The organism is Flavobacterium sp. ACN6 (assembly GCF_002304005.1).
Taxonomy (GTDB): domain Bacteria; phylum Bacteroidota; class Bacteroidia; order Flavobacteriales; family Flavobacteriaceae; genus Flavobacterium.
The window spans coordinates 1-57,671 of the sequence record NZ_MRCQ01000019.1 but is presented as its reverse complement, the minus strand read 5'-3'; the positions used below and the strand labels follow the sequence as shown (position 1 = coordinate 57,671).

Sequence of the window (57,671 nt, the reverse complement as noted above, 5' to 3'; positions counted from 1 at the left end):
CTGACAGAAAATGATGTGGTGCGGGTTTTTGATACCATTTTGAGTATCCCCGCAATGAATGAAATGGTAAGAATGGATTTGAAGATTTCACGAAAAAATGTGCTCCTGCTCCATCATGTAATGCGGCTCGGCCTGAACCAAAATGAAGCAGGCTCCTCGGTGCTGCTGCAAAGCATTCCAAAGGAAAACACAGCCGAGCTCCAGCAGCTTGCAGAAGAATGCCTGCAGCGGGCCGGACTGACGGAACTCAATGAAAAACTCTCCGGTCTTGGAGCAGACAAAAAGCAGTAAAAATGCAGTGGACGCAGCCTTAAAAAAAGGCTGCGTTCTTTTTTTATATAAGATGATCAAACCGTGTCAAAACAAAATCAAGGGAAATGCAGCAGCATCTTTTTCAAAGCTGTTTTACCTGCTCTGCAAATACAATAACTGTACTGTTTTATAATGACAGAGAATATCTTATATTCGCTGGAGAAAACGCTTTTAAAAAGTTGTAGTAAACATCTGGCGTCAGGAACTAAACTCGCTGCCGGCCTAACTAAAATCAAAAAGAATGAGTTTTGAATTGGATGATATCTATTTTTTAGAAAATTACGAAACCCTTTTGATAATAGAAAATCATATTTATTTATCCAATAGGAAATATTTTTCTATGGAGCATTTTAAAAATGACAGCTGCCGCGATAAGAATCTCATTGTAATAAAGACAGAAGAGATCTTGAAAATAAATTTTAATGACCGGAGTGAACACCTTACTATTGAAACTAAATTAAAGTCATTTGAGCTCCTATTTTTTAGTAACAAAATGATGCTTGGATTTGTTTCCAGGACTTTACCTTTTTTGACTTTAGAACAAACAGAAAAAGAATTAAGCAGCCTTCAAAAATTACTGCCGGCCTTGTTTATTTTTCTAGTAATTACCAGCACCTTGCTATTGTTTGGAATCGAAAATAATTTCATCATATTAATTAGTCTGCCATTTGGATTTGCCGCTTACCTCATATATAAAAGGTATGGAAACAGCAAAAATATATCCTATACTAGACCTTAATAAAAGCTGTCAGGTTAAAAGCCCTGTAACAATGTGAGGTGATCTGCTTTGTCTTTTCGCTGTACTCGAATGGGAAATTAGAATGAGCTGGCTTTCGTAAACCAAAAAACCAGAAATAATAAGGCTGTAACTTCTATTTTTCATTCTATTTTTCTTTTAATACAATTAAAAGGCGCTATAAAGCGCCTTCATCTGCAAAGGAATAGTAGCTTTCAGCAGTTAGGATAAGGTGGTCCAGCAGTTTAATATCCAAAATCGTTCCTGCCTGAGCAATCTTTCTGGTGATCATAATATCGGGCTGTGAAGGAACTGTGCCTCCTGAAGGATGATTGTGGGCAATAATGATTCCTGCTGCGCGGGCTTTAAGGGCTGCAGTAAATAAAACTCTTATATCCACCACTGTTCCTGACATTCCACCTGAGGAAGCTTCATAAAGGCCCAGAACGGTATTGGACTGGCTCAAAAGCAGTACTTTGAACTGCTCTAGAAATTCAATTTTGCAGGGATCCCAGCAGTCTTTCAGAATGGTGTAGGCACATTTGGAGGAGCTGATATGAGGTCTCTCTGAACTTTTTACTTTTGATTTATAAATCAATTCGATTTCTGAAACGATTTTCCAGTTGTTGTCTGCTGTAGTTTTCATGATGCTAAATATTTAAGATTAATTTTAGCACCTCTCCCGGGCAGCGCGAAGCGAGCGCAGAAAGCAACGCAATAAAGCAGGACGGATGTCCTGCATTTATGGGGGAATTTTTTGCAGCGAACCGCACCGCTCTGCCCGACCTTTGTGATGGAATTAACGGTATTTAGATCCCCAGGCGATGCGCCTTAACCGCAGGCTGAAAGTACTGTGGACATACCCTTGAAAACCTGTGTAAAAAAGCTTTGACCGGCCATAAAAAAAATCCAAACTGCATAGCTCTGGAAGTCAGAACAGTGAAAAAAAATTAAAAAAAATCCATAGCAAAAACAAGCCCTAATCCCGCTCGGGTGTTGCCTTTTATGCTCCTATGAGCTATTTTTGCAGTATGAATCACGAAGAAATACAACGCTATTTTGAAAGCAGCCCGCCGCCAGTAGAAGTGGATTGGAAGCCCTGGGCTAAAATTACCAATACACAGGTTTTTTTAAAAAGCTGCTACATAGGAATTAAAAATTTTAATGGTCCTTTGGAAAGATGTCCGGCATGGTGGCACCTTAGGGATTTTTACCTGCATATTAAACGTACTGCTGTAAAGGAAAATACGGCAGCGGAAGAAGCCGTCAGCGAATAGAGAAGCGGTAAAACATATTCTGCAAGCCTTTAGTACTATATTCTAAATTCAAATCCATCAAGCCGGCTGTATTTTTTTCATCCCTTTTCTGATGCTTTTAAAGTCCTGATCCAGCATCTTTTTCAATAACTCTTTCAGGTCTTTAAAACTGGTGGGTTTTACGGCATAATAATCAGCTCCCATCTTATAGGAGCGTGTAATATGCAGAGAGCTGCTGCTGGTGGAAAGCATAATGATCTTTACCTGCTGGAGCTTCCCTTTCCAATTTCGAATTTCCTTCAAACAGTCAAATCCATTTTTACAGGGCATATTGATGTCCAGGAAAACAGCTTCTGGAAGCCGTTTTTCAGCAGCCAGCGCATCGAGCAGTTCTTTTCCATCTACAGCTGATTGGACGATAAACCCCATATCGAGTTCCTCCACTGCATCAGTAAACAGCATTCTATCATCCTCATCATCGTCCGCTAAATAGATAATTCTCTCAGATTTTTGGTGTGGCGCCATGATTTTTAATTTAAAAGTGCATTAAACGAAAAATAGATTTTAAAATCGGCATTGTGATTAAACAACCAGAATTAAATACTAAATTATCAATCACATATAAAAATCGTAACTATAAATTTAAACCTTTTTTTTGAAAAGACGTATCTAAAATGGTAGAATTTTAGTACAGCAGTCTTAAAAAGAACTTTGAATTCCTCTATCAAGATTAAGTGGGAATAGCAGCTGCCCAAAACAGCCCGACAGGTACTGCCCCGAATCAATCTCACCTTCCGCCAAGTTAGAGAAACTTACAGCCTCATAACCTCAACAACAAAACTTAACATCCTGTAAATCATTACAATCCTGTAAAAATCGCTTTTTATAATATAACAGATTTGTTACCCCTGATGCTAACTTTGGGTAAATTCTAAAATTTAAAAATCATGGACGACAAATCGAACACAGCAAAAGAGGATTCTTCTATCCATATAGGCGAACCACTAGAGGTGCAGTACTGGTCTGAAAAACTTAATGTACCCGAGGAAGTATTAAAAAATGCCGTAAGGGCAGCCGGCACCAGTGTGGAAGATTTCATGGAACATCTGGAGCAGAAAAGCTGATCGCATGCCTTGGTATAAAGGGGATTATCCCCCATCTTACAAGAACCAGCCGGCGGCGCTTAGAGAGAAAGCAGTGGAAATAGCCAGCGCACTTCTGCAGGACAGCGCAGATGAAGCAGCAGCAATAGCAGCCGGTCTTAAGCAGGCACGCGAACTATTGACAAATCACAAAGAGAAAAACCACAAAACGGAAAATCATGGAAAACAGCAGCTATAAAGACGAGCACAGCCAGCACGAAGAGCATCGCATTGAAAGGGAATCAGATACTACGCGCCATAGCTCTTCAAAAGAAAGCGCATCTGAAAAAGTACGTCTGAAAGAAGGTCCCTGGCACGATAAACAAGAAACTGAAAAACAGTACAAGCCCGAAGGAAAGAGCATTGAAGAGGCAACCGACCCTTCTAAACTCTCACAATTATAAAGGCTTTATTACAGATAAAATTAAAGAGGTAACACTAAATAAATAAAAAAATGATGTCAAATGAAAATTACGATAACTACGATCAGGATGAACGTAATTATCACGCAGCGGCTGATTCCATAAATTCTGAACTGCTGGAGAAAAAAGATCCAGCAGTCAACCAGCATGAAAATGACACGACTGGCATTCACAAGGATACTTACGAAAATCATAATCATACCGATCCTGATGACCGTGACCCGGACGCCGATAGAAGAACCCTGGATGAGGAAAAAGCTGTTGAAGACGATGATGAGGAAGACTAAACAATCTTCTTTAAAAAAAGGCATTCGGCCAAGCAGAGATCTTGAAGAGAATTTTTTACTATACTAAAGAATTCTCTTCAAGATTTTATTTTGAATTCAAATGTGATTCTTTGCGCAGTGTACTGCGTCTTGCAATAAATTACTAAATTTGTATAAGGGTTCCCCGGTCTGCCCGTGGAGCATAATCACAGCCAAAATAATACGTAAGACCCACAACAATTACTGCTTTACAATGAACGATCCGATTTTAGAAAACCTTAATTCCAGCCAGCTGCAGGCCGTAAAAACCACAGAAGGCTACGTGCGTGTTATTGCGGGAGCAGGATCAGGAAAAACCAAGGCATTGACCTCCAGGTTTGCCTACATCGTAGACAGGCTTGGTATTAATTCCTCCAATATTCTCTGTGTAACCTTTACCAATAAGGCCGCACAGGAAATGAAAAAGCGCGTTAAGGCACTAATCGGAGATATGTATGATGTAAGTTTGATCACCACTTATCACGGCTTCTGCGTAAGGTTCCTGCGCGAGGAAATCAACAAAATACACTACCCCGGAAATTTCATCATACTGGATGCCGAGGATCAAAAAAGCATCCTCCGGGATGTTTTCACCGAACTTCAGATCAATTCCAAGCATCTGACCTTCAAACAGGTGCTTCGTTTTATTTCCAAGCAGAAAAGCACTTCAAATTACCTCTCGTATATACTAGAAAATAAAAGCTTTGAGGCCGATGAAAGCGACTCTTTATCGAGCCGTGTGTTCCAGATTTACCTCGACAAGCAGAAACGCAACTACGCTCTTGATTTTGATGACCTGATCCATTTTACTGCCTTTATATTAGACCACAATGCCGACGTGCTTTTAAAATGGCAGCAGAACCTGCATTATATTCAGGTCGATGAGGCGCAGGACAGCTCAGAAAGCCAGTTCCATCTGGTAGAAATGCTTTCGCGTGTCAATCAAAACCTTTTTCTGGTCGGGGATCCTGACCAGACTATATACGAATGGCGCGGTGCCAAACCGGAGTATCTGGTTGAATTTGACACGATGTTCCCCGATACCCAGACCATTATCATGAACCGCAATTACCGCTCCACCCCTAACATACTCAAAGTAGGCAATCATATCATTAAAAACAATACGGTAAGGGTGGACAAGGATATGATCACCGACAAACCCGAAGGATTTGAAGTGGTGCATTTCCATGGAAAAAATGATTTTGAGGAAAGCCTCTGGATAGCCTCTGAAATCAAGGACATTCTACAGACAGAAAACGCTTCCTATTCAGATGTCACTATCCTGTACCGTTCGAATCATCTCTCGAGAAATATTGAACAGGCGCTTATTAAACAAAACATTCCGTATACTATTTTTGGGGGTATCCGCTTTTTTGAAAGAAAAGAAATAAAGGATGTACTCTCGATGCTGCGCCTGATAGTGCAGGGCGATAACTTCTCCTTTCTGCGCATGCATAACCAGCCCTCGCGGGGTCTTGGCAAAAAATTTCTCGAAAGGCTCAGTCTTCTGGCCGGGGAGCAGAACCTTTCCCTACTTCAGGCACTGGAGCGTAACACGGGCGATAAGGAACTTGCCAAAAAAGGGGCGCTGGATTTCGTAAAACTGATTACCGAGCTCAAAGAAGATGCTAAAACCAAATCCATATCGGATCTGGTCAAAATCATTCTTGATAAAAGCGGTCTTTCGGAACTCTACCGAAAAGACGGTGACCAGGACCGTTTGGAGAATATTAAGGAGCTGGTCAATTCCATGCTCCTGCTTGAAAAGGAAAATAACGCGCCGGTCAATATTTCAGAATACCTGCAGGAAATTGCCTTGTATACCGATTTGGATGCCGAGAGCCAGCAGCAGGATAAGGTAAAACTAATGACCATCCATATTTCCAAAGGACTGGAATTTCCGTATGTTTTTCTATGTGGTTTTTCCGAAGGGGTGCTGCCCAGCGCACTTTCCATTAAGGAAAGAAGAAAACGCGCCATCGAGGAAGAAAGGAGACTGATGTATGTAGCGGTTACCCGCGCTGAGAAAAGGTTTTACATGACCGATTCGGAAGGCTTTAATTTTACCACAGGGCTTAACAAATACCCTTCGCGCTTTCTTTTTGAGATCAGTGAAGAATTTTATATTCGAAAAGGAAAACTCTCCCCTGAAATCATTCAAAACAGTAAATTACAACCAAACAATAACCAGCCTGATAATGACACTGCGTTCAAAGAAGGCGATCTGGTGGTGCATCCAGTTTGGAACAATGGAAAAGTAACAGCGGTGGAGACAGAAAAAAAACAGTATATCGTGGATTTTTTTGAAATAGGAAAACAAAAACCGATCGATTTCAGCTTTAGGGGCCTGAGACCTGCAGATGATCTGGGTCAGACAGCTGCTTTTACCGCACAGGACCTGCAGGAGCATTTGGCCGCTGCACCAAATCCCTTTGAGCAGCATACACCAGACGCTGATCCAAATGTTTTTCCAGATACCCTAAAAACGGATCAAAGTACTGCTGAGAGCGGAACTGAGGAAAAAAAATGGTGGAAGCCCTGGAACTAGCAGTGCAGCTTTTGGGAGGTACTGCCAGTACAATAATTCTTTATATGTAAAACCCCATTATTCAAAGGAAAAATGGGGTTTTACAATTTCGGCTTGGACTGTACAAATACCTGCACTTCATTCAGGTATTCTCTTTACAGGCTTATATATCAGTATAACGCAGTAAAACCCCGTTTTAGTATAAAAATGACCAATCAGCCTGCAGGATTTTCCATACTGCTGATGATTTTACCCACCTCTTCTTCGGTAGATTTGAGTTTGGCCTGGCAGAAAGCAATAAGCTGCGAAGCTCTTTTTACCTTAGCGGCAAGCTCATCCACCGAGATCGTTTCATTTTCTATTTCTTTGGCAATAGCCGTTAGTTCCGCTGCTGCGGTCTCATAAGTCAGTGTGGTTTCCATCGTATTGTATTTTTTCTTTGACCGTGCTTTTCAGCACTGCATCTTTTAATAGTATTTCTATATCTTCCCCTTCGTGTATTTCCGAGGCCCCATTGACAATTTTATTATGTGATCGTATAATGGCATATCCTTTACGCAGTATATTCTCAGGAGACATTAGTTTTATGCTCTGCTGGTAATGCTGCAGATTGTGGTTTTGGGCGCGGAGATACTGATTGGCAGCAGTCTTCAGATTTGCCGTGATATACTGCAGCTCATTTCTTTTCTGCTGCATGATATACTGCGGCCGCTGCAGGGTCTGCTGGGCGGTATAAAGCAGTCTGCCCTGCGCATTGGAAAGCACCTTTCTGCTGTTATGTGCCACATCCTGCCAGATCTCCATCAGCCGCTGTTTATGACCTGAAAGAAGCTCTGCAGCATTATGGGAAATACTGCTTTTGAGTTCATTGAGTTCCTTGTAGTGCTTAAGGAAAAGCTGCTGTGACTTTAATGCAATAGTCCCCTGCAGTGAGAGGATTCTCTGCTCAAAACTGCGGTTATGCGCTATGATAAATTCAGCCGCCTTAGTCGGGGTCTTGGTATGGGTATGGGCCATCATATCGGTAAGACTGATATTTTTCTGATGCCCGATACCGGTGATCACCGGAATGGGAAACTTGGCCGCTGCCCTGGCTATATTGTAATTGTCAAAAATCAGAAAATCGGACTGTGCCCCGCCTCCCCTTGTGATGACAACCGCATCATAGGGTATACCGCTCGTGTACACCTCAATGAGTTTATTTAAAAAGAGCCTGGCATTGTTATCTCCCTGAACCACGGTATGATAATCATCAATTTGGAAAACATATCCAAAATCATTGTGCTGCATGGTATGGCGGAAATCCTCATTTCCTGCCGAACTGCTTGAAGAGATTACCGCCACCCTTTGGATGACCGCTGGAAGGGGGAGTCTGCCGTTAAAGGTGGAATATCCATCTGCCAGTTTTTGGATAAAATCATTTTCCCTTACCAGTCTCTCCAGTGTAGCATTACGCTGCTGTTCGAGAATCCCGAGCATAAAATTACTGTCGATATCCAGAAGATTAACCGAAAGCCCATACAGCGGATGGTAATCCACGCTGAGCAGCACCAGCACATGCAGATTGTTGGTGAAGCGCTGTCCTGTGGTTATTTCAAAATCAAGGATCCGCAGTGCCCCTGCTCCCCATGACTTGCCCAGTATCTTAGCTGTTATGGCATTTCCGGAAACTGCTTTTTCCACCAGTTCAAAGTAATGGTTTTTCTTATCGGCCTTAAAAGAATGATTGGTAATATCCGCCGCCACCCAGTACGTCTGCCCCCTAAAGCGGTCGTTGATCGTGTCCTGGATTTTGTCATTAAGCTGTGAAAGCCTGATATACTGGTCGGATCCCATAAGGTTTAAAAAAGGATTAATTTGCCGTGCTGGTTTTGCTTGGAGTGCTAAGGTACTAATTATAGCACAGAATCTCAAACAAGAGCTCTTCTGCTTACTGCGCCTTCATTTGACTGCGCTTCAAAGTCAGCGATTGCCTTATCACCAAACCATCCTAATGAAAATTCAACAAGCGCCGCAGGGAATTATATAAAATAAGCCGCAGCCGTTATTGTATTTTTAAAGAAGCACTGAAAGATGCACTGCAGTACGGGGCCCGCTAAGCACCCGAACCGGGTGAAAAATTATACAGCACCTGATTGAGATGCACATGCTGACCAGCGGCGGTACTTGCAAAATGCATAATAGTTTTTAAAACAGTATGATATGGAAGAAGTATTTTTTAAGGATTGGACAAGAATCGGACATATTGTTCTGGCTACCATCATAGCATTTGTCACGCTGTTTTTTTTCTTGAGGATCTCAGGTAAGCGCACCTTGTCCAAACTCAATGCCTTTGATTTTGTGGTTACAGTTGCACTGGGATCCACTTTATCGTACATGATGCTGGCTATGGTTCCTCTCGCAGAGGGCGGTGTTGTGCTTTTTTTAATTATTGCACTGCAGTACTTATTTGCGCTGACAGCGCGCTCTTCAAAAAAAGTGGAGAAACTCCTAAATTCAGTGCCCATTCTTATATTTTACAATGGGGAGTTTATTGAAAGGGCCATGGCAAGAGAAGCGGTCACCAAAGACGAGATATATTCTACCATCAGAAAATCGGGCATAGACCAGATTGATGATGTGAAAGCTGTTGTGATGGAACTCAATGGCGAGATTACAGTGGTAAGAAAATCACAAGGCGTCGGTATGAGCTCCTTGGATGATATTAAAGTTGTAAAAACCTAAGATCTAGTTTCTCTGGAATAATTCCAGTATTACAGTTCAATCAGTTGTTACATTACTCAACCATTTGACCGGCAGCGTAACCTGCGTAAGAGTACAAACGGCGATCATTGCTCATTAAGGAAATACATTTCGCTTTTGCTTTGTGTCGTAAGTATTAATCCAATAGCGTAATGACCTCTGAAAGCTTTTCCTGCTGAATAAAAGAAGTAATATACTGCAGTACTTCAGTGCTCTTCTCTGTGGGGCTTTCAAAGGTATTGAGATGAAAATCCTCATCCTGGTCCGAGATATGGATAATCTCAGTGTATCCCTTTGAGATAAGACTCCCTTTTAATTTTAATACTGTGAACTGCTCGTGAGGAGCCAGATCTTTTCTCACCGTGAATCGTATAGCTTTCTGCATTGTAAAAAATCTTCCTGTTTAAGTCATTTCAATTTCAACTCAAATTTAATTATTTTAATAGTATGCCCCGCATAGTGACTGTTAAAATAAGTAAGGTTCAACCTTACTGTATGCTCTAGCTGCTTATTTTTTTATTTTAAACACTTTATAAAATACAAAAAGAATAGCCAGCCAGATAGGAATTAATTCTACAGATAACTTCATATTGGTCATCCACATGATGGATAAAATACCTAATAAAAATACAAAACAGATGTAATTGCTTACTGGATAAAATATTGACGCAAACTTAGTTTTTGTATTTTCCTTGTCTTTTGCCCGTCTAAATTGCAGGTGCGTATACGAAATCATAACCCAGTTAATAACTAAGCAAGAAACTACTAAAGACATTAAAATACTAAACGCCTCTTCCGGAATTACTTTATTTATTAAAATACAAATAGCGGCAAAGCATGAGGAAATTAAAATGGCATAAACCGGTACAGCTTGTTTGTTCAGCTTCTTTAAAAATTTAGGAGCACTTCCTTGATCTGCTAAACCAAATAACATACGTGAGTTGCTGTATACGCTGCTATTATATACTGATAAGGCTGCAGTTAATACAATTAAATTAAGTATATTGGCTATAAGTCGTGTAAAATATATTTTATCGCCAAAGAACTCAAATTCCATTCCGTTTAAGTTTTGAAAAACCATTACAAACGGACTGCTGTCTGTGGTAATTTTCCGCCAAGGGGACAAAGCAAATAAAATGACCAATGCTCCCACATAAAATATAAGGATTCTATAAATTACCTGATTGGTTGCTTTTGGAATGTTTTTTTCTGGATTTTCTGCCTCAGCAGCGGTAATTCCAATAAGTTCTAAGCCGCCAAAAGAGAACATAATTAATGCCATTGCAGCTAATAAACCTTGAAAACTGCCATTAGTCGTTTTTTCAAAAAAGCCTTTTGGAAAGAAACCTCCATCGTTATATAAATTATGAATTGCAGCATGTTCTCCTCCTGTACCGCTTACTAACAAATAAGCACCAAAGAGAATCATTGCAATAATTGCGGCAACTTTTATAATAGAAAACCAAAATTCTGTTTCTCCGTACACTTTTACAGAAGCAAAATTCAAAGCAGTAATAACCAGAAAGAAAAATAAGCTGGATGCCCAAAGCGGAATTTCAGGCCACCAGAACTGCACATAAACACCAATAGCCGTAAGTTCAGCCATACTAACTAAAATATATAAAATCCAGTAATTCCATCCAGATGCAAAACCGGCAAAAGAACCACAGTATTTATAGGCAAAATAACTAAAGCTTCCTGATACAGGTTCCTCGACAACCATTTCTCCAAGTTGTCTCATTATAAAAAAAGCGATAATTCCGGCAACAGCATATCCCAAAATAACAGATGGTCCTGCTAGAACAGCTGCCGGGCCTATACCATTTTCGCACCAGGCAAATTTAAGTCATGTTTTAAAATAATCACTATTCTTAAGCAAAATCTAAGATACTATTATGATTTTATAATAATAAAACAGCCTAAATTTAATTTATAGAATTAAAAACTTAAAATTTTTAAAGGTTTATCGATCTTATACTTTAACGGAATAATATCAGTTAGAAGTCAAATCATGCTAGGCATTATAAGCTGCCTTTAAAATTAGCATTACATTAACGTTTAATTTTTTCAAAGAACTCATTGGGGAAGTGACTTTGCATTTCTACATTATAATTCAAGTAAATCTTTGTTTTATTAACAGCTAAAAATTGATTTATTCCTATTTATGGAAATAGAAAAAGCAACGGTGCAAGAGAAGAACATCAACATAACATAATCCCCGAAAATTGGTATTTTGAAAGTAATATCCTTTATTTCTGCTTTTGGGCCAGTTACGTAAAAAATAAATTACCTTTATCCGGCATTACCACTTTATAAGAAATTAAAATTTATTTAAGCTTTAAATCCAATCCTATGAGCCAAGAAGAATTATTGGTACTAATCCGCAAAAAAGATGAAAGAGCTTTCACCCATCTCTACGATATGTACTCAAAAAGCTTATTTTCGGTCATAAATGTTCTGGTAAAAAACCGGGAAGAAGCCGAAGATGTCCTGCAGGAAGTCTTTGTAAAAATCTGGAAAAACATCGATAGTTACAGTGAAAGCAAGGGCAGGTTCTACACATGGATCCTTAATATTGCAAGGAACACATCGATTGACAGGCTGCGGTCCAAAAATTTCAACAACAACCAAAAAAACCTTTCTTCGGATAATTTCGTAAATCTATTAGATGATAGCAACAAGCTCACAAACAGAATTGATTCTATAGGAATTCAGGAATTCGTAAAAAAACTGAAACCAAAATGTATCGAGATTATTGATCTGCTATTCTTTAAGGGATATACCCAGCAAGAAGCATCGGAAGAGCTTGCCATGCCGCTGGGCACTATCAAAACACAAAACAGAAACTGTATCAACGATTTAAGAAATTATTTAAAGATATAATGGAAGATAAGGAATATATTGAATCAGGCATTTTAGAACTTTACGTTTACGGCCTGCTGACAGAAAAAGAGAACCTGGAAATTGCCGAACTTGCTAGAAAAAACCCTGAGGTTGAAAGTGAAATCATTGCTATAGAAAAAGCTGTCTCAGCCTTATCATCAAGCTTCTCACCTTTCCATTCGGTTGCCAATTTCGAGAAAACAAAAGCTCTTTTAGAGCTTAACGATGGTAAAGTTATCAATATAAAATCAGCATCAAACCGTTCGCAGTACTTGAGCTGGGCGGCTGCCGTATTACTGCTCTTAGGTTTTGGATATCAGACTTTAGAACTGGCAAAATCTAAACAGGCAGTCTCTGAGGCTGGAGGCGAAAAAAATAAAATTGAAAGAGAATATGCTTTTTTAGACCAGCAGAATAAACAGACTGAGAAAAATCTGAGCATTGTGAGAGACATTAAAAACACAAGCGTTACTCTGGGCGGACAATCAGTATCTCCGGCATCATTTGCAAAAGTGTATTGGAACAAAGAAACAAAAACGACTTATATCGACGCGGCAGGTCTGCCAAACCCTCCAAAAGGAATGGTTTACCAGGTTTGGTCTTTAAAACTAAGTCCGGTGCTTACACCGACAAGTATTGGTCTGCTGGATAATTTTGAAGAAAACTCTCAAAAAATCTTCGCTGTAAGCCAAACCGATTCAGCTGAAGCTTTTGGCATCACGTTGGAACCTGCAGGAGGAAGCCTTACACCTACAATGGAGCAGCTTTATACTTTAGGAAAAGTCTAATTCCATAAAAAGTCCTAACTAAAAAGCGCATATTGATACTATTCAATATGCGCTTTTTGGGATTCAATACTGCACTCTGGCGGAACTTTACCCAAACCCCTTAGCCATTGTAAAAAATCTAAAATCATCGTCAAATTTTGATTTGAATAGTTTCTAATAGTTTATTTTTTTGCAGCCTAAGTAGAATTTTAAAGCCTGCTTTCAATAATTAGATATTTTCGACTGATACTTTATTTTGATTAAAAAGTTTAAGTTTAACATTTTTAGCGTTTAGCGCCGACGATGTTTATAAACCATTTTTGACCAGCAATTTCAAATAGTAATCTTTCAACTTGAAAAATTAGATAAAGTACGTTAAAAGTTAACAGAATTCGAAAGCCAAAAATGGAATAGCCCCCATACTCCCTTTTTTAAAATTTCTAGTAATTGAAATAATGAAAACCCATTAAATCGTTAACTATTTATCATTTATTGAATTTTCCACTCTCACTCTCTGATTATCAATTATTGCTCAGCTGAGGCAGAAAATTAGTTTACTCCTCAAGCGTTTGGTAAGCCGGCCTGCCTTTTTTATAACATGGATCAATGACGTGAGGCAATTTATAGTAAAAAAGCTAATTATAAAATTAATTAATAATCATGTAATTACCACCAAATTAATTAGTCTAACTTTACCAAATGAGGAATTGATTACTCCCATGCAGAATTAAGTAAACATTTTTTGGAAGATTATGTTTATGGACAAGCCCGTCGCAGCGTGCAGCGCAGCTGACGGGTTCTATTTTTGTAACTTGCTTCAGAACTTTGCTGTAAGTTTGAAACTGAAGCTGATTAAGCATTTATGACAGATTGATTTTGTATTTTTCTTCTATTGGTGAAGAAGCCTTATTCGGTGCAAGCTGTCCTATCTGAAATACTTTTTCAATGAATTCAATGCTTTGATCCACTGAAGTGTTTTCATTTTTTAAATGGCTGGCAAAATGGTTTGTTAATTTTTGAATAATTCTTGAACTGATTAAATCCATCTGTGCATCATCAAAATGGGTTGTTTTCTTTTTTTGAAAAGCAAATTCTGCTGATACAATATCATTTAGCTTGGATTTTAAGGCATGAATAGTCGGAGCACATTTTCGGCCGTTCACCCAGGTATTCAGTTCTAATTTCAGATCATCAATAATGGCTTCCGCAGCAGGAATATGCTGTTTTCTTTTCTCCAGCGTATCATCCGTAATTTGAGATAAATTATCCAGATGTATTAAAGTTACACCGGGGATTTCTTCTACATTGGCATCTACATTGCGCGGGATGGATAAATCCAGAATCAATAAGGGTTTCTGTAAAGCAAGCGATGTTTTGTCAATAGTGGGATTTTGTGCTCCTGTAGCTACAACCAGCACATCAGCCTGCTGCAGTTCCTGTTTTAAATCAGCATAATCTTTTACAATAACATTCAGCTTGCCGGCCAATAATTCGGCTTTGTTTTTTGTTCTGTTTATAAGGGCAATATGGCTGTTTTTAGTATGTTTTACTAAGTTTTCGCACGTATTTCTTCCTATTTTCCCCGTTCCGAATAACAAAATATTTTTGTTTCCAATATCGGCCACATTTCGGATAATATACTGCACTGATGCAAAAGAAACTGAAGTTGCACCGGAAGAAATTTTCGTCTCCGTTTTAACTTTTTTGCTCGCTTGAATAACAGTATTTACCAGCCGGTCCAGAAATGTATTGACCAAACCTTCCCGTTTACTATTGCTAAAGGCGGTTTTAATCTGGCTGATGATTTCAAAATCACCCAGAATCTGACTGTCTAAACCTGTTCCTACCCGGAACATGTGGCTGACAGCTTCTTCATTCTTATATATATAAGCAGCCTGCTGAAATTCTTCTACAGAGCCATTGCTGTTCTCGCAAAGCAATTTGATGAGTTCATAAGGATGATGGGCAAAACCATAAATTTCAGTTCTATTACAAGTAGAAGTAACAATCAAAGATTCTATACCTTCTGCTTTAGCTTGTAATAATAAATCAGATTGTGCTTTAGCATCTAGACTAAATTTTCCTCTGATAACTGCATCTGCTTTCTTGTAGCTTAACCCCAATGCATAAAAAGTGGAGGATCTGGACATAGTAAAATTTTCCATATTTATGTTTTCCTTAAAAGGTTCAAAAATTATTGCCTGCAGAATTTATATAACAGCGCCGGAAGTGCTTTTTACATCACTATGGAATAAATGGACCTAAACTGCGGTTTTATATAATTTACAGGTATTATAAAGCTGACAGGTTTTGAAAAATATTTATATACTTCAAATAGTATTGAAATATAAAACGCTGCCTTTTTCAGGCAGCGTTTTGAGAAAAAATTTATTTTTGAACTATAGGAGTTCTCAATGATTCTAAAACAGCAACAATATCAGTATAAAGTTCTGTATTTGAAGCAACGCCATTCGCATTGGCCGCAGCTCCAACATATCCTTCAAATTTTGTATAATCTGCACTGCTTGATTTTGTTCCCATACGAGGATTTTTTGCAGGATCATGCGCAGCTGACATACTCAAACCAGAATATGTATTTACAGCATTTGTTCCTCCCGTATTAAACGAAAAGAAATCAGTAAGGTTATCTGATAATTTAGCAATATTGGTAGACTGGGTAGTTCCAGTTTCTGCTAATAAAGGGGCAAAATGTGCCTGCAGATTACCTGACGCGTTCGATTGGATATCAGCAACAATCAATCCGATAGTTGAATTTACCACTTTGCGGAAACTCAAACGTCCCTGCTCGATCATCTGGCCGGAATTATCAGGATCAGAAACCATTTTAGTTCCGCCTAAACGCTCGTAGATAGAAGCCTTAACAGGTGCTGGGGTTTCGTCGTCATTACTGCTGCAGGAAATCATAGCTGCCGATGCAGCAATTAGTACACTAAGTGTAAGTTTTGAATAAACTTTCATAAATTTAAAGTATTAAAGGGTTAATTAAAAAAACGATTTATTTTTTGAGACACTCTATAGCTCAAACTATTTTGATTCATTGGGCATACTTCTTTGTCTGCTAAATTGGCCGGCAGTATATAACGCTGCGCATCGTAACGACCTTTAGCCATCAGCTCGTTGAAAACTTTCTCAGAGTTTGTAATTTTATTATTGTGGAAGTACACCACAACATTTCTTTTAACGATGATAGAGTCTGATGTCAGGCCTTTTATGCTTCTCAGGTCGGCACAGATTTTTCTGGCCTGCAGAGAATCGATGTCTGATTTAAAATCTATTCTGCTTACCTGAAGATTCGGGGTGTCATAAACGGGCGGTTTGGCCGTTATAATGTGAAAAAGCAAAATCGCGGCAAACAGTACAAATATGCCGCTCAGAATTAAAAGTCCTTTTTTGATTATTTTATTAGTTTTCATAATTTTTATGGTTTTAAAATTATCTACGTGTACTTGATCAATGCGGTTTTAGAAATAGCAATAAATCGATCAATTTAGAATCATTTTAAATACAGAAATTACCTAATAATTTAATTATAAAGCAGATACTAGAAAACCCTGGCAAGATTAAATCCAAAAAATATATCTCCTTTTGTCCAGTCGCCAGTGGTTCTTCCCAGATACCCAGCCTCATCAATTGCCTGTGAACTGGTAAAATGCATCTGGAAAACATGACCGCCGGTTTCCAGATCAAAACCAATAGACAGCGGATTTTTATAGAGAGAATTTGACGCCCTGTTTAAATGCGCCGCATAATCCATATTTAAAGACCAGCGCTTAGCGAATTTATACCTCCCTCCAAATCCTATCGCATATTGGGAATTGCTTTGGTCTACGTCTTCAACAAAATTTTGATGAAAGAATGACGGCACAATTTCTAAAGAGAGCTTTTCAGAAAATTTTCTGGAAATCAGCAGCTGCGCAACATAAGTAAGCCTGTCTTTAAATTGAAGTTTCGGATACAGACTTTCTTTTAATGTGTTATTAATAGACAAACTATTGAACCCGGCGATAGTAACAGGCAAACCGTCTTTTATTTGAGCAAACAGCATATATTTTGTTGCAAAGTCATAAGCAAATTCACTTCTGGCTGCACTTACATTAAGTCCATTTGTTACACCGTAAATAAATTTAATCTGCGTATTGGCATTATCGAGTCCATAAAAACCTTCAAAACCATCTTTAATAGAGCCGAATCGGTGTGCAACAACAAAATACAAATCGCCTTTTGCGGCCAATTTTGTAGATTCGAGATTAACGATTTTTAAGGCTTTGAATGCAGATGTCACTTTTTCTTTTGCAGAAGGAGTTTCTACTCCAGACAATAAATCGGTTTGGGAAAAGGTTAAAAGCGGAAATAAAAAAAATAATAGAATAAAGTTTTTCATGTGGTTAGTTTTAAATTGTTATTTGGATTAGTGTACAACTGAAGATTGGTCTATTTTAAATTCCTGGAGCAGTTCGTCATATCCTAAAAAACGCCCTTTAATTTTTAGGTTTTTCCCGGATATAATATTTTGCGGCAAACGGCCTTTGAATGTCACAAATACTTTTTCGCCCATAACAATTCCATTGCCGGCTTTATCGATACTAGTTACCCTTGCAGATAGTTCAATTGTTTTGTCCTGATATTTGATGTAAGCCAGAGAGTCGTTTGAAGTAAACTCTCTCTCCAGTCCGCTGACCGTTACAGCATAATCGGCAGTTTCTGATTCTATATTTCTATGCCCTTTGTAGATGTAGAGGTACGCTGAAATTCCGATTATTATAAAAAGGAAAATTGTAATTAGTATTTTTTTTCTCATAACTGGTTTTTAGTATTTCAAATTATCTACGTTAAAAAATACCTATTGGATTTAAAACATTAAATATGCCTCTTGCCAAATCTGTATTATTCTTTTCAACGTATATGATTTTGAAATGCCTGATGATCCTTAAAAAAATCATGCATTTATTTATAACTAAAAACCAATCTTATGAATTTAAAAACCCTTTTCGCCATTTCATCATTAGCATCAATTTTTGTAAGTTGTGCCAACGATGATCCAAGTACTTTAATTGACTCTACACCAATTAATGGTTTGGCAACATACAACCAAAATGTAAAATCTATTATTGATAATAACTGTGTTGTATGCCATGCGGCAGTTCCTAAAAATGGCGCGCCAATGTCTTTAGTTACTTATGAACAGGTGAAAAATGCAGTTTTAAACCGTGGACTGCTGACACGAATTTCTTTAGAAAATGGAGATAGTTCCTTAATGCCGCAAGGTGGACCAAGATTGCCTCAAGCTACTATCGACATTATAAAAAAATGGAATCAGGATGGATTATTAGAAAAATAATCTATAACAGCAACATGAAGAAAATCATAATAATGCCAATGCTATTGGCTTCTTTTATTGTTTTTTCACAGGAAAAAATAGTAACTAAATCTGCAACAATAACTCTGGAAGCTTCAGTACCTTCTTTTCAGCCGGTTGCAGGAACTAACAGCAATATAACTTTTGTTTTGAATCCCGCAACTGGAGAAGTAGCAAGTCTGGCTTTAATGAAAGGATTCCAGTTTGAAATGGCATTGATGGAAGAACATTTTAATGAAAATTACATGGAAACCGATAAATATCCAAAAGCTATTTTTAGAGGGCAAATAGAAGGATTCGACATTAAAAATCTAACTGAAGATTATAAAGATTATATCATAAAAGGAAAATTAGAATTACATGGGAAATCCAAGGATATAAGTGTCGATGCAAAAATTACAAGATCGGGTTCCAGAGTCACCCTTATATCTGATTTTGAAGTAAATGCAAGTGATTTCAACATTCCAATTCCAGCGCTTATTAAATATAAACTGGATAATAAAGTCAAAATTCAAATTATTGCAGTTTTAAAATAAGACTGCGCAAAACAGGATGATTTTATAAAAAAATAAAGGCGAAATAATGAAAAAAACAATACTTATTGCAATGCTGTGTGTTTGCGCCATTGGCGTATCACAAGAAAAAATGGTCAGTAAATCAGCAAAAGTTACTTTTGAAGCTTCCGTTCCTTCTTTTGAAGAAGTTAAAGCAGTAAACAAGAATGTTACTTTTGTTTTGAATCCAGCAACAGGAGAGATTGCAAGTTTGGCCCTGATGAAAGGTTTCCAGTTTAAGGTTGCTTTAATGGAAGAACACTTTAATGAAAATTACATCGAAAGTGACCAATATCCAAAAGCAGTATTTAAAGGAAAAATAGAAGGTTTTGATCTTCAAAGCCTAACAGTAAATCCGAAAGATTTTATCATTAAAGGTACATTAGAACTTCACGGAAAATCCAGGGATATAAATACTGCTGCAAGGATAAGCAGATCATCATCAGGGGTTAGCATTTCATGTAATTTTAGTGTAAATGCTAGTGATTTTAATATTGAAATTCCAAATTTGGTTAAAAGTAAGCTTTCCAATAAAATAAATATCCAGGTTGCCGCAGTCTTAGGGTCCAATAGGCAATAACCGCCTAAAAACTATCTTGAAAAGTCAATAATTTTTTATATAAAAAAAATGCAGGAAGAAATAAAAATTGAGGACGGTCTTACCCTTATTCGTTTCCAGAACGACAGTTCAGAATCTTTTTTTGCACAGCACGAAATTAGTGCTGGCCTGTTACAGTTTCATTTCGGACTAAAAGGCAATGCATTGTTTTTGTCCAATCATGATCATTGTGCTTTAGAATTGAAAGAGGAAAAATCCCTGATTTTGTGCAATCTGCAGCATCAGTCATTGCTTAAGTTAGAACTTTCTCCAAATTCATGGGTGATTTCTGTTATTGTTTCGATTAATAAATTTCACTCGTTATTTTCCGTTCAGGCAGATTATATTTCTATTTTAAGCCCCGATAAGAAGAAAAAAAAGTATTATGCCGAAGGGACCATTTGTCCTTCTATGGCTGTTGTTTTGAGCCAGCTGTTTCATTACAGCCTTCATCCTTCCCTAAAGAACCTTTATTATAAAGGAAAAGGATATGAATTATTGAGTTTGTATTTCAATAAAATGGAAGATCCAAACGCAGTGCAATGTCCATTTTTGATTGATGAAGATAACGTGCTGAAAATCAAAAAAGCCAGAGAAATACTTATCGCTAATATGGCCGAACCGCCAGGATTGCAGCAGCTGGCAGATGAAATTGGACTGAATATGAAAAAATTAAAAATAGGCTTCAAACAAATTTATGGTGATACGGTATACGGTTTTCTGTTTGACTACAAAATGGATTTCGCCTTAAAACTATTGGACAGCGGTTCTTACAATGTAAATGAAGTCGGGCTGAAAATAGGATACAGCACCGGAAGCCACTTTATTGCTGGATTCAAGAAAAAATTTTCCACAACCCCAAAAAGATATCTGATGTCCATTAATACCAATCATAAGAACAGTATCGCTTTTATAGATTAGGGCATAAATAAAATATATTGATTAATTTTAAGAAGCAACAAGTACTGAGTTTGAGGAAAATTAAAACAAAAACGATAATGAAAGGCGTATTATTAGTAAATCTTGGGTCTCCAGAAAGTCCAACTCCAAAAGATGTAAAACCTTATTTAGATGAATTTTTAATGGATAAATACGTGATCGACGTTCCGTATTTATTGAGAGCATTATTGGTTCGCGGTATTATTTTAAGAAAAAGACCAGAAGAATCAGCGCACGCTTACGCAAAAATTTGGTGGGATGAAGGTTCTCCTTTGGTAGTATTGTCTGAAAGAATGCAGAAAAAGGTTCAGCCTCTTGTAAATGTTCCAGTTTCTTTAGCGATGCGTTACGGAAGCATGACAATAGAAAAAGGACTTCAGGAATTAAGTGATAAAGGAGTTACAGACGTAATGCTTTTTCCTTTGTATCCGCAATATGCAATGGCTTCAACTTTAACTATTTTAGTAAAGGCCGAAGAAATTCGCAAGAAGAAATTCCCTCACATGAAATTTACAGATGTTCCGGCATTTTACAATAAACCGGATTACATCAAAAACTTAGCCGATTCCATTCAGAAACATTTAAATGGTTTTGATTACGATCATTTATTGTTTTCTTACCACGGAATTCCAGAACGTCATATTCGCAAAACCGATGTGACTAAATCGCATTGTAAAATTGACGGATCTTGTTGCAACACGCCTTCGCCAGCGCATGATTTTTGTTATCGTCACCAATGTTACGAAACAACAAGACAAGTCGTAAAATTATTAGGTCTTTCAGAAGACAAATACAGTCTGACATTTCAATCGCGTTTGGCGGGAGATAAATGGTTAGAGCCTTATACTGATATTGAAATTGACAAAATGCCGGCAAAAGGAATTAAAAATCTGGCTGTTGTAACACCTGCCTTCGTTTCGGATTGTTTAGAAACGCTCGAAGAAATCGCCATGCGCGCCAAAGAAGATTTTGAGAAAAATGGAGGGGAAAATTTCCTGGCTATTCCCTGTTTGAATGACGACCAGAAGTGGTGCCAGACTGTTAGCAACTGGATTAATGAGTGGGCTGAATAATGCTAAAATAACAATAGGGAATATTGGAGCTTTCATTATCAATATATCAATTCGCCTCTTGTATTCATTTTAATTTATTTTTTACCTCTTTTAAAACCAAAAAGAATATTAAAGCGTAAATGACTTTATAACTTAAAAAAAGTAATTATGAAAACTAGAAAATTTTTAGCAGCAGCAATCCTGGCATTAGGATTTGGATTGACATCATTTGCACAAAAAACAGTAATGGTTGGTGGAGCAGCTATGTATCCTAATAAAAATATTATAGAAAATGCGGTAAACTCAAAGGATCATACCACCTTGGTAGCAGCAGTAAAAGCAGCAGGATTAGTTGAAACTTTACAAGGTAAAGGGCCATTTACTGTTTTTGCACCAACAAATGAAGCATTTAGTAAATTGCCGGCTGGAACTGTTGAAACATTATTGAAACCTGAGAATATTAAATCATTACAAACTATATTGACATATCATGTAGTGGCCGGTAAAATGAATAGTTCTGATATTGCAAAAGCAATAAAAGCTGGTAAAGGAAAAGCTTCTTTAAAAACAGTTAGCGGCGGAACTCTAACTGCCTGGATGGATGGAAAAGATTTGTACATTAGTGACGAAAGTGGCAATAAAGCTAAAGTTACAATTTCAGATGTAAATCAATCTAATGGTGTCATACATGTAGTGGATACAGTACTGCTTCCAAAAATGTAGTTTGCTGAAACTAAGCCACTCTGCACTGAAAGTGCAGAGGTTTGTTTTGACGAGAGACTGAAAGTCTCTCAATTTTGAAAACTTTTTATCAAAACTAAAAAATTCAAAAGATTATATTTTTTCGCATTACTAAAGTACTGCAATAAATTGCAGGGTTTTAAACCCGAATCTGAGACCAATAAATTACAATTAAGCCCTGAAATTTCAGGGCTTTTTATATAATTACTATGCGACAAAATAGTAATATTCAGTTGTATAAGAGATTTTGATTACCATTTTATTGCCAGCTCAAAACTTTAAATGTAAGGAATTGATATCTTTTTTTTACAAAAAATTAAGGCTGTCTCTTTTTATTTTGGGTAAAATAATACATAAAACTAAATATATTTCTGCTTCAATCCCCAACAGGACATCTAAACCAAAATACTGAAGACATAGAAAGACAGCCTCTACTTCCAGTACGCCAATCTCTTTAAATCCTCCATAAAATGGTTTGTAATCTGTCCTTTAGGGGTCACAAAGCCAAATGGCGCCAATTGAAGACAATTGGCGCCATTTTTTTTCACATATCCTCAAAATATAAGTTTTACTCGTTTTTATTAATTTGTTTTTTTAAGCGGCTACGAAGATATAAAGGGAAAATTTCACCAATAAAGGCGAAAACAATGCTTAAAAAAGAAATGCTAAGTGTTAGATTTGAACAAGCAAACTAAACCAAATTTTCCAATCCAAAAGCAGCTATTTGATCTATAATTGGTAAAGTCTTCAAACCCAGTTCTGTTAATGTATATTCTACTCTTGGAGGGATTTCAGGATAGGCCTTTTTACTGACCAGTTTGTTTTCTACCAGAGAATTCAATTCCTGAATCAGCATTTTTTCACTAATACCTACTACAGCTCTTTTAAGTTCTCCATATCTAATGGTTCTGCTATTAAGCTGATACAAAATCATCATTGTCCATTTTCCTCCCAATAAGCCTAGAGCTTTTTTTACCGGGCAATTTTCGTCACATGCATTAATTATTTTCAGATTTTTTTCCATTGATTTTCAATATTTCTAACTATTTGGTAAGTACCCAACTAAAACGTAAGTACTTGTACAAAAGTAAGTTATTAATTAGTTTTACCAAAAAATTAAAACAATTAAATAAAAAAATAAAATGAAAGTATTAGTATTTGGAGCCACAGGTTCACAGCAATTTCATGTAATTGGAGAAGCAAAAAATAAAGGCGCAATTGTTTATGCTGCTACAAGTTCAGAAAAAAACTTTTCAAAACTAGAAAACGCTGGTGCAATCCCTGTATTAGGCGATATGTCTGATGCAATAAAAATGAAAGAAATCACTAAGGAAATTGATGCTGTTGCTTTGCTGATTCCTGTTTCCTTGCCTAATCCGGCAGATGGATTTCAACTTGCCAAAAATGTAATTGATGCAGCTAAGGAAAATGGCGTAAAAATGATAGTTTGGAATACCAGCGGATTTCTGGCACCGCAAAAATTAGGAATTCCTATGGAAGATGTAAAGCTGGATACCAAGGAATATCTTCAAAATTGCGGAGTACCCTATGTTATTATTGAGCCATCTATTTATGCTGAAAATTTATTGGCTCCTTATACAACCGATTATGTAAAAAGTGAAAAAAAAGTAGCTTACCCAACTCCGGAAGATATGCCTATTGGTTATATTGCATCAAGAGATGTCAGCTCTTTTGTGGCAGAAGCTTTATACAAACCAGAACTATCTGGACAATCCTTTCTTGTGAGCGGTTTGGATAACCTAAAAGGAAATGGTCTTGCCGAAAAATTCTCTCTTGGTTTGGGCGATAAAATTGATTTCTACGCAATGCCTCCGCAAGAATTCGGGGATAAATTAAGTATTCTTGTTGGAGAAGAAAGCGCCAGAGGTGTGCAAGGATATTATGAAATGTTGGCAAGTCTGCCAGTATATCCCACAAAATTCAATCCTAACTTGCAGGAGGTTTTAGAAAAACTGCCTGTAAGAATGACTCCAATAGAAGAATGGGTTAAAATCCATAAAGATTTTTTTATTGACTAAATTGTAAAAAAAGCAGCAAGAATAGACTCTTTTTGCTGCTTTTTATGCCTTAAATTCTAAAAGGACTTTGTACTTTAATGATAGAATTTATAAATTATTTTCCAAAACTTTATTTATTACATATCGAAATCTTAAATACAGTAAGGCAGATGATGTTAACAACCCCAGGGTCAAACCGTACCAGATTCCCTTTACTCCTGCATTGAAATAAATGCCTAAAATGTAGGCCACAGGCAGGCCAATAAGCCAATAAGCAACAAAGGTTATCAAAGTAGGAACGTTTACATCTCCCATTCCTCTTAGTGTTCCCAGTCCAACAACCTGAGTACCATCAAAGAGTTGGAATAGCGCGGCAATTATCAATAATTGTGCAGCCAGCGCTACAACACTTGTATCATTTGTTATCAAATAAGGTAAATATTGATTAAAGAGTGTAAAAATTACAGCAAAGAACATCATAAAAATGATCACTAGATGATAAGACGCATAAGCAAATTTCTGAAGTCTTTTGTAGTTCTGATTTCCAAAACTATTTCCAACTTTAATAGTTGCCGCCGATGCAATTCCCCCTGCCATCATGTAGGTCATTGCCGCAAGGGTTATTGCTGTTTGATGAGCAGCTTGTTCCGTCGCACCAATATTTCCAGCCATTAGAGCAGCAACTGCAAATACTCCAATTTCAAAAACATACTGCATCGCTACAGGTAATCCTATTTTTACCACTTTTATAATTTTAGAAAAATCAATAAACTTAACGGAGAAATGCTTTATATAAATCCTAAAATTCTCTGATCGAAGCACATACCACATCATAACCAGCATCATTAAAACCCGATCTATTAATGTTGCAATTCCTACCCCTTGAACACCCATTGGCTCAATTCCAAACATTCCCTTTACCAAAATCACTGCTATAATTACATTGAGCACATTTCCCCATATTGTGATCGACATTGCTTGTTTTGTAAAACCTAGTCCTTCTGCAAATTGTTTAAAGGTCTGAAATACCATTAAAGGCAGAATAGATAAACTTAAAATAAGCAAGTAAGGTTTTGCCGTTGCAACTACCTTAGGATCCTGATCCGCATGCTGCATGGCAAACATAGAACCATAGTAAACTATTAAAAAAAGAAAAATTGCGGCTGCGACATTTAGCCATAAGCTGTTTGACAGAAGCTCAGCACATTCCTTAAAATTTGATTTTCCATTTTCTTGCGCAATCAATGGTGTTAATCCGTAGGCCACACCTAATCCTATGACTAAAACGACCATAAAAACAGAATGAACAAGTGAGACTGCCGCCAAAGAAATAGTTCCTGCATAGTGTCCTATGATAATGGTATCAAAAGTCTGTACCAGTGTATGTCCTAACTGAGAAATTACCACAGGTCCAGCAAGTGTTATTGTGCTTTGGTAATATATCTTATTGGATTTATATTTTTTGAGCATATTAAAAAATTAACTGCCTCAAGGCAGATTGAATGTATTGAAATTAATATACTGCAAATTTTTATTTTTAAAGTATAACAATTCGTTTGTTGCAAATTTATCCTATTCTATAAAAAATCAACTAAAACGCTATGAAAATATACCATTTTGATAATCTGAAAGGAACTGCGTGCTGGTAATTCCTGTTTGGTTTTTAAAAAAACGCATCATATGTCCAGGTTCCGAAAAATGAAGATTATAGGCAATCTCAGCGACAGTCTTTCCAGAATGTATTAGATCATTTTTTATTTCGAAGAGCAGTCTTTGCTTTAAGAGTTCTACAGCGGTAACATTAAACTGTTTTTTCACGCAGGTATTAATTGAAATCCTGCTCACATTTAATAAATCTGCATAATGATCAATTCTCTGCTTCTCCCTAATGTGAGTTTCGAGTAACTTTTTGAACTGGTAAGCATAATTATTTTCAGCCCTTTCAATTGAGAGATTATTTTTTTCGGCATATACTCTGTTGAACTTCAGAAGAAGATAATAAGTAAGAGAGCGTATGATGTGAATACTGTCTGTCCTGCGCGCTGCCAATTCTGATTTGATTTCCATAAGCTGCTCAAGTGCTTTTTGCAGTTCTTCTTTTTCAACAGTTATATTTAAAGGAAAATTTAACTGATAGAAATAAAGAAGACGATACGTAAAGTATTTATCTGAGAAAAAATCGTTAAGAAAATTTTCCTTAAAAACCAGAACAGTAAAATCCAATCCTTCTTTCTCCAAAGTCCATTTTCTTTTCTGAAAAGGGGAAATAAAAACCATCGTATTATCAGTTATATTGATTTTCTGCTGATTTAAAATCAGAGTTCCCTTCGCCTTTTTAAAAAGCAAAATTTCAAAAAAATCAGTGTTAAAAGTATCTCGCTCCAAATATCTTTCGCTTAGTACATCTCCATGCAATACATTAAGAAGCATCTCAACACCACATTCTGCTTTATGAAATTTTATTGTTTTCATTCCTTTCTCATTACTTTTTAATCTCTTAAAATCGTTTTTATTACTTTCAGCCTGCTTTAGTAAATTTACAACTTCATTTGCAAATAACTGCCAAATGCAAAAATGAGCCATAATAAATTACAGCCCATTTTATAAAATTGAGTTCTAAATTTATTTAAGAAAGCAGGTATTGATCAGTTGTCTGAATTTTAGCGTAAAAGAATTCTAATGCTGCTAAAAATGCATTGTGTACATCGACAGATTTTACTTTTTGTCCGCTAATCTGAAGGTCCATCGTAGCACAGGCATCGCCAATTACAGTACATTCAAATCCAAAATCAACAGCTGCTCTTGTTCCTGCATCTATACACATATGAGTCATCATTCCTGCAATAACCAAATGCGTTATTTCCTTTGACTGTAAATATTCTAATAGATCGGTGTCTCTAAAACTATTAGGAAATTGTTTCGTGATTACTTTCTCGCCTTGTAGTGGTTTTACATTTTCATGGATTTCCACTCCTTGAGTTCCAGAAACAAAAAAGGGAATGCCTTCGCCGGATATATGCTGTACGTGAACAATAGTATCATTTTCTTTTCGGAAATGTTCCAGTATTTTTTTTGCATTTTCACTTGCCGGAATTGGATTTACAAGTACTAATGCGCCATTTTCAAAATATTCTTTCTGTATATCTATTAGTAGTAATGCCTTTTTCATTTTAATTAATTTTTTAATTTTTATATATGTCAAAATTAAAAACTCCTGCACCGATATCTGCTACCAAAACACTTTCAATACATGCCATTTTGATAAGCACTATTTTTATCTATGCTATTCTCAATTTCATAATCCTATTTTACTCGTAAAACTTCAGTCCTAATTATAAACAAAAAAGAAGCCCTGCGTGTGTCAGCATCAACAGGGCTCCAAACTATCAAAATTTAAAAGAAACTTATTTTGGTGGACAACATTTGCTAATACAGTCCCTTAATAAATTGATAATTCTTTTCTAATGGATTTTCTTTGTTATTCACCTCTTTTGACTTAACAAGCTGCAGTGTTATTGATTTTATTCTTATCAGAAAAACAATGGCAAGAAGCACAAAAATTAAAATCATAATGGAAAAAACCTGTATCATACTATTTTATTTTTAAGTTAAAAATCGATTAAGGCTGCCAATTATACGACAGTATCATTTACTATTATTATTTTCTAAACATGGAGCGGAAAGCCTATTCGATCTTTCTATTCTGCTCTTTGGTCTTTTTTTTATTATACTTTCATACTTATTTACCTTGTATAAAATGCCTGTAACACACATAAAAACAATTATTGGAACCAGATAACAGAAACGAATCATAGAGAATTGTTTTTTATTTTATTTTATGTTCAAAATATATTCCGCCAGCTGATCGAGTTTCTGCTGATCCAACTGAGATTCAAAACCTGGCATCTGTGGATAGTCGGGACGTTTTTTACCTGGATTTTTTATCCATTTCTGCAAATCAGCCACGTTACCTTTATAGATTTTCGCCATTTCAAAAACTGGAGGCCCGACTAATTTTTTATCTATTTTATGGCAGGAGGCACAATACTGGCTGAATACCTTCTGCCCTTTCTCTGCTTCTGACATATCTGCCGAAGCTGCTCCGGCTTCTTCTGCTTTCATTTTGGCTGCGGCCTTCTTTTTCAAAATTTGAAATTCGTCTGTTTTAATTCTCACCAGTTCACGATGTTTTTCAAGCGAATTTGCCCTGTAGATCTGCCTTCCTGATCCCATACACAAAACCGTAATTCCAAGCAGCATTGCTATTTTATAAAAGTCTTTTTCGATGTTTTCCTTTTCACCGGTCAGTCTCTTCCAGATAAGCCACATGGCAGGAACTGCAAATGCAACCCCAGAGAAAATCACCAAAATAAGGTTCCACCCCATACCTTTAGACGGTAATGTCAGCAATACAAGAGGACCAATCATACACTGGCATAAAGAGGCAGTTAATGCCAAAGAGTAGCCTTTCTTTTGAATATCGTATCGGGTAAATTCTCGATATATCTCTTCAAAAGGGTAACTCTTGCGGCTGTTGTACCAAAATATAAACAATCCCGTAACTGCCAGTGAAGACAGGATAAAATGCAGGTATCTGGGGAAAACATTCGGAAGAAACAATGCGTCTACAAAGCCTTTTACTAAAGCCCATTTTTCAGGGAAAAGCATTAGATTGATATTAGTTAGAAAGATAAATGGAATAAACAGAAAGATAACAGTTGCCAAGGCCAGAATCGAAATATGAACCGCCTTGTGATTCTCCAAGGTTTCCCATGTATATTTATGCAAGTAAGTGAGCAGAAACGCCACTGTAACGAGCGGTATTACCGCAATCCACATCAAACCGGTAAGCGCATTTGCCGAATAAAAATAAATCGTATATAATACATTAATACTCAAAAGAGGCGCAATACCCAGTACTACGGCTATACTTTTATTTACTGTTATGGTTTTGGCTATTTCGTGTGCCAGTATATCGTATTCTTTATTTTTAAGTCCTTTTATTTGGGCAATCAAAGCCAAAATAGAACCTCCAAGCATCAGGTTTACAAAAAGGATATGCAGTAGAAATGACAGTACAAGGACAACTACAAAAAACCATTCAGGCATTGGTAGCGGCAAGGGAATATCTTTTGGAACGGGAACGTTGTTTTGCAACGCAATATATAAATTGATCATTTTTAAACTTTTGTTATTTTTTATTTGCTAAAACAGCTTTTGTATCTTGTAGTTCACTTACCTCTACACCTTCTGACTGTGCCCCTTCGAGAACATCACCAGTATCCTGAATACTGCGGATATAGGCCGCCAAGGCTTCGCTTTCTTCTTGAGTGCCTGGAAAAGGAGGCATATAGGTTCTTCCGTTGTGCATATTGGGTATATAAGATGCCATGGAGTTAATATCGAGGGGTTTTCCAACTCCGTACATGCGCTCAAAAACATCCACAACACTATTTACTCCCTGTGTAGTATGACACCGGCTGCAGGCTATCGCAAAAACATTTCTGCCGGCTTCTACTTTATTTTCCGGTGTAATCTCGGTTACTGTGGTATAGGTGGCATTTTTAAGAAGTCCGTACTGCTGATAAACAGGATAATCCTCCTCCAGTAATAAGTTAGAATACATGTAACCTCCAATTACATAAGGTTTTCGGACAAATTCACGCACCCTTTCAAAAAAACCAAGATATCCAAAAGCCATAACTACGGGAAACAATACCATATAGCTTTTAATCCATTTGGCTTTATACAACCCCAGAACTGCCATTATTAAGGAAGATGATATACCAAAAATTATAAAGTACTTCATTAAATCGTAGTACTTATTAAAATCCATCGTCCCTACTGCCGTACTCATATTAGCGATCATCGCCTCAGGAATGGCTCGGTAATAAATCACCGCTCCAAGAAGAGAAATTGGAGCCCAAAGAATAATCCATTTTGAAACATATTTTACAGCTTTTAGCCTTAATTCCGTACCTTTTTTAAAGAAAAGAGTTACCAGCATCATTCCAAAACTTCCCGCCACAAGCATTGCCGTAGGAGTTCTAAACAATAACTGCGGAAGATAAATTGGATTGGTAAACCCATTGAGCAAACTCTTATGTGTATTCCAGTTTCCGGGATCCATCATAAAGCTCAAAATAGAAACAATAATTGCCATAGTAATCCAGGAGAATAAACTTAAAAACCATCCAAAACGGATGTGCAATAATTTAGCCCTAAGCGAAGTATTACTGCTTTTCCAGGTCAAAAAATAAATCATGATCAAAATTACCTCGGTAACAAATACCAGCCATTCAACAAACCATGCCCAATAAAAAACACGTATCAAACTTCCTATAGATGTGGGACTGACAAGCGCAACCGAGAACCAGATCCCCACTCCTGTCATTGCCCCAAGTGTTGTGGTTATAATAAAGGCAACTTTCATCATATTATGGATTCTGTTGTCCCAATCTAAATCTGTAATTTGTTCCCTGCCGCTATTCTTAACGCCTTTCTGCTCCAGCCATGTTATAAGAGGCATAAAACCCACAGCTAAACCGTGATTAATCATCACGTGAATAATGGCAATAATGGCGATAAGCATCCTATTGTTGAGCCAGTCTAAATGAAAAATTGGAAAGTCCATAAATTATTCTGTTTTTTTACTGCAAATCTCGCATAGTAATTCAAAAACAGCTAAAAACAAATAAGCAGGAAATTTTAATAAACGTTACTTCCGGATTCGTTAAAATCACTATTTACATTGCATTTTATGCTACTGAATTTAGCTTTTCAATACATTGTTTATACTGGTTACACCTTATTATCAAATTGGCAGGATGTATATTACCTTGTATTAAATTATTAAAAACGTAAACAACTAAATCATAAATGATTATATCCAGAGAAAAACAGACAGAGAGACAAAATATTTTTCAAAACAATAATGGAGTAATATTGAATACTAATCCACACTTTGACCTGACTAAAACAATAAATAAAACCTGAGCAAATAGTCAATATAAACTAAGAAGGCTGAAAAAAAATAATTTCTCAGCCTTCTTTTTTGTGCAATTCTCAAGGAAAATTACTTCTGATTTTTTGCCAGATATTCATCTGGTTTTTTTATAAAGTCATCTTTACATACCGTTGAACAAAAACCGTATAATTTCCCTTTATAAGTAACAGTATCACTAACGCCATACTTGCTGACATCCATATTACAGCTAAAGTCTATGTTGCTGGCATAGGTTAATTTATTGAGCGGGTTTTTAGGATCTTTATACATTGTTTCAGATTCCATAGTATGAGGATGATCATGAGGATGTACTTTTTCCTCTTTTGTATTACAGCTTAACACAGCAGTAATAGTGGCAATTAGAAGGATTTTTTTCATAATAGTATTAAAATTTTATTATTTTTTACTGGTTTGATAATCTGCGGAACTGCTCGGGTGTCTTGTTTGTCTGTCTTTTAAAAAAAGTAACAAAATAGGACGCATTTTCAAAACCGAGCTGATCAGCAATTTCATTTATAGAATAATTGGTAAAATGAATAAGCCGCTGCGCTTCTATTACGATACGTTTTCGTATCAAATCACCTGCTGTATAATTGGTTACTTCCTTGCATATCTTGTTGAGATAATTCGGAGTTACATTAAGCAGGTCCGCATAAGCGGCAGGCATTTTTTTAATTTTAAAATCTTTATCGATGAGTTTCTCAAATTCTTTTATTTTCTGCTGTTTAGGTGAATTGTTTACCACAAAACCCGAGGGATCATAAAGCCGTTCCAAATCGAAAAGCAGGATATTGAGATAGGATCGAAGTACTTTTGCAGATTCTCTGCGATGCAGATTAAACTCTTTGAAAAATATTTCAAGCAGATATTCCCACTTGTCTGCTTCCTCTTCACTAAGCCTGACAAATAACTTAGAGGTATCATCAAGAAATGAAAACTGGTCTAAAATGTTATTGTTGTAACGCAGGGAGAAAAAATCTTCTGTGAAACAGATAATTTTTCCTTTGGCCTTTCTGTTAATGTCTATAGAACTAATGCAGCGGGGCTTTATAACGATGACCTTGGCACTATCGAGACGGATTTTCTGATTGTCAATACTAATTTCCCCTTCTGCATCATCAATAAAGAGAAGCATGAAGAAATCCTGCCTGTGAGGATATTCCAAAAAAGGAAAACGCTGCAGCAGGTTAGCCGTTTTATCCATCCAGAAATGACTCTCATCACCTGCGAATAGACTCAGGCTGCGGTCTGGTATTTCTGATATTTGCATTTTTTTTATTTTATGATTAATACTAAAACGAGAGTATTAACCGCATCTGGGAGGATGGTAAATCGAAAAAATATAACTGGACTTATGACTTTCAGCGTGCAGCGCCGGAAACTTTTTTTTGAAGACAAAACGCACCGCCTTGAATAAAAACTGATCTGGATGCTGCAAAAACAGCTGTACTTCTTTATAGGTTACCGTTGGAAATTTCTGCTCCTGTTTGTCATTTGCTTTTAATTTATATTCGAGATAGCATTTTCCGTTGCAAATGGGGATTGTATCAAATCTGTTGATGCAGACATTTTTGGCAATATAATCCTGATTGATGTAAAAATCACCAATAATCCAAGTACTGCCTGCATTTTGAAAAGCGAGCAGCATAAGAATAAATAAAGTGATGTATTTTTTCATCAGTAAACTGTTATTTGGCCTCACTTTCTTCTAAAAGAGTTTTCAAATCAGCAATTAGTCTTGTTGTTTCCTTTGGATTTGTGCCATCATAAACCCCCCGAACGTGCCTGTCTTTATCTATAAGCAGAAATCCGCCGCTGTGCACAAAACCTCCCGGCTCATTTTTATCCGGATATGCCGTTGCAAAATAGCTTTCGGTTGCAATTTTATAGATACTGTCTCTGTTTCCCGTAACAAAATGCCAATTCTTTTTTATGTCGTGATCCACCGTATAAGCTTTAAGGCGCGGTATTGTGTCGTGATCAGGATCAATGGTATGCGAGAGAAACAATACCTCGTTATTAGTTTTGTAAACATCATACACTTTTTTAAGTTGTGTGTTCATTTTCGGGCAGATTGAAGGGCAGGAAAGAAAAATAAAATCGGCTATATAAATCTTGTCGTCAAAAGTATTATTGGTAATTTTCAGACTATCCTGATTCGTAAACGAAAAGTTTTTGATACGCGGATACTGCGTTTCATTTCCTTTTACTATTGGATTTCCTAATATTGGAAGTTTCTCCTGAGCTTTCTCACACGATATTACAAATAGAGAATGCAAAAGAATCAAAGCTATTTTTTTCATTTTTTTATTATTTAAATATTTAATCAAGCAGATTATGTTATAAACTGCTGACTTGTTTGCATGTATAATTTCAATGAAGATTCATCAATAAAGTCCATTCGGTTTTTCGAATAAGGATATTACAAAGCCTATAACAAACAACGCTAAATAAAGTTGTTATTGTAGATTGATGAGGATATGACTTCATAAAGCCAACTGACCAAAACTTTTAAATTTTCTATGTTAATCTTTTATCTTATTAAGAATAAATGAATACAGAAAAATCAACTTAGTTCATAGCAATAGCGGTATTGTCAAGTTGCAAAAGGCAATGACAAATTTTTCTTAATGAATTTGAAAAGAAATTTAGATGTATAAAATAGTGGCGGGCGGGCGAAAAGTAGCAGAGGAAATTCCAATTGGTTTGCTGCTTAAAAAAGCAAAAACATTTTTGTGATATCCTACTGGAGTTAAAAAAGTAAAGTTTACTTCAGAGTTGCAGATATAGACAATCTCTACTTTTTCTTTAAGAATGTCCTGCATTTGTTTTTCGTTATCAGAATATTTTTTAAGACTTTTTTGCAGTTCACATCGACCATTACAAGAGTTAAAAATCTGTTTGCGCTGTACACAGATTGTTTTGGCAATTTCCTGCTGATTTAGTTTAAATGAAGCATATACAAACATGCTTCCCAAAGAGGGAAGAAAAATTAGACCACAAAGTACTATGATAATATACTTTTTCAAGATTGCCAATTTGTTTGTAAATGCAAAAATACACTAATTTTGTTTTTATTTGGGAGAAACTTATTGTTTCCTTTCAACAAAAAATATTGATCAACATTATAGAAATAAACCAATTTTTAACTTCGGTCAAACAACAATCAATAAGTATGGACTTCATACTTTTTCTCTCCCAAAAAGCTTAGACGAATGTGGAAAATTTTTTGCTATTTAATTATGAAATTTTTACTACAAAATTTGAGGAAGACTTATTTAACCAAATAAATAATCATTTTGTTCAAAAAGATTTCGAAAATCAAATAAATTTATTTTAAAATCCCAGACAGTAATTCATAGAGCCAATGAAAGACAATTCTCCCTTAAGTATAACAATATTTTCAAATACTTCATAATAATTGTAGAATTGTCTCCCAGATTAATACCGCAAACAAATTGAGTTTTTATATTTTTTTACACCAATCCCCAACAGGACATCTAAACCAAATTTACAAAGCCAATGAAAGACAGACATTACATGTAGTAAGCCAATTTCTTCAAATCATCCAAAAAAGATGTTGTAATTTGTCCCGTTGAGGTCACTATAAAGAACATAAAACTTTTATTTTTTCACATTATAATCAAATACAGATAAACACCTCATTATTAAAACAAGGTGTTTTTTGAATCTGTATATTAAACCAAAATTTACTCCAAAGAAATTCTGTTAGCAGCATCCCTTTTCTTCTGGTCAATCACTTTTGCATAGATCTGAGTAGTTTTTACACTCTTGTGTCCGAGCATTTTGGAAATAGTAAAAATATCAGTTCCTGCTGTAAGCTGTAAAGTTGCATACGTATGTCTGAAACAGTGAAAGGTAATATGTTTATTTATGCCCGATAATGCTACCCACACAGGAAGCGTACGGTCAACATCCCATTTATTTAAATCTTTAAATACCTTTTCATTTTCCCCTTTTCTCTTTCCCAGCAGTTCAAAAGCTTCATCAGAAATTGGTATTGAAGCTGTACCTTCCGTTTTTTTCTGCCTGAAAATAATGTAATGCCCATCATTTTCAATGTGATGCAGTTCGGACCAGATCAGCTTGGAAATATCCGAGTACCTAACCCCCGTAAGAACAGAAAACATAGAAATCTTACGGACAATCAAATTAGGACAGGGCGTTGCAAAAAGCCTGCGGGTTTCTTCAAGGGTCATGAAATTTCTTTGGGATTCCATTTCCTTTATCGATCCTATCTTTGCATTTACATCCGTTTTCAGTTTATCTTCTTTGTAGGCTGCTTTCAGGGTTGTTTTTATTTTATTATAGTAAGAAAGAGCCGTATTTCGAGACAACTGTTTTTTATTCTTTCTTAAACTTTTAGCTTTTAAAAGATAATCCCTGTAATCTTCAATTAAAGTAACAGTCACGTCCTTAAATAGCAGGTCCCTCCCTTTTAAAAAAGCTTCAAAATGAATAATAGCACTGGCCCAGATTGATAAATTGTTACCTACCTTCTTATTTCCTAAATTTTTATAATATTGAAGAAAAGATTCTTTTCCTACTGATTGTATCTGAAGCTGTTCTTTTTCAAATGAGGAATAAATTTCACTTTTATTAATTTCATTCTGCTTTCTTGCCCGAATGAGTTCAGCAGTATGAAGGTTTTCGGTATTACTCATTTTCTCATACTGATCGGCAGGCTTCTGGTAAAGATAGAGTTTCAAAAATTCGCGTCTTGAGAAACTGTTGGTTTTTGAATCCCAAAAAGGAGGGTAATAATCTAGATAAAGAGATAACCTTCCTCCAGAAATAACTTTCTTTCTTAGTGTGATAATACTTTTACTCATGATCAATACCTTTTAAATAAACATCTAAATCCTTTTTCTGCACGTATGTATATTTACCTGAAGTAATTTTTTTTATATCATACTTTTTCATAATAAAATACAAGCCGCTCTGGCTAATGTTATAAGCTACCTGTGCCTGGGTAATGGTATAGCAGTCATCCATATCAAAATCAATTGTATTGTTGTCACTACCTTCAGCCTCAGGTTTCTGAACAGTAAATAAATTGCTTATGCTGTGTTTAGATATCAGGGTTCTTCTTCCAAGTTTTACAATATCTAAATCATTTCTGGCAATCATTCTGAATATTGTCCTTCTGCTGATTCCAAAAATCTGGCTGCACTGTACGATGGTAAAAAAATCCTGCTTTTTCAGCACCTCCAAATCATAGCTTCTCATGCCTTCAGATGTCTCTTCCGGAACATCATTAGTTACCTGTCTTTTTCTAACCTTGTAGCTCTTACTCCCGCATTTATGGGAGCAGAAGCGTGTTTTAATTGTCTGCGCGATAAATTCATTACCGCAAAATTCGCAGATTTTGTTAATCCGAATGTTTGAACTCATAATTTTCTTACATTTTTAAGTTATGTGTCCTACTTTGTCCGTTCTTTTGTGCCTTAACGTGCCGCAAGGTGCGTTTATGCGCCACTGTGTGCCATTGAGTGTCATAATTTGTCCTTTGAGGTACAAATATTTGTACCTCGAAATTCGAGGTACAACTGGGGTACAAATCTGAGCAAAACAACCATCAAATATTCCAAAAAACAATTGAATAAAAAAAGAGCTAAAATGTTAATTACCAACATTTTAGCTCTTTTGCTTGTTTTTATTTTGCGTTTCTTTGCGCCTTTTATTTCCCGATGCAGAAATTTGCGAAGATATTCCCAAGCAATTCGTCATTTGAGACCTGACCTGTAATCAGTCCAAATTGGTACAAAGCTTCTCGGATATCCAGCGCCATAAGATCGCTTGAAAGACCTGTTTCTAGACCAAATTTCACTTTCTGGATTTCGTCCAAAGCTTTTAATAACGAATCATAATGTCTTGTATTAGTTACAATCGTTTCGTTATTACGAAGTGCCCCAGTATTTACAAAAGATAATAATTCATTCTTCAAATCCTCTACACCTACTTTTTCTTTCGCAGAAATTAATAAAAGTTTGGCGTTTAAATTTTCAAGTTTAGTGGTGATGTTTTGAACTTCATCTGCAGATAAAACATCTTTTTTATTCACTACAATAAGCAAAGGCTTTAAGGGATATTTATTTTTGATTTGTTCAATTTCAGAAACAAAATCAGAACTTGACGTTTGAAATTTCAATCCGTCAAATAAATAAATTACCACTTGTGCCTGTTCTATTTTTTCGAAAGTTTTCTTTATTCCAATACTTTCTACAACATCTTTTGTATCACGAATTCCTGCAGTATCAATAAATCTGAATCCGATACCTCCAATTACTAGTTCATCTTCGATTGTGTCGCGGGTTGTTCCTGCAATATCCGAAACAATTGCTCTTTCTTCATTCAATAAAGCATTCAGCAAAGTCGATTTTCCAACATTGGGCTCACCGACAATAGCAACTGGAATTCCGTTTTTAATTACATTTCCAACTGCAAATGAATCGATCAAACGCTTTAAAACAAATTCAATTCGGTTTAATAATTCATGAAACTGAGTTCTGTCTGCAAATTCTACATCTTCTTCTGCAAAGTCTAATTCTAACTCGATTAAAGAAGCAAAATTCAAAAGTTCTTCACGAAGTTTGGCAATTTCATTACTAAATCCGCCTCGCATTTGCTGCATGGCAATTTGGTGCGAAGCTTCATTATCAGACGAAATCAAATCGGCAACGGCTTCTGCCTGCGATAAATCTAGTTTTCCGTTTAAGAAAGAACGAAGCGTAAATTCACCTGCATCGGCCATTCTACAGCCATTTCGAAGTAATAATTGAATAATCTGCTGTTGAATATAAGTTGATCCGTGGCACGAAATTTCAATCGTATCTTCTCCTGTATATGAATTCGGACCTTTAAATACCGAAACCAAAACTTCATCAAGCGTTTTGCTTCCGTCTACAATATGTCCTAAATGAAGTGTATGTGTTTTCTGTTTGGTTAAATCTTTGTTTTTGATAGATTTAAAAACCGAATTACCAATCGTAATGGCGTCGGATCCTGAAATTCGAATTATGGCGATAGCTCCAGCTCCAGATGGTGTGGCCAAAGCGACTATAGAATCTTGATTTATCATGCTGCAAAGGTATAAAAAAAGGAATAATTTCTTTTGAATTGAAATCCTATCTTAAATCTTAAAATTAATAGGTATTAACAAATCATTAAGTGTTAAAATACTGATAATTATCAGGTTGTTTTACTCTTAGAATGAGTAAATTTGAGAGACAAACCATAATCCTAATAAAATGAAAAAGATATTATTCCCTACCGATTTCTCTGATGCATCGACAAATGCATTTGTACATGCTTTAGAATTTGCTAAAATTGTGAAAGCCGAATTAATCTTGCTTCATACATTTGAAATTCCAGTTTACGACAGCCAGTTCTTTCCAGAGAATTATGCTTCTATATACAGTTCAATCGAATTAGCCAAATTTGAAATGTTCAAAGATGAAATTCCAAAATTAAGAACTATTGCTGCCGAACGTAAATTAGACGATATTGTGATCAAACACCGTTTAATGGACGGCGATCTTTTATACAATCTGAAAAACGCGGTTGAAGAAGATCAAATCGATTTTGTAATAATGGGAACAAACAGCGAATCGGATTGGACGAAATTCTTTACGGGGTCTAATACAAACTCTGTTATCTCGGGAGTTGAAGTTCCAGTTTTATGTGTTCCTCTTGAAGCTAAATTCAAAAAAATCAAAACAATTGGTTTTACGACCCGTTATCGTGAAAAAGATAAAAAAGAGCTTAAGAAAATCCTGAAAATAGCAAAGAAAACAGATGCAAAAGTTAAAAGTCTCTATGTAAAAACATCCGATTCTGATGTTACTGATGCAACCGTAAAAGAATGGGAAAGAGAATTTGCCGAAGAAAATGTGGAGTTTTTAGTTTTGCCTAGTGACGAAGTTAAAGAAACAATTCTAGATTTTATTTTGTACAAAGACATTGATATCTTAACGACTATTACACACAAAAGATCTTTCTTTGAAAGTCTATTTGATTCCAGTTTTACTAAAAAGATTTCAAAAGAAGTTCCAATTCCGGTATTAGTTATGCATGAAGATTAATTCTAATATCTGATGATTTTGTCGCTTAAAAGCTATATTTGTATTTCAGTAAATTATTCTAATGAAAGCATATCAAGACAAAGTCAGCACGTATTCAGAACTATATAATAAAACCAACAAAAAATATAACAGCATAAGCCTTTTGAGGTTATTGAGTATTTTTCTTTTATTGTTTTTCATGTTTTATTACATCAAAACAAGCGAAATACTTTATGTCATTTTAGCTGTTCTGTCTTTTGCTGGTTTTATCATTTTAATGAGAATCCATTCGCGATTGTCTTTTAAAAAACTGCTGGCCGAAACGCTACTAAAAATCAATCAAAACGAAATTTCTTTCTTAAAAAGAGAAAAAACATCATTTGAAAACGGAGCTGAATTTATCGATTTTCATCATCCGTATGCTTACGATTTAGACATTTTTGGAGAACATTCTTTATTTCAAAATATAAACCGAACAGCCTCTTATATCGGAAAAAAAACACTTGCAGACCTTTTATTGCATACACTTCCTGAAGCTGCGATTTTAGAAAATCAAGAAGCTGTAAACGAATTGAAAACTAAAGTTGACTGGAGACAGGAATTTCAAGCTTTAGCCATAATAAGCGACGATTCTAAAGCATCTTATGAAGCAATAAAACATTGGATTTCTTTTAAAAATAATTCCTTACCTAAAGTTTTAATTGCACTTTCAATACTTCTTCCAACATTATTTTTTGGAGTTTTAGCTACATATTTATTTACTTCAAAAACTATTCTATTATCGTATTTGACGTATGTTTTTATTGTGAATTTAATTGTTTTAGGAAGATCAGTAAAAAGAATCCAGTCAGAAATAGCGAAAGCAGATAACGTTGATAAAATCATAAAACAGTATAGTTTATTGATGGAGAAAATTGAAAACGAATCTTTCCAGTCCAAAAAATTAATACGATTACAGGAACAGCTTCATTTTAAAAATGCAAAATCCAGCCAGCATTTAAAACAGCTCTCAGAATTGTTTTCGAGAATGGATACCATAAGCAATTTTGTAACTGCAACTTTATTCAACGGCACATTTTTATTTAATCTGCACGTTTTAAAAGCGCTTTTGAAATGGAAAGACAATTATGCTTCTGAACTTGATCACTGGATTTCTATTATTGGCGAAATTGAAGCTTTAAATAGTCTTGCCAATTTAGCCTACAACAATTCTGATTTTGTCTTTCCTGAAATCAATTCAGAATATAAAATTGAATTTAAAAACCTTAGTCATCCGTTATTGAATCCTGCAACTCGAATAGGAAATGACACTAATTTTTACCCGCTTTCTTTTGTGATTTTGACAGGTTCTAATATGTCGGGAAAAAGTACTTTTTTAAGGAGTTTAGGAATCAATATGGTATTGGGCGGAATTGGTTCAGTTGTTTGTGCTGCAGAAGCTAAAATACATCCACTTCCAGTATTGGTTTCAATGCGTTTATCAGATTCTTTATCGGATAGTGAATCTTACTTTTTTGCTGAAATTAAACGTTTAAAACAGATCATGGATGCGCTTGAAAATCAGCCTGCTTTTGTTTTATTGGATGAGATTTTAAGAGGTACAAATTCTGATGACAAAAGAAACGGAACTATTGAGGTTGTGAAGAAAATAATTTCTAAAAAAGCAGTTGGGGCAATCGCTACACACGATATCGAAGTCTGCTTAACAACAAACGAATATCCAGAAGTTTTAACCAATCAATGTTTCGAGGTTGAGATTCAAAATAACGAATTACACTTCGATTATAAACTCAGAAACGGAATCTGTAAAAATAAAAGTGCAACTTTTTTAATGCAGAAAATGGGGGTTATTTAATGGTTAATTGTTAATTGTTAATTGTTAATTGTCAATTGCTAATTGAGTCATATTTTAAGCAGATTCTTCGACTTCGCTCAGAAAGACAACATTAAAATAAAATCTCTGACCATCATTAATCAACAATTAAGCATTAACCATCAACTATAAGCCATCAACTATAAACCATCAACTATAAACCATCAACTATAAACTATAAACTATAAACTATAAACTATCAACCATCAAAACTTCTCCTTCATCTTCTTTACAGATTTTTCTATAAATTCTGTTTTGTTTTGTTTTGCTTTTTCTAGTATAATTTTTCTTTCTTCTGGGATTTCATAGTATTTCTCGGCCCATAAACTGATTTCTAATACAACCGGAAATAACTCTATTCCTTTTTCGGTTAATTGATACAGTACTTTGGCTTTACTTTCGGGATGTTCCAATTTTACAATTAAATCATTTTCTTCTAAAACGAGAAGTCTGCTTGCCAAAATATTGGTAGCAATTTTTTCTTCTGACTTTAAAAAATCTCCATAAGTAGATTGTTTTTTAAACATCAAATCCCTAATAATCAACAAAGACCATTTATCTCCCCATATTTCCAGAGAAGTACTTATTGGACATTTTGATCTTTTTTTTGAAGCTGCCATAAAAAATAAATTAAAAATTCACTTGCGCTTTGCAAGTAATTAATATATTTGTACTTGCAAAATGCAAGCAAATTTATTTAATATTCTTAAACGAAACAAATTATACACTTCTAAAATCAGAAAAAATGAACTTAAAAGGAAAAACAATATTAATTACAGGCGGTGCTTCAGGTATTGGATTAGAATCTGCTAAACAATTTTTGGCAAATGGAGCCAAAGTAATTATTACAGGGAGAAATCAGGAGAAATTAGATTTAGCCAAAAAACTTTATCCGCAAGTAACAGCTATTCAGAATGACGTTGCGAATCCAGATGATGCTTTAAAATTATATCATCAAATAGAAAGTCTGGGCGGAATCGATATTCTGTACAACAATGCAGGCGTTATAAATCCGCCAAATAATTTAGCTAAAACAAACGATCAAATTACAGATCTGGCGGCTTACGAAATGAATATAAACTATTTGGGTGTTATAAGATTGAATAATTTATTTCTTAAAATGCTTGAAAGCCGACCAGAAAGTGCCATCATCAATACGACTTCTATCTTGAGTTATGTTCCTTCTAATGGAGCGGCAACCTATTCAGCTACAAAAGCTGCGTTACGTTTTTATACAGCATCACTTAGAAATCATTTAGAAATAGCTAAAAGCAATGTCAAAGTTTTTGAATTATTACCTCCGTTAGTAGCAACAGATATGGCGAAAGGAATTGACGCTAAAACAATTACACCAGAAAAATTAGTAAAAGCCTTAATTGATAGTATTCACAAAAACAACTTTACCATTCGCGTAGGCGACACCAAAATTGTTTATTTCCTAAGTCGATTTTTTCCAAAAACAGCTTATAAATTAATTAACCCGGCTAAAAACAATATCAAATTATCCGCTTAAATAGTATAAAATGGAAAACAAAAGATTACAATTTCTACAAAGTTTTATTGGAAAACATTTTACAGAAAGTCCCTCTCCTTTTGCACATTGGCTCAATGGAAAAGTAATAGCGGTTGAAGAAAAAGGAATTGAATTTGAATTCGAAGTTAGAAAAGAAATGACAAATCCTGTGGGAATGCTTCACGGCGGTGTAACTGCTGGAATGATTGATGATTGTATCGGCGTAAATTTTATGGTTTTGGGATTAGAAAAATTCTATCCGACGATAAATTTATACATCGATTATTTTAACCCCGCCTTCGAATCTCAAACGGTTATAGTAAAAACGAAAGTAGAAAAATTAGGCAAAACGATCATCAATATAAAAGCAGAAGTCATTAATAAAAATACTTCTAAGATTATGGCGCAGGCCAGTGCTAATTTAGCGGTTAGCGATGTAAATATTCCGAGTTAAAGAATCGTAAAAGAAAAAAGCTTTGTCAAAGTTCAGAACTTTGACAAAGCAATATTTGCAATTTGGAATTTGGAGTTGGAATTTGGAATTTATTTTTTGGAGTTTATTTTTTGGAATTTATTTTTTGAAGTTTTATTCTTCATACATTTCCATCCACAAACGCGTTTCTTCCAAATCAAGTTCCTTTTCTATTTTGCGGAAAATCTCCTCGTTTACAGCACCCTTTTTATGCATACTTTCGAGTTTGTTTCGTTCTACATTCAAAAGATCAATCTGAACTCGCGTAAACTCGTTAAAAATTTGTCCGTCTAGTACTTTTCCATTTCCAAAAAAGTTAGCGGGAAGTTCTGTTTTTTGCAGTCGGTTAAATTTTACTTCGTATTTACTTTTAATGTTGTGAAGTAATTCATCATCTAATAATGAAAAATTATCCTCGATATGAGCAATCGTTTCAGAAACTATTATATTTCGAACATCATATTCTTCTGCTAAAATAGAATATCTTTCAATTTTTAGTTTTTTAATCAGCCACGGAAGCGTAAGCCCTTGAATAACTAAAGTGGAAAGTATTACACAAAAAACCAAATAAATAATCAAATTACGAAGCGGAAATCCTTCTGTCTTATTCAGCATTAACGGCAAAGCCAAAGCTGCGGCCATCGAAACCACGCCCCGCATTCCAGACCAGCCAAAAATGATCATATTTCGATAATCAAATTCTTCTTTCAATCGGATTCTTTTGCTGATCATTCTAGGAATTATTGTCGCTGGAACAACCCACAAAAATCGAACTACAATAACCACAATACTAATCACGGCTCCCCATATAAATAAGGAAGTTCCTGAATAATTGCTGATTCCGTCAATGATCTGTCTTAACTGTAATCCAATTAAAATGAAGATTAAGCCGTTCAAAATATTACTCAAAACATCCCAAATTGTATTGGTCATGATTCGGCTTTCATGAGAAAAAATAGTTCCTGATCTTGCTGCCAAAAATAATCCAGTAGTGACCACAGCCAAAACCCCCGAACCATGAAAGTGTTCGGCGATTAAATAAGATGCAAATGGTGTTAACAAGGTAAGTGTTACCTCAATAATATCATCACAAACAAATCTTTTGTGAATATAGTGCATTATAAACCCAACACCTAGACCTATTCCAATACCCAAAATAGACATTAAAACAAAGTTTAGTCCTGCCTGCCATAAAACAAAATTCCCTGCTGTTATTGCTGTTAAAGCATATTTATACGCCACAAGACCGCTGGCATCATTCACGAGACTTTCTCCTTCAAGAATTGCAATTAATCTTGGATGAAGTCCTAAACCTTTGGTAATCGCTGTTGCAGAAACCGCATCTGGAGGTGAAACAATAGCTCCAAGCAAAAATGCTAACGGCCAAGAAATATCATCTATAAGCCAATGCGCCACTACTGCCACTAATACTGTAGTAAAAAAAACGAGACCAACAGCCGCTAAAGCTATTGGACGGATTGTCTGTTTAAAATCCGACCAGCTTGTATGCCATGCCGCGTGATACAAAAGAGGCGGCAGGAAAATGATAAAAACAACTTCGGGACTTAACGCAATAACCGGAAGCCCAGGAACTACGCTAATAATTACACCGCACAAAACCAAAACAATTGGAATTGGAAAATTGTATCTTTTACTAACAAGACTCAGAAATGCAACGCCAAACAAAAGCATTATAATTACGGTAATATTCTCCATTTAGTGGTGGTATTTATCGATTTCGGATTGTAGATTTTGGATGCTAAATTAAGATTTTATGACAAGTAAATTAGAATATCATTAAAAAAAAGAATACTCTATTTATTGATCTTAGACAAGTTTAGATTTACCGTTTATATTTAGCATGGAATTGCTTGCGGAGATGTCTCCTTCGTCGACATGACAGACAGTACGCATCTAGTGGCAATTTGAAAAGAATCTGCTAAATCTGCTTAAATCTTTTTTAAATCTGCGTGAAAATTAATCTACAATAAATGGAAAACAATTATTGCGGAGTTACTCGCGGAGATGTCTCGTTCGTCGACATGACAGACAGTACGCATCTAGTAGCAATTTGAAAAGAATCTGCTAAATCTGCTTAAATCATTTTTTAAATCTGCGTGAAAATTAATCTACAATAAATGGAAAACAATTATTGCGTAGTTACTCGCGGAGATGTCTCCGTCGTCGACATGACAAAGCTTGACGAAAAACTTTAGGCATTAAAAAAGGCCGAATCTAAAATAAGATTCGGCCTTTGTTTTTTTATTTATGACTCACAACTGCTGCAAGAAACAAGACTTGTTACTAATTCCTTAGAAACACTTTGGCTTCTTTGGTAGTATAAACTTTTAACGCCTTGCTGCCAAGCTTCGATCATTAAGCGATTTACTTCTTTAATTGGTAATTCTGCTGGAATATTTAGATTTAAACTTTGTCCTTGATCAACAAATTTCTGACGGATTCCAGCTTGCTGTACAATTTCTAACTGGCTGATTTCTTTAAATGTCTTAAATACATCTTTTTCTTCCTGAGTTAGTTGTTCCATGTGTTGTACGCTTCCGCCATTCAGCATAATTCCTCTCCAAACTTCTTCGTTGTCTAAACCCTTTTTCTCCAGTAATATTTTAAGGTATTTGTTTTTACGCATAAAATTACCCTTACTCAATCCAGCTTTGTAATAATTACTGCTGAACGGTTCAATTCCTGGTGAGGTTTGTCCTAAAATTGCAGAAGAAGAGGTTGTTGGCGCAATTGCCATTGTTGTTGTATTACGTCTTCCGTAACCTTTTAACAATTCTGGTTCACCGTAAATTCTAGCCAATTCCTGCGTTGCTTTATCAGCCTTGTCGCTAATATGTTTGAAAATTTCTGTTGTTTTCATTTTCGCTTCCATGCCTTCAAACGGAATCATATTTTTTTGAAGGTAAGAATGCCATCCTAAAACTCCTAAACCTAATGCACGGTGTCTTTTCGCAAATTTATTAGCTGCAGCCAAATAGTAATTACCCTCTGTTTTTTCGATGAATTCCTGTAAAACAGCATCTAAGAAAAAGATCGCCAATTTTACAGCTTCAGTATCTTTCCATTCTTCATAAAGCTCCAAATTCATTGAAGATAGGCAGCAGATAAATGATTCGTCTTGAGTAGACGGAAGCATAATTTCGCTGCATAAATTACTTGCATTAATGCGTAAATTTTGGTCTTTATATACTTGAGGTTTATTTTTATTTACATTATCACTAAAAAAGATATAAGGTAATCCTTTTTGCTGACGGCTTTCTAAAACTTTTGCCCAAACTTGTCTTTTTTCGCTATCACCATCAATCATTTCCTGCATCCAATAATCTGGAACACAGATTCCTGTAAATAAATTCTGGATCGGGTTTCCGATGCTTTTTATTTTTAAAAATTCCTCAATATCCGGGTGATCAACATCCAAATAAGCAGCAAATGCACCACGGCGTACGCCGCCTTGCGAAATCGTATCCATTGCAGTATCAAAAAGTTTCATAAAGCTTACTGCCCCACTACTCTTTCCGTTGTCTGTTACGGCACTTCCACGCTCACGCAGTTCACCAAAATAACCAGAAGTTCCACCTCCAATTTTAGTCTGCATGATTACTTCTCCTAATTTATGGGTAATTCCTTCAATTTTATCTGGAACGTGTACATTAAAACAAGAAATTGGCAAACCTCTTTCTGTTCCCATATTTGCCCAAACCGGTGAACTGATACTCATCCAGCCTCTTTCGATCATTTCTACAAATGACTCTTTTAGTTCTGGTTTGTACAGTCTTTTTGCAGCGGCAGTACAAATTCTATCGATTGCACCTTCAACCGTTTCTCCTTTTAAAAGGTAACCGCGATTTAAAATTTGCTCACTTTCAGAGTTCTTCCACCACATTTTACTACCATTCTGTGGTTCAAAATTATTTACTGGGTTTGTGTCTATCGTATTCATATGTATTCTGGGCTTGTATTAGAAAAGATCGTTTGCTGTAATGCTTTTATCGTGTTTGGTATATTCTACAGGACGTTTGGCAAAGAAATCGTCTAAACTGTTGGCAAATACTTCTTCTTCAAACCAAGTCATTTTTGAATATTCATCTGGAGAAACATTAAAAATCGTTTCCACATTTATTTGTTTCAAACTTTCATCAATTCTAAATTTCATGAAGTTTACTAAATCTTCTTTATTAATGGTTTCAATTGCTCCATCTTCAAAAATCCAATCTAAAATATCTGCTTCAACGCTGATAGATTCTTTCACAGTTTCTCTAATCAATTCTATAGTAGGCGCATCAAAATATTCTGGAAATTCTTCACGGATTTTATTAATAATAAAAATTCCTCCGTTGGCATGAATCTGTTCGTCGATAGATGTCCAGGCAATAATGTTACTCACATTTTTCATGTATCCTTTGAATCTTGTGAAAGACAATAAAATCGCAAACTGGCTGAACAATGAAACATTTTCGATTAGAATACTGAATAAGATCAGCGAAACCATATATTTTCTGTTGTCCTGAGATTTGGTATCTTTAAGTACATTCGAAAGATAATCTACACGTCTGCGGACAACAGGAACATCCAAAAGTTTTTCGAATTCATCATTGTAACCTAATACTTCCAACAAACGAGAATATGCCTCAGAATGTCTGAATTCACATTCTGCAAAAGTAGTTCCCAATCCGTTGAATTCTGGTTTTGGAAAATGCTCGTAAATATTTCCCCAAAAACTTTTTACAGCTACTTCAATCTGCGCAATTGCCAGTAAACTGTTTTTAATTGCTGTTTTTTCAGCTCCATTTAAATGTGCATGAAAATCTTGTGTATCTGCTGTAAAATCTACTTCGGTATGTACCCAGTAGGCTTTATTAATTGCTTCAGTAAATTGGAGAACCTCAGGATATTCAAAAGGTTTATAATTGATTCTTTTATCGAAAATGGACATATATATAGAATTTTAAGTGACAAAATTGATGTAGAAATTCGTGCGCTTTTTTGGGGGTAGTATCGGCGTGATTTTCTATTAATACAAATTTAGCTCAGAGTTATTCGTAAGTCCAGTTTTAGATGTTAAAAATCAGATCAATTATCAACAGTTTGAAAACTTCAAAAATTAGAGATTTTTTAAATTTTATCAACAGTAAAATGATCACTTGTAATTCGCAATGAACTAGCCATTTCCTGAAAATTAATGTTGAGTTATCAACATGAAAAAGTCATGATTTTTTAAGCGGTTTTCGAAACAGTTATCAACAGCCGATTTCAAAAAAAGGAAATTTGAATCGCTTCTTCCAAATTAAAAAACGCTAGTTATTGATAATTATTCTAAATAGTAAAATCTTTGATTTCAAGTTTAAAATATCCTAACATTTTTATTTACAAACATTTACAACTAAACTCTTTCTCGAGTAATTATTGAGTTTATTCGAAAAAGCAAAAAAATAAGGTTGTTTAAAGAGAAAGAAGAATAAAATAGAGATTTAAACTTAAAACGTCTTAAAAAGAAAAATTACGGTCTGTTTTGATGAAAAAATTGATGCTGAAATTCAGAAAAAAAGCCTGCCCAAAAAGCAGGCCTTTTAACATCGAAATATAATTCAGGGGCAAACTATATTTTTGATCAACAAGAAAACAATTGATAAAAAACTAAATTAAAGAAAATTTTAAATTATACCGCAAACCTTTAATTCTCAAAATATATTTTCAATACACTTTTTCAACGATTTGGCTTTTCAATTCTTTACAAAAAATTCCAATTTGAAACTCGTGTAATCGGGTATTAATACTTGAAAAACTACTAAGAGAATAATTTAACTTGCTGCAAAAAATCAGAAAACAAAAATAATTATAACACGTAAAAACACTCTTAAAATAAGGGGGACAAATGGGGGACATTTTTTTATCTAAAACATAAAAAATCAACTCATTATGAGATCCAAATCAAATGATCCTTATTTTTTTATTATTTTTACTGTTCCAAATCCACCTGCCTAAACAAATTTAATGTCTGCCAAAAACAAAATATACTGCATAGTTTTATTCTTTTACGCATTATTTACAAATGCACAAAAACTGCAGCTTGCATCTTCAAAAAACTATATTAAAGATGTAGAATTTATACTTCATCAAGAGAAATCGTTTGGAAGTGATACTACCGCATTAAAACAATTTCTACAGCCTCTAGTTACACCAAAATTTCAGGTTGTTTACGATGGTTTACTGGCTAATGGATACAGCGATTTTTATAATAGCATCAATACAGTCTCTAATCAGTATTATTTAAAATCTATTCAAAAAGCAAAAATCTCTAAAAATAGTTCTTTGCAAATCTGGACGCAGCTTAACTATGTTAGTTACTTGTATCATTACAGAGATTACATTAAGCTCACACCAATTCTTCTGCAATTAATTGATAAAATTGAAACTTTACCTGCAGATCAAATTATTGCTGCTGATGAATCCTATAAAAAAATTGGATGGATACTGCAGACTTTTGGCGATCATGCTAAATCACTGCAATATTTTAAAAATGCCGAAAAAACAGCCGTTAAAAACACATCGGAATATGCTGCAATCATTAACGCAATAGGATTAAATTATTTTTATTTAGGAAATGATAAACTCGCTGCTTCTTATCTCAATAAAACGGCAAAATTGGCTAAGGAAATTCATGATGAAATTCGATATGCCAAGGCGCTTGGAGATTTGGCAATGATCAGCGAGAAAAAAGGAGATTTAAAAACTGCGTCTGCATTATTAAAAAATGACATTCAAATTTCTGAACATTATAAAAGCGACCAAAATACAATGTATGCTTCGATATTACTGGCCAAATTATATTTAAAAAATAACAAACCAGATGCAGCAAAAGAAGTTTTAAATAGAGCCGAAAAGATTGCTGTCGCAAAAACCTATTTCAAAAAATCGGAATTGGAGATTATTAAACTGAAATTAGAAATTTTAAAACTACAGCATTCCACTGAAAATGAACTGATTTTAAGAAGACGAATGATTGTTTTGGAAGATTCGCTGCAAAATGAAGATGGTGACCTCGCTATAAATAAGGCAAACTGGATTATAGAAAAATCAAAATATCAGCAGAATATTAAAGAAGCCGGGGAGAAAATCAAATACGAATCTACTCTCAAAAACTTCTACATTATTATATTTACAATGCTGTCTTGTATAGGTTTGCTGGTTTTTATTTATTTCAAAAAGAAATATAAAAACAGACATTTAAGATACGAACAAAAAGTAGCGTCCTTAGAATTAGAGAAATTAAAAACGGAACAAAAGTTAAGCGAAGTCCAAGATAATTTAGATTCTCAGATTGATTATTTAAAAGAGAAAAAGAAACAAATCCAGAATCTTAAAATTACAATAGAAACTATAAAAAAATCTTCCTCTTATTATATAGAAAAAGAAGAAGGAAAACTTAATGCGCTTCTAGAGTCGCACTTAATGACAGAAAGTAATTGGAATGCTTTTAAAAAGCAATTTCAAAAAGAATATCCTGAGTTTTATTCGCTTTTACAGGAAGATTTTCCAGAGATTACAGATTCTAACAAAAGAATTTTACTGCTTCAAAAACTCAACTTTACCAACAATGAAACTGCAGAATTATTGGGTATTACAAGCGATGCTGTAAAAAAATCAAAACAGCGCCTTAGGAAAAAACTCGGAGAAAAATATAAAACTCTTTTTGACAGGTTAACTTCATAGATGGGTTCCGGAAAAGATTTTCAAGATTAAAAAAAGATTAAAAGCAGCTTAAGTCATTCTTAAATTTGAGATAAACTGTACTAAAAATGCCTTTTAACAGCAAATTAGTATTGATTTAAAAATATTAATCTTTACATTTGCTTTATTTTTATTTATTCTAAATAGACAAAGAAAATATCCAAAAATTAAATTAATCTTGAACAATTCTATAACCATAAATTATCGAAACATGAAAAAGAATCTTTTCGCTTCTTTTGCATTTGCTGCAACTCTTTTTGTGAGTGCCCAGCAAAAAAATACCCTTTTAGAGCAATCTTTTTGGAAAACTTCTCCAGATATCGAAACTGTTAAAGCTGAAATAGCAAAAGGAAATAATCCTGCAGAAGCAAATGCAAATGCTTTTGATGTTACAACTTTGGCAATCAATAATGATGCTCCCGCAGCAACCATCAAATTTTTAATTGAGCAGCCGGGAAATACAATTACAAAATTAACGCACGATAATCGTATTTACTTACATTGGGCCGCGTATAGAGGGAATACAGAATTGGTGCAATACCTTATAACTAAAGGTTCTGATGTGAATTTTGAAGACAGCCACGGAACTGCTCCAGCAGACTTTGCAGCCTCAAACGGACAATCTAACCCAGCGATGTATGATGCGTTTTTTAAAGCTGGTGTAAATCCAACTAAAAAATATGCAAACGGCGCAAACCTTTTACTGCTGGCAATTGCATCGGATAAAGATTTAAAAGCTGCCGAATATTTTTCTACTAAAGGAATGTCTCTTAAAGATGTTGATAATGATGGAAATACTGCTTTTACGTACGCTGCAAGATCTGGAAATATTCCGCTTTTAAAGAAACTTCTAGAAAAAGGAATTAAACCGACTGAGACTGCGCTTTTAATTGCTGCACAAGGAAGCCGTAGAGAAACTAATACAATCGAAACATACAAATATTTGGTTGAAGAAGTAAAAATTAAAGCAGCTGCTCAAAACAAAGCGGGACAAAATGTATTGCATATTTTGGCTGGAAAACCAAATCAAACTGAAATTATTAAATACTTTTTAGATAAAGGTGTTGATGTAAATAAAGCTGACAAAGACGGAAATACTCCAATTATGGCCGCAGCTTCTGCAAGAGAAATTGCTGCTTTAGAGCTTTTTCTTCCAAAAGCTAAAAATATAAATGCTCAAAACTTAAAAGGTGAATCTGCTTTGACAAACGCTGTACGATCTGGAACTCCAGAAGCTGTAAGTTTACTTTTAGCTAAAGGTGCAGATGTTAATGTAAAAGACAAAGAAGGAAATAATTTAGGTGTTTATTTAGTACAATCTTACCGTCCGGCGGGAAGAGAGAGAGAAACTCCAAAACAAGATCCTTTTGATGCAAAAGCAAAATTACTTCAGGATAAAGGTTTAAATTTAGCAGCGGCTCAAAAAGACGGCAATACTTTATATCATGCAGCAATCACTAAAAATGATGTTGCGCTTCTTAAAAAAATAACCGATTTAAAAGTTGATGTGAATGCTAAAAATAAAGACGGTTTAACGGCTTTGCACAGAGCAGCGATGACTTCTAAAGATGATTCTATTCTAAAATATCTAGTTTCTGTTGGAGCTAAAAAAGATATTAATACAGAATTTGACGAAACGGCTTACGCTCTAGCGAAAGAAAATGACTTACTTACAAAAAATAATATTTCAGTTGAGTTTTTAAAATAAATGATTAAATCTCAAAACTCAAAAATGAAATTCCAAATTCCAAATTCCAAGCTTAATATTTGGAATTTAAATTTTGGAACTTCAATACCAATCAAAACAAATAAATTTTTATGAAATCAATACTAAAAATTGCCTTTACAAGCGCTTTTATCTTTTTACTTTCTTTTCAGTCTAATGCACAATCAAGCAAATACAAATGTATGCTGCAGATGAACAATTATATGGGAGAAGGTGCGTATATCGTAGTTTCACTTGTAAATGCCGGCGGTGAGTACGAAAAAACGCTTTATGTAATGGGCGATGATAAAAAATGGTACAAATCATTAAAAGAATGGAACAAATTCCATACTCAAAAAAATGATGATATCAGTGCAAAAACGGGTGCTTCTGTTACGGGCGGAGACCGCAGTGTTACCACTATAGAAATTGAAAATTCTAAAATTAATAAAGGCTACAAATTACGTTTTGAAACGGCTGTTGAAGATCAAAAATACTATGTAAGTGATCTTGAAATTCCGCTTACTACAGAAGGTCTGGCAGAGAAAACAGACGGAAAAGGTTACATCAAATATGTAAGACTAAACAAAATTTAATATTTAGCATATTATTTTTTAACCTCTATAAGCGTGAATTATATTTTTTTCTGCTTAAAATTGAAATCTGAGCTTTGTCCAAGTTTTATACTTTGACAAAGCTTTAAACATTTATTACATTAAGACATTCAATGACTCTTTCTTTCTGGCGTTACGCACACTTGGCTCTGGCCTTATTTTCTTCTATCTTTTTGCTTTTGGCTTCGGTGACCGGAATTATTCTGGCGGTCGATGCGGTACAGGAAAAAACACTTCCCTATAAAACTGCAGATTTTAATGCAATTACTTTAGGAGAAACTCTTCCTATTCTTAAAAAAGCATACCCAGAAATTACTGAATTAAGTGTCGATTACAATCAGTTTGTTATACTTCAGGCAATTGATGATAACGGAAATGATGTTAATGCTTACATCGATCCCAAAACTGGAAAAGCTTTAGGAACTCCCGTAAAGAAAAATGAATTTATTCAGTGGGTTACAAGTTTCCACCGTTCGCTGTTTCTTCATGAAGCAGGCCGATTTTTTGTGGGTGTAATTTCATTTTGTTTAGTATTGATTTCGCTTTCCGGTTTTGTATTGGTTTTAAAGAGACAGCGCGGTATTCGAAATTTCTTTTCGAAAGTAATCAAGGAATATTTTGCACAATATTATCATGTTGTTTTGGGAAGACTGGCTTTGATTCCGATTCTGATTATCGCACTTACGGGAACTTATTTGTCTCTAGAAAGGTTTAACTTTTTTATGGGTGAAGAAAAAGCGAAACCTGTAAAAACAGAACTTTCTGAGAAAGAAAAAACAACATCAATTTTCAATACGACTTTATTATCTGATGTAAAGAAAATCGAATTTCCTTTTACAGATGATCCAGAGGAATATTATATTATTGAATTAAAAGACCGCGAAGTTGAAGTGAATCAGGTTACGGGAGCAATAGTTACAGAAAAACTTTCGCCAATGACAAAACAATTTGCCGCTTTGAGTCTTGATCTTCATACGGGAAGAATTAACGGGATCTGGGCTGTAATTCTAGCTATTGCGTGCATCAATATTCTATTCTTTATTTATTCTGGTTTTGCCATTACTTTGAAAAGAAGGTCAAGCCGAATTAAAAATAAATTTAAAGCGCACGAAAGTACTTTTATCCTTTTAGTTGGTTCTGAAAACGGAAGTTCGTTCCGATTCGCAAATGCTATTCTGAAACAATTAATTGATCAAGGTTACAAGGCATATATTACCGAATTAAACCGTTTCTCAGCGTATCCAAAAGCAGAACATATTTTGGTACTTTCTTCTACGCACGGCTTAGGTGATCCTCCTTCTAACGGTAAAAAATTTAAAGCCGTTTTAGAAAAACAAAATCAAGAACAGAAAATTAATTATTCTGTTGTAGGTTTTGGTTCGAAAGCATATCCAGATTTTTGCCGATTTGCAGTTGAAATCGACCAGCTTTTAGCGAAACAAAACTGGGCAGATCGTTATTTAGATTTGCAGACAGTAAACGATAAATCGGCAGCTGAGTTTGTAAATTGGGTAAAATTATGGAGTGCAAAAACAGGAATTCCACTAGCCACTACTCCATCTTTATACAATCATGTTCCAAAAGGACTGCAGAAATTAATGGTTTTAGATAAAACTCCTATTTCAGATACTGAACATACTTTTATTTTAACACTCCGCGCCAATTCAAGAGCCAAATTTGCTTCTGGAGATTTATTGGCAATTTATCCTGCTAATGATTCTAGGGAACGTCTTTACTCTATCGGAAATCATTCTGGGAATATACAATTGGTGGTAAAATTACACGAGAACGGATTGGGTTCTGGATTTCTGAACAATTTAGAACCAGGAAATACAATTAAAGCCAGAATTCTTAAAAATCCTGCTTTTCATCTTCCAAAGAAAGCGTCAAAAGTCGCTTTAATCTCGAACGGAACTGGAATTGCTCCTTTCTTGGGAATGATTGAACAGAATAAATCTAAGAAAGAATTACATTTATACAGCGGATTTAGAATGGTAACTCCAACGCTTCTGGCTTATAAAAAGTTTGCAAAAGTTATGATTCAAAAACAGCATTTGGACCGTTTTCATGTGGCATTATCTCGTGAAGGAGCCAATATTTATGTTATGGATTTGATTCAAAATGACGCTTCATTTTTTATGAATTTACTAAAAGAAGGCGGCGTAATTATGATCTGCGGTTCACTTGCCATGCAGAAAGATGTTGAAGCTATTTTGAATGATTTATGCTTGACAAATGGAATCAAAGCGCTTTCTGAGTACAAGGAAAATGGGCAATTATTAACGGATTGTTATTAGGTGCCATTTTAGATTGTAGATTTTAGATTTTAGATTGTAGATTGTAGATTGTAGATTGTGGATTTTAGATTTTGGAATTTAGATTGTAGATTTTAGATGGTGGATTTTAGATTTTGGAATTTAGATTGTAGATTTTAGATGGTGGATTTTAGATTGTGTGTTTTAGATTTTAGATTGTGGGTTTTAGATTTTGGAATTTGGAATTTAGAATTTAGAATTTGAAAGTTTGGAATTTGGAATTTGGAATTTAGAATTTAGAATTTAGAATTTAGAATTTGAAAGTTTGGAATTTGAATTTTAGAATATGAATAAAAAAAATCCCAGCGGGATGCCATATTTATAGATTTAATTAAATCACCCAAAACAAGAACCCCAGCGGGGTAACATACACAATCTAGAGATATCGCTCCTATGGAGCTTTTGATTTCGCACGTTTAAATAAACTATAAATATTTTGCTCCGCTGGAGCTTTAGAAAATGATTTTTTATGCAAAAATCAATTATAAATAAACTTTTAATTCTTCTGGTAACTCTTCAATGCCTGAATGGTTATTCACAAGTTTTACGAAAAAGAACGACGCTCTTAATGGGCGGCAGATTTGATATTAGTATTGTTGATAAAGATTCTCTTTCGGCTGAACAAAATATTGATCTTGTAATTGCCGAAATTACTCGAATTGAAAATTTAATTTCAGATTGGAAATCAGATTCGCAAGTTTCTGAGGTGAATCAGAATGCGGGAATAAAGCCGGTAAAAGTAGATCGAGAAGTTTTTGAATTAGCACAGAGAGCTATTCAGCTTTCTGAAATTACCAATGGCGGATTTGACGTAAGTTTTGCTGCAATGGACAGAATTTGGAAATTTGACGGCTCAATGACCGAAATGCCTTCGGCGGAAGCCATAAAAAAGTCGGTAGAAAAAGTCGGTTACAAAAATATTATTCTGGACAGCACAGAATCGACTATTTTCTTGAAATTAAAAGGAATGAAAATTGGTTTTGGTGCTTTAGGCGAAGGCTACGCAACTGATAAATGCCGTGCCATAATGATCGGAAAAGGCATAAAAGCTGGAATTATAAACGGTTCAGGCGACATGAGTACTTGGGGAAAACAACCAAATGGAAACGATTGGAAAATCGGTATTACAAATCCATTTAAACCTGAAAAAATCTTGGCTGCTGTTCCTTTAAAAGAAGGCGCTGTTACTACTTCTGGCAGTTATGAGAAATTTGTAGTTTTCAACGGAAAACGCTATTCTCATATCATAAATCCAGCAACGGGTTATCCTGCAACGGGCTTGTGCAGTGTTACCGTTTTTGGCCCAAACGCCGAAACCGCTAACGGACTAAGTACTTCAATGATGGTTTTAGGCCAGACCGAAGGTCTGCTTTTAATTCAAAAATTCCCCGATTACAGCTGTGTAATGATTACTGATAAAGGAAAAGTCATAAAGTCTAAGAATTTTGGATATAAACTTTAGGAGAATTGTTAATTGTTAATTGTTAATTGTTAATGGTTGATTGTTGATTGTTGATTGTTGATTGATAGTACTTATTTTTAATTTTTAATTCCCAATTTTTAATTTAATTAATCCCGATTGTCTTCCTGAGCGAAGTCGAAGGAGATGCGCAATTATTCAATTTCATTTTTTTAATCTCGCAAAGGCACTAAGTCGCAAAGATGTTTATGCAAAAATGAATTGCCTCCAGCTTTAGCTGGAGATTATTATATAAAGCTGCTAAGGGCTTTAGCCAAATCTTTATTTTTGGCTAAAGCCTTTTTTAATTTATCTGCTTACCTCCAGCTAAAGCTGGAGGTAATTCAACTAATTTTACTTGTGAATTAGCGCCTTTAAGAATATCCTTCGACTTCGCTCAGGAAGACAATAATTAAATTAAAAATTGGGAATTAAAAATTAAAAATAATCTTCAACTATCGGAACTATCAACCACCATCAACCATTAACAATTAACAATTAAAAAACTCT

Annotated in this window: 55 protein-coding genes and 1 pseudogene (1 of these 56 running past the window's edge); 27 read left to right on the top strand and 29 right to left on the bottom strand. The window is 35.1% G+C overall.

Features of this window, described 5'->3' with window-relative positions; all coding sequences use genetic code 11:
• Together BSF42_RS21180 and BSF42_RS21175 are read left to right on the top strand one after the other, a co-directional pair.
• Positions 1-291, top strand: partial view of a hypothetical protein gene (locus BSF42_RS21180; RefSeq protein WP_095955095.1) — the 3' portion only. The gene continues 3 nt to the left of window position 1, outside the view; 291 of the gene's 294 nt are visible here — the last part of the coding sequence; its start codon lies off the left edge, out of view; its stop codon occupies positions 289-291.
• Between the two features lie 262 nt (positions 292-553).
• Positions 554-1,051 (top strand): hypothetical protein, encoded by a 498-nt coding sequence (locus BSF42_RS21175; protein ID WP_095955094.1) that lies wholly within the window; start codon positions 554-556, stop codon positions 1,049-1,051.
• 9 nt (positions 1,052-1,060) lie between these two features.
• Here BSF42_RS21175 and BSF42_RS22775 read toward each other — a convergent pair whose 3' ends face one another.
• Both BSF42_RS22775 and BSF42_RS21170 read right to left on the bottom strand, forming a co-directional pair.
• Positions 1,061-1,195, bottom strand: a complete 135-nt coding sequence (locus tag BSF42_RS22775) for a hypothetical protein (protein ID WP_256385394.1) — start codon at positions 1,193-1,195, stop codon at positions 1,061-1,063.
• Positions 1,196-1,226: 31 nt separating this feature from the next.
• Positions 1,227-1,694 carry a JAB domain-containing protein gene (locus tag BSF42_RS21170; RefSeq protein ID WP_095955093.1) on the bottom strand — a complete coding sequence of 156 codons (468 nt, stop codon included), beginning with the start codon at positions 1,692-1,694 and terminating at the stop codon, positions 1,227-1,229.
• A gap of 385 nt (positions 1,695-2,079) precedes the next feature.
• Between BSF42_RS21170 and BSF42_RS21165 the strand changes: the two genes are divergently transcribed.
• Positions 2,080-2,325 carry a hypothetical protein gene (locus tag BSF42_RS21165; RefSeq protein ID WP_095955092.1) on the top strand — a complete coding sequence of 82 codons (246 nt, stop codon included), beginning with the start codon at positions 2,080-2,082 and terminating at the stop codon, positions 2,323-2,325.
• Positions 2,326-2,382: 57 nt separating this feature from the next.
• Here the strand turns inward: BSF42_RS21165 and BSF42_RS21160 are convergent, their stop codons facing one another.
• Positions 2,383-2,829 (bottom strand): response regulator, encoded by a 447-nt coding sequence (locus BSF42_RS21160; protein WP_095955091.1) that lies wholly within the window; start codon positions 2,827-2,829, stop codon positions 2,383-2,385.
• A gap of 422 nt (positions 2,830-3,251) precedes the next feature.
• On the opposite strand from BSF42_RS21160, the gene BSF42_RS21155 reads away from it, so the two are divergent.
• From BSF42_RS21155 to BSF42_RS21135, 5 genes are all read left to right on the top strand, one after another.
• Positions 3,252-3,428, top strand: a complete 177-nt coding sequence (locus BSF42_RS21155; RefSeq protein WP_095955090.1) for a DUF3606 domain-containing protein — start codon at positions 3,252-3,254, stop codon at positions 3,426-3,428.
• Positions 3,429-3,432: 4 nt separating this feature from the next.
• On the top strand, positions 3,433-3,645 hold the full coding sequence (locus BSF42_RS21150) for a hypothetical protein (RefSeq protein ID WP_095955089.1): 213 nt from the start codon (positions 3,433-3,435) through the stop codon (positions 3,643-3,645).
• Positions 3,626-3,850, top strand: a complete 225-nt coding sequence (locus BSF42_RS21145; protein WP_095955088.1) for a hypothetical protein — start codon at positions 3,626-3,628, stop codon at positions 3,848-3,850. The genes BSF42_RS21150 and BSF42_RS21145 overlap by 20 nt, the downstream gene beginning before the upstream one ends.
• Before the next feature lie 50 nt (positions 3,851-3,900).
• Positions 3,901-4,155, top strand: a complete 255-nt coding sequence (locus BSF42_RS21140; protein ID WP_141248493.1) for a hypothetical protein — start codon at positions 3,901-3,903, stop codon at positions 4,153-4,155.
• Positions 4,156-4,387: 232 nt separating this feature from the next.
• On the top strand, positions 4,388-6,721 hold the full coding sequence (locus tag BSF42_RS21135) for an ATP-dependent helicase (protein WP_095955086.1): 2,334 nt from the start codon (positions 4,388-4,390) through the stop codon (positions 6,719-6,721).
• Positions 6,722-6,915: 194 nt separating this feature from the next.
• Here the strand turns inward: BSF42_RS21135 and xseB are convergent, their stop codons facing one another.
• Entirely contained in the window at positions 6,916-7,122 is a 207-nt protein-coding gene (gene xseB, locus BSF42_RS21130; RefSeq protein WP_095955085.1) for an exodeoxyribonuclease VII small subunit, read from the bottom strand.
• Entirely contained in the window at positions 7,100-8,536 is a 1,437-nt protein-coding gene (gene xseA / locus BSF42_RS21125; protein ID WP_095955084.1) for an exodeoxyribonuclease VII large subunit, read from the bottom strand. Before xseA ends, xseB begins: the two co-directional genes overlap by 23 nt.
• A 366-nt stretch (positions 8,537-8,902) precedes the next feature.
• Between xseA and BSF42_RS21120 the strand changes: the two genes are divergently transcribed.
• Complete coding sequence (locus BSF42_RS21120) at positions 8,903-9,424, top strand: DUF421 domain-containing protein (RefSeq protein ID WP_095955083.1); 522 nt, start codon at positions 8,903-8,905, stop codon at positions 9,422-9,424.
• A gap of 526 nt (positions 9,425-9,950) precedes the next feature.
• Here the strand turns inward: BSF42_RS21120 and BSF42_RS21110 are convergent.
• Positions 9,951-11,264: pseudogene (locus tag BSF42_RS21110) on the bottom strand (amino acid permease); the annotation flags it as partial.
• Positions 11,265-11,794: 530 nt separating this feature from the next.
• Here BSF42_RS21110 and BSF42_RS21105 point away from each other — a divergent pair.
• Positions 11,795-12,325: an RNA polymerase sigma factor gene (locus BSF42_RS21105; RefSeq protein WP_095955081.1), complete on the top strand. Its 531-nt coding sequence runs from the start codon at positions 11,795-11,797 to the stop codon at positions 12,323-12,325.
• Positions 12,325-13,113, top strand: coding sequence for an anti-sigma factor domain-containing protein (locus tag BSF42_RS21100; protein WP_095955080.1), 789 nt, complete (start codon positions 12,325-12,327; stop codon positions 13,111-13,113). The genes BSF42_RS21105 and BSF42_RS21100 overlap by 1 nt, the downstream gene beginning before the upstream one ends.
• An 839-nt stretch (positions 13,114-13,952) precedes the next feature.
• On the opposite strand, the gene hemA is transcribed toward BSF42_RS21100, so the two are convergent.
• The 5 genes from hemA to BSF42_RS21075 all read right to left on the bottom strand — a co-directional run bounded on the left by hemA (position 13,953) and on the right by BSF42_RS21075 (position 17,911).
• Positions 13,953-15,257, bottom strand: a complete 1,305-nt coding sequence (gene hemA / locus BSF42_RS21095) for a glutamyl-tRNA reductase (RefSeq protein WP_095955079.1) — start codon at positions 15,255-15,257, stop codon at positions 13,953-13,955.
• A 223-nt stretch (positions 15,258-15,480) separates the two neighbouring features.
• Positions 15,481-16,071: a hypothetical protein gene (locus BSF42_RS21090; protein WP_095955078.1), complete on the bottom strand. Its 591-nt coding sequence runs from the start codon at positions 16,069-16,071 to the stop codon at positions 15,481-15,483.
• A 20-nt stretch (positions 16,072-16,091) separates the two neighbouring features.
• The gene (locus BSF42_RS21085; protein ID WP_095955077.1) at positions 16,092-16,526 is read right to left on the bottom strand and encodes a hypothetical protein; all 435 of its coding nucleotides are present in this window, start codon (positions 16,524-16,526) and stop codon (positions 16,092-16,094) included.
• 128 nt (positions 16,527-16,654) lie between these two features.
• Positions 16,655-17,494 carry a DUF5777 family beta-barrel protein gene (locus BSF42_RS21080; RefSeq protein ID WP_095955076.1) on the bottom strand — a complete coding sequence of 280 codons (840 nt, stop codon included), beginning with the start codon at positions 17,492-17,494 and terminating at the stop codon, positions 16,655-16,657.
• Between the two features lie 27 nt (positions 17,495-17,521).
• A complete protein-coding gene (locus tag BSF42_RS21075; protein WP_095955075.1) occupies positions 17,522-17,911 on the bottom strand; it encodes a hypothetical protein in 390 nt (129 codons plus the stop codon).
• 171 nt (positions 17,912-18,082) lie between these two features.
• Here BSF42_RS21075 and BSF42_RS21070 point away from each other — a divergent pair, with 171 nt between their 5' ends.
• From BSF42_RS21070 to BSF42_RS21045, 6 genes are all read left to right on the top strand, one after another.
• On the top strand, positions 18,083-18,451 hold the full coding sequence (locus tag BSF42_RS21070; RefSeq protein ID WP_095955074.1) for a hypothetical protein: 369 nt from the start codon (positions 18,083-18,085) through the stop codon (positions 18,449-18,451).
• 14 nt (positions 18,452-18,465) lie between these two features.
• Positions 18,466-19,005 (top strand): YceI family protein, encoded by a 540-nt coding sequence (locus BSF42_RS21065; protein ID WP_095955111.1) that lies wholly within the window; start codon positions 18,466-18,468, stop codon positions 19,003-19,005.
• 46 nt (positions 19,006-19,051) lie between these two features.
• Positions 19,052-19,603 carry a YceI family protein gene (locus BSF42_RS21060; RefSeq protein ID WP_095955073.1) on the top strand — a complete coding sequence of 184 codons (552 nt, stop codon included), beginning with the start codon at positions 19,052-19,054 and terminating at the stop codon, positions 19,601-19,603.
• A gap of 48 nt (positions 19,604-19,651) precedes the next feature.
• Positions 19,652-20,542: an AraC family transcriptional regulator gene (locus BSF42_RS21055; RefSeq protein WP_095955072.1), complete on the top strand. Its 891-nt coding sequence runs from the start codon at positions 19,652-19,654 to the stop codon at positions 20,540-20,542.
• A gap of 77 nt (positions 20,543-20,619) precedes the next feature.
• Positions 20,620-21,633: a ferrochelatase gene (gene hemH, locus BSF42_RS21050; protein ID WP_095955071.1), complete on the top strand. Its 1,014-nt coding sequence runs from the start codon at positions 20,620-20,622 to the stop codon at positions 21,631-21,633.
• 147 nt (positions 21,634-21,780) lie between these two features.
• On the top strand, positions 21,781-22,335 hold the full coding sequence (locus BSF42_RS21045) for a fasciclin domain-containing protein (protein WP_095955070.1): 555 nt from the start codon (positions 21,781-21,783) through the stop codon (positions 22,333-22,335).
• A gap of 709 nt (positions 22,336-23,044) precedes the next feature.
• Here the strand turns inward: BSF42_RS21045 and BSF42_RS21035 are convergent.
• Complete coding sequence (locus BSF42_RS21035) at positions 23,045-23,377, bottom strand: helix-turn-helix domain-containing protein (protein WP_095955068.1); 333 nt, start codon at positions 23,375-23,377, stop codon at positions 23,045-23,047.
• Positions 23,378-23,495: 118 nt separating this feature from the next.
• Here BSF42_RS21035 and BSF42_RS21030 point away from each other — a divergent pair, with 118 nt between their 5' ends.
• Entirely contained in the window at positions 23,496-24,392 is an 897-nt protein-coding gene (locus BSF42_RS21030) for an SDR family oxidoreductase (RefSeq protein ID WP_095955067.1), read from the top strand.
• Between the two features lie 87 nt (positions 24,393-24,479).
• Here the strand turns inward: BSF42_RS21030 and BSF42_RS21025 are convergent, their stop codons facing one another.
• The 13 genes from BSF42_RS21025 to mnmE all read right to left on the bottom strand — a co-directional run bounded on the left by BSF42_RS21025 (position 24,480) and on the right by mnmE (position 38,479).
• Positions 24,480-25,841 carry an MATE family efflux transporter gene (locus BSF42_RS21025; RefSeq protein WP_095955066.1) on the bottom strand — a complete coding sequence of 454 codons (1,362 nt, stop codon included), beginning with the start codon at positions 25,839-25,841 and terminating at the stop codon, positions 24,480-24,482.
• A gap of 129 nt (positions 25,842-25,970) precedes the next feature.
• On the bottom strand, positions 25,971-26,843 hold the full coding sequence (locus tag BSF42_RS21020) for an AraC family transcriptional regulator (protein WP_095955110.1): 873 nt from the start codon (positions 26,841-26,843) through the stop codon (positions 25,971-25,973).
• Positions 26,844-26,997: 154 nt separating this feature from the next.
• The gene (locus BSF42_RS21015; protein WP_095955065.1) at positions 26,998-27,540 is read right to left on the bottom strand and encodes a cysteine hydrolase family protein; all 543 of its coding nucleotides are present in this window, start codon (positions 27,538-27,540) and stop codon (positions 26,998-27,000) included.
• Between the two features lie 662 nt (positions 27,541-28,202).
• Positions 28,203-29,549 (bottom strand): c-type cytochrome, encoded by a 1,347-nt coding sequence (locus BSF42_RS21010; protein WP_095955064.1) that lies wholly within the window; start codon positions 29,547-29,549, stop codon positions 28,203-28,205.
• 13 nt (positions 29,550-29,562) lie between these two features.
• Positions 29,563-31,005 carry a cytochrome c gene (locus tag BSF42_RS21005; protein WP_095955063.1) on the bottom strand — a complete coding sequence of 481 codons (1,443 nt, stop codon included), beginning with the start codon at positions 31,003-31,005 and terminating at the stop codon, positions 29,563-29,565.
• A 441-nt stretch (positions 31,006-31,446) separates the two neighbouring features.
• Positions 31,447-31,755 (bottom strand): YHS domain-containing protein, encoded by a 309-nt coding sequence (locus BSF42_RS21000; RefSeq protein WP_095955062.1) that lies wholly within the window; start codon positions 31,753-31,755, stop codon positions 31,447-31,449.
• A 25-nt stretch (positions 31,756-31,780) separates the two neighbouring features.
• Positions 31,781-32,647, bottom strand: coding sequence for a helix-turn-helix domain-containing protein (locus tag BSF42_RS20995; RefSeq protein ID WP_095955061.1), 867 nt, complete (start codon positions 32,645-32,647; stop codon positions 31,781-31,783).
• Positions 32,648-32,683: 36 nt separating this feature from the next.
• The gene (locus BSF42_RS20990; protein WP_095955060.1) at positions 32,684-33,055 is read right to left on the bottom strand and encodes a hypothetical protein; all 372 of its coding nucleotides are present in this window, start codon (positions 33,053-33,055) and stop codon (positions 32,684-32,686) included.
• Positions 33,056-33,065: 10 nt separating this feature from the next.
• Positions 33,066-33,680, bottom strand: coding sequence for an SCO family protein (locus BSF42_RS20985; protein WP_095955059.1), 615 nt, complete (start codon positions 33,678-33,680; stop codon positions 33,066-33,068).
• 345 nt (positions 33,681-34,025) lie between these two features.
• Positions 34,026-34,406 (bottom strand): hypothetical protein, encoded by a 381-nt coding sequence (locus BSF42_RS20980; protein WP_253251132.1) that lies wholly within the window; start codon positions 34,404-34,406, stop codon positions 34,026-34,028.
• 681 nt (positions 34,407-35,087) lie between these two features.
• The gene (locus BSF42_RS20975) at positions 35,088-36,230 is read right to left on the bottom strand and encodes a site-specific integrase (protein WP_095955057.1); all 1,143 of its coding nucleotides are present in this window, start codon (positions 36,228-36,230) and stop codon (positions 35,088-35,090) included.
• Positions 36,223-36,792, bottom strand: coding sequence for a DNA-binding protein (locus BSF42_RS20970; RefSeq protein WP_095955056.1), 570 nt, complete (start codon positions 36,790-36,792; stop codon positions 36,223-36,225). Before BSF42_RS20970 ends, BSF42_RS20975 begins: the two co-directional genes overlap by 8 nt.
• A gap of 286 nt (positions 36,793-37,078) precedes the next feature.
• Positions 37,079-38,479 (bottom strand): tRNA uridine-5-carboxymethylaminomethyl(34) synthesis GTPase MnmE, encoded by a 1,401-nt coding sequence (gene mnmE / locus BSF42_RS20965; RefSeq protein ID WP_095955055.1) that lies wholly within the window; start codon positions 38,477-38,479, stop codon positions 37,079-37,081.
• A 169-nt stretch (positions 38,480-38,648) separates the two neighbouring features.
• On the opposite strand from mnmE, the gene BSF42_RS20960 reads away from it, so the two are divergent.
• Both BSF42_RS20960 and BSF42_RS20955 read left to right on the top strand, forming a co-directional pair.
• Positions 38,649-39,482: a universal stress protein gene (locus BSF42_RS20960; protein ID WP_095955054.1), complete on the top strand. Its 834-nt coding sequence runs from the start codon at positions 38,649-38,651 to the stop codon at positions 39,480-39,482.
• A 61-nt stretch (positions 39,483-39,543) separates the two neighbouring features.
• The gene (locus BSF42_RS20955) at positions 39,544-41,316 is read left to right on the top strand and encodes a DNA mismatch repair protein (RefSeq protein ID WP_095955053.1); all 1,773 of its coding nucleotides are present in this window, start codon (positions 39,544-39,546) and stop codon (positions 41,314-41,316) included.
• Between the two features lie 224 nt (positions 41,317-41,540).
• On the opposite strand, the gene BSF42_RS20950 is transcribed toward BSF42_RS20955, so the two are convergent.
• A complete protein-coding gene (locus BSF42_RS20950) occupies positions 41,541-41,954 on the bottom strand; it encodes a helix-turn-helix domain-containing protein (protein ID WP_095955052.1) in 414 nt (137 codons plus the stop codon).
• Positions 41,955-42,079: 125 nt separating this feature from the next.
• Here BSF42_RS20950 and BSF42_RS20945 point away from each other — a divergent pair, with 125 nt between their 5' ends.
• Together BSF42_RS20945 and BSF42_RS20940 are read left to right on the top strand one after the other, a co-directional pair.
• Positions 42,080-42,847 carry an SDR family oxidoreductase gene (locus BSF42_RS20945; RefSeq protein WP_095955109.1) on the top strand — a complete coding sequence of 256 codons (768 nt, stop codon included), beginning with the start codon at positions 42,080-42,082 and terminating at the stop codon, positions 42,845-42,847.
• 10 nt (positions 42,848-42,857) lie between these two features.
• On the top strand, positions 42,858-43,301 hold the full coding sequence (locus BSF42_RS20940; RefSeq protein ID WP_095955051.1) for a PaaI family thioesterase: 444 nt from the start codon (positions 42,858-42,860) through the stop codon (positions 43,299-43,301).
• 132 nt (positions 43,302-43,433) lie between these two features.
• On the opposite strand, the gene BSF42_RS20935 is transcribed toward BSF42_RS20940, so the two are convergent.
• The 3 genes from BSF42_RS20935 to BSF42_RS20925 all read right to left on the bottom strand — a co-directional run bounded on the left by BSF42_RS20935 (position 43,434) and on the right by BSF42_RS20925 (position 48,273).
• The gene (locus BSF42_RS20935) at positions 43,434-45,035 is read right to left on the bottom strand and encodes a Na+/H+ antiporter (RefSeq protein ID WP_095955050.1); all 1,602 of its coding nucleotides are present in this window, start codon (positions 45,033-45,035) and stop codon (positions 43,434-43,436) included.
• 550 nt (positions 45,036-45,585) lie between these two features.
• Positions 45,586-47,280 (bottom strand): ribonucleoside-diphosphate reductase subunit alpha, encoded by a 1,695-nt coding sequence (locus BSF42_RS20930; protein WP_095955049.1) that lies wholly within the window; start codon positions 47,278-47,280, stop codon positions 45,586-45,588.
• A gap of 18 nt (positions 47,281-47,298) precedes the next feature.
• Complete coding sequence (locus BSF42_RS20925; protein ID WP_095955048.1) at positions 47,299-48,273, bottom strand: ribonucleotide-diphosphate reductase subunit beta; 975 nt, start codon at positions 48,271-48,273, stop codon at positions 47,299-47,301.
• 1,058 nt (positions 48,274-49,331) lie between these two features.
• Between BSF42_RS20925 and BSF42_RS20920 the strand changes: the two genes are divergently transcribed.
• The 5 genes from BSF42_RS20920 (at position 49,332) to BSF42_RS20900 (ending at position 57,164) form a co-directional block, all read left to right on the top strand.
• Entirely contained in the window at positions 49,332-51,050 is a 1,719-nt protein-coding gene (locus tag BSF42_RS20920) for a hypothetical protein (RefSeq protein ID WP_095955047.1), read from the top strand.
• Positions 51,051-51,279: 229 nt separating this feature from the next.
• Positions 51,280-52,776, top strand: a complete 1,497-nt coding sequence (locus tag BSF42_RS20915) for an ankyrin repeat domain-containing protein (protein WP_095955046.1) — start codon at positions 51,280-51,282, stop codon at positions 52,774-52,776.
• Positions 52,777-52,886: 110 nt separating this feature from the next.
• Complete coding sequence (locus BSF42_RS20910) at positions 52,887-53,369, top strand: DUF2271 domain-containing protein (protein WP_095955045.1); 483 nt, start codon at positions 52,887-52,889, stop codon at positions 53,367-53,369.
• A gap of 131 nt (positions 53,370-53,500) precedes the next feature.
• Entirely contained in the window at positions 53,501-55,684 is a 2,184-nt protein-coding gene (locus BSF42_RS20905; protein ID WP_095955044.1) for a PepSY domain-containing protein, read from the top strand.
• A gap of 487 nt (positions 55,685-56,171) precedes the next feature.
• Positions 56,172-57,164, top strand: coding sequence for an FAD:protein FMN transferase (locus tag BSF42_RS20900; RefSeq protein WP_095955043.1), 993 nt, complete (start codon positions 56,172-56,174; stop codon positions 57,162-57,164).
• Positions 57,165-57,671: the final 507 nt, after the last annotated feature.

Bases quoted from the DNA above. Each gene is read 5' to 3' on its own strand.
- BSF42_RS20975 (WP_095955057.1), bottom strand. From the start codon at position 36,230: ATGAGTAAAAGTATTATCACACTAAGAAAGAAAGTTATTTCTGGAGGA.
- BSF42_RS21140 (WP_141248493.1), top strand. From the start codon at position 3,901: ATGATGTCAAATGAAAATTACGATAACTACGATCAGGATGAACGTAAT.
- mnmE (WP_095955055.1), bottom strand. From the start codon at position 38,479: ATGATAAATCAAGATTCTATAGTCGCTTTGGCCACACCATCTGGAGCT.
- BSF42_RS21175 (WP_095955094.1), top strand. From the start codon at position 554: ATGAGTTTTGAATTGGATGATATCTATTTTTTAGAAAATTACGAAACC.
- BSF42_RS20905 (WP_095955044.1), top strand. From the start codon at position 53,501: ATGACTCTTTCTTTCTGGCGTTACGCACACTTGGCTCTGGCCTTATTT.
- BSF42_RS21005 (WP_095955063.1), bottom strand. From the start codon at position 31,005: ATGGACTTTCCAATTTTTCATTTAGACTGGCTCAACAATAGGATGCTT.
- BSF42_RS20950 (WP_095955052.1), bottom strand. From the start codon at position 41,954: ATGGCAGCTTCAAAAAAAAGATCAAAATGTCCAATAAGTACTTCTCTG.
- BSF42_RS21085 (WP_095955077.1), bottom strand. From the start codon at position 16,526: ATGAAAACTAATAAAATAATCAAAAAAGGACTTTTAATTCTGAGCGGC.
- BSF42_RS20900 (WP_095955043.1), top strand. From the start codon at position 56,172: ATGCAAAAATCAATTATAAATAAACTTTTAATTCTTCTGGTAACTCTT.
- BSF42_RS20945 (WP_095955109.1), top strand. From the start codon at position 42,080: ATGAACTTAAAAGGAAAAACAATATTAATTACAGGCGGTGCTTCAGGT.
- BSF42_RS20935 (WP_095955050.1), bottom strand. From the start codon at position 45,035: ATGGAGAATATTACCGTAATTATAATGCTTTTGTTTGGCGTTGCATTT.
- BSF42_RS21080 (WP_095955076.1), bottom strand. From the start codon at position 17,494: ATGAAAAACTTTATTCTATTATTTTTTTTATTTCCGCTTTTAACCTTT.
- BSF42_RS20970 (WP_095955056.1), bottom strand. From the start codon at position 36,792: ATGAGTTCAAACATTCGGATTAACAAAATCTGCGAATTTTGCGGTAAT.
- BSF42_RS21060 (WP_095955073.1), top strand. From the start codon at position 19,052: ATGAAAAAAACAATACTTATTGCAATGCTGTGTGTTTGCGCCATTGGC.
- BSF42_RS21070 (WP_095955074.1), top strand. From the start codon at position 18,083: ATGAATTTAAAAACCCTTTTCGCCATTTCATCATTAGCATCAATTTTT.
- BSF42_RS20925 (WP_095955048.1), bottom strand. From the start codon at position 48,273: ATGTCCATTTTCGATAAAAGAATCAATTATAAACCTTTTGAATATCCT.
- BSF42_RS20990 (WP_095955060.1), bottom strand. From the start codon at position 33,055: ATGAAAAAATACATCACTTTATTTATTCTTATGCTGCTCGCTTTTCAA.
- BSF42_RS20940 (WP_095955051.1), top strand. From the start codon at position 42,858: ATGGAAAACAAAAGATTACAATTTCTACAAAGTTTTATTGGAAAACAT.
- BSF42_RS21150 (WP_095955089.1), top strand. From the start codon at position 3,433: ATGCCTTGGTATAAAGGGGATTATCCCCCATCTTACAAGAACCAGCCG.
- BSF42_RS21170 (WP_095955093.1), bottom strand. From the start codon at position 1,694: ATGAAAACTACAGCAGACAACAACTGGAAAATCGTTTCAGAAATCGAA.
- BSF42_RS22775 (WP_256385394.1), bottom strand. From the start codon at position 1,195: ATGAAAAATAGAAGTTACAGCCTTATTATTTCTGGTTTTTTGGTTTAC.
- BSF42_RS21145 (WP_095955088.1), top strand. From the start codon at position 3,626: ATGGAAAACAGCAGCTATAAAGACGAGCACAGCCAGCACGAAGAGCAT.
- BSF42_RS20985 (WP_095955059.1), bottom strand. From the start codon at position 33,680: ATGAAAAAAATAGCTTTGATTCTTTTGCATTCTCTATTTGTAATATCG.
- BSF42_RS21155 (WP_095955090.1), top strand. From the start codon at position 3,252: ATGGACGACAAATCGAACACAGCAAAAGAGGATTCTTCTATCCATATA.
- BSF42_RS21120 (WP_095955083.1), top strand. From the start codon at position 8,903: ATGGAAGAAGTATTTTTTAAGGATTGGACAAGAATCGGACATATTGTT.
- BSF42_RS21075 (WP_095955075.1), bottom strand. From the start codon at position 17,911: ATGAGAAAAAAAATACTAATTACAATTTTCCTTTTTATAATAATCGGA.
- BSF42_RS21100 (WP_095955080.1), top strand. From the start codon at position 12,325: ATGGAAGATAAGGAATATATTGAATCAGGCATTTTAGAACTTTACGTT.
- BSF42_RS21055 (WP_095955072.1), top strand. From the start codon at position 19,652: ATGCAGGAAGAAATAAAAATTGAGGACGGTCTTACCCTTATTCGTTTC.
- BSF42_RS21065 (WP_095955111.1), top strand. From the start codon at position 18,466: ATGAAGAAAATCATAATAATGCCAATGCTATTGGCTTCTTTTATTGTT.
- BSF42_RS20930 (WP_095955049.1), bottom strand. From the start codon at position 47,280: ATGAATACGATAGACACAAACCCAGTAAATAATTTTGAACCACAGAAT.
- BSF42_RS20910 (WP_095955045.1), top strand. From the start codon at position 52,887: ATGAAATCAATACTAAAAATTGCCTTTACAAGCGCTTTTATCTTTTTA.
- BSF42_RS21010 (WP_095955064.1), bottom strand. From the start codon at position 29,549: ATGATCAATTTATATATTGCGTTGCAAAACAACGTTCCCGTTCCAAAA.
- BSF42_RS21090 (WP_095955078.1), bottom strand. From the start codon at position 16,071: ATGAAAGTTTATTCAAAACTTACACTTAGTGTACTAATTGCTGCATCG.
- BSF42_RS21020 (WP_095955110.1), bottom strand. From the start codon at position 26,843: ATGAAAACAATAAAATTTCATAAAGCAGAATGTGGTGTTGAGATGCTT.
- BSF42_RS21165 (WP_095955092.1), top strand. From the start codon at position 2,080: ATGAATCACGAAGAAATACAACGCTATTTTGAAAGCAGCCCGCCGCCA.
- xseA (WP_095955084.1), bottom strand. From the start codon at position 8,536: ATGGGATCCGACCAGTATATCAGGCTTTCACAGCTTAATGACAAAATC.
- BSF42_RS20960 (WP_095955054.1), top strand. From the start codon at position 38,649: ATGAAAAAGATATTATTCCCTACCGATTTCTCTGATGCATCGACAAAT.
- BSF42_RS20955 (WP_095955053.1), top strand. From the start codon at position 39,544: ATGAAAGCATATCAAGACAAAGTCAGCACGTATTCAGAACTATATAAT.
- xseB (WP_095955085.1), bottom strand. From the start codon at position 7,122: ATGGAAACCACACTGACTTATGAGACCGCAGCAGCGGAACTAACGGCT.
- BSF42_RS21000 (WP_095955062.1), bottom strand. From the start codon at position 31,755: ATGAAAAAAATCCTTCTAATTGCCACTATTACTGCTGTGTTAAGCTGT.
- hemH (WP_095955071.1), top strand. From the start codon at position 20,620: ATGAAAGGCGTATTATTAGTAAATCTTGGGTCTCCAGAAAGTCCAACT.
- BSF42_RS20915 (WP_095955046.1), top strand. From the start codon at position 51,280: ATGAAAAAGAATCTTTTCGCTTCTTTTGCATTTGCTGCAACTCTTTTT.
- hemA (WP_095955079.1), bottom strand. From the start codon at position 15,257: ATGGAAAATTTTACTATGTCCAGATCCTCCACTTTTTATGCATTGGGG.
- BSF42_RS20920 (WP_095955047.1), top strand. From the start codon at position 49,332: ATGTCTGCCAAAAACAAAATATACTGCATAGTTTTATTCTTTTACGCA.
- BSF42_RS21105 (WP_095955081.1), top strand. From the start codon at position 11,795: ATGAGCCAAGAAGAATTATTGGTACTAATCCGCAAAAAAGATGAAAGA.
- BSF42_RS20995 (WP_095955061.1), bottom strand. From the start codon at position 32,647: ATGCAAATATCAGAAATACCAGACCGCAGCCTGAGTCTATTCGCAGGT.
- BSF42_RS21045 (WP_095955070.1), top strand. From the start codon at position 21,781: ATGAAAACTAGAAAATTTTTAGCAGCAGCAATCCTGGCATTAGGATTT.
- BSF42_RS21025 (WP_095955066.1), bottom strand. From the start codon at position 25,841: ATGCTCAAAAAATATAAATCCAATAAGATATATTACCAAAGCACAATA.
- BSF42_RS21015 (WP_095955065.1), bottom strand. From the start codon at position 27,540: ATGAAAAAGGCATTACTACTAATAGATATACAGAAAGAATATTTTGAA.
- BSF42_RS21035 (WP_095955068.1), bottom strand. From the start codon at position 23,377: ATGGAAAAAAATCTGAAAATAATTAATGCATGTGACGAAAATTGCCCG.
- BSF42_RS21135 (WP_095955086.1), top strand. From the start codon at position 4,388: ATGAACGATCCGATTTTAGAAAACCTTAATTCCAGCCAGCTGCAGGCC.
- BSF42_RS21030 (WP_095955067.1), top strand. From the start codon at position 23,496: ATGAAAGTATTAGTATTTGGAGCCACAGGTTCACAGCAATTTCATGTA.
- BSF42_RS21160 (WP_095955091.1), bottom strand. From the start codon at position 2,829: ATGGCGCCACACCAAAAATCTGAGAGAATTATCTATTTAGCGGACGAT.